Source organism: Microvirgula aerodenitrificans DSM 15089 (genome assembly GCF_000620105.1).
Lineage (GTDB): Bacteria > Pseudomonadota > Gammaproteobacteria > Burkholderiales > Aquaspirillaceae > Microvirgula > Microvirgula aerodenitrificans.
Genome location: NZ_JHVK01000014.1, coordinates 57672 through 100449 on the forward strand (window position 1 = coordinate 57672; position 42778 = coordinate 100449).

39 protein-coding genes (1 of these 39 running past the window's edge) are annotated in these 42778 nt (G+C 62.7%); 14 read left to right on the plus strand and 25 right to left on the minus strand.

The window, feature by feature from the left end:
• The 4 genes from Q352_RS0112495 to sbcD all read right to left on the minus strand — a co-directional run.
• Positions 1 to 935 carry the 5' portion of a hypothetical protein gene (locus tag Q352_RS0112495; protein WP_028499641.1) on the minus strand. The gene continues 130 nt to the left of window position 1, outside the view, so only the first 935 of its 1065 coding nucleotides appear in the window; it begins with the start codon at positions 933 to 935; its stop codon lies beyond the left edge, outside the window.
• Positions 926 to 2092, minus strand: coding sequence for a hypothetical protein (locus Q352_RS0112500; RefSeq protein WP_211249626.1), 1167 nt, complete (start codon positions 2090 to 2092; stop codon positions 926 to 928). The genes Q352_RS0112495 and Q352_RS0112500 overlap by 10 nt, the downstream gene beginning before the upstream one ends.
• Before the next feature lie 246 nt (positions 2093 to 2338).
• Positions 2339 to 5761 carry an AAA family ATPase gene (locus Q352_RS0112505; protein WP_028499643.1) on the minus strand — a complete coding sequence of 1141 codons (3423 nt, stop codon included), beginning with the start codon at positions 5759 to 5761 and terminating at the stop codon, positions 2339 to 2341.
• The gene (gene sbcD, locus Q352_RS0112510) at positions 5758 to 6978 is read right to left on the minus strand and encodes an exonuclease subunit SbcD (RefSeq protein WP_028499644.1); all 1221 of its coding nucleotides are present in this window, start codon (positions 6976 to 6978) and stop codon (positions 5758 to 5760) included. The genes Q352_RS0112505 and sbcD overlap by 4 nt, the downstream gene beginning before the upstream one ends.
• A gap of 182 nt (positions 6979 to 7160) precedes the next feature.
• Here sbcD and Q352_RS0112515 point away from each other — a divergent pair, with 182 nt between their 5' ends.
• The 4 genes from Q352_RS0112515 to Q352_RS0112530 all read left to right on the plus strand — a co-directional run bounded on the left by Q352_RS0112515 (position 7161) and on the right by Q352_RS0112530 (position 12999).
• Positions 7161 to 9518: a TonB-dependent receptor gene (locus Q352_RS0112515; RefSeq protein WP_051528923.1), complete on the plus strand. Its 2358-nt coding sequence runs from the start codon at positions 7161 to 7163 to the stop codon at positions 9516 to 9518.
• Between the two features lie 41 nt (positions 9519 to 9559).
• Positions 9560 to 10708 carry a GGDEF domain-containing protein gene (locus tag Q352_RS0112520; RefSeq protein WP_028499646.1) on the plus strand — a complete coding sequence of 383 codons (1149 nt, stop codon included), beginning with the start codon at positions 9560 to 9562 and terminating at the stop codon, positions 10706 to 10708.
• 272 nt (positions 10709 to 10980) lie between these two features.
• A complete protein-coding gene (gene brnQ, locus Q352_RS0112525) occupies positions 10981 to 12312 on the plus strand; it encodes a branched-chain amino acid transport system II carrier protein (protein ID WP_028499647.1) in 1332 nt (443 codons plus the stop codon).
• A 90-nt stretch (positions 12313 to 12402) separates the two neighbouring features.
• Positions 12403 to 12999: an HD domain-containing protein gene (locus tag Q352_RS0112530; RefSeq protein ID WP_028499648.1), complete on the plus strand. Its 597-nt coding sequence runs from the start codon at positions 12403 to 12405 to the stop codon at positions 12997 to 12999.
• A 4-nt stretch (positions 13000 to 13003) separates the two neighbouring features.
• Here Q352_RS0112530 and Q352_RS0112535 read toward each other — a convergent pair whose 3' ends face one another.
• Together Q352_RS0112535 and purL are read right to left on the minus strand one after the other, a co-directional pair.
• On the minus strand, positions 13004 to 13483 hold the full coding sequence (locus Q352_RS0112535) for an AtaL-like protein (RefSeq protein WP_028499649.1): 480 nt from the start codon (positions 13481 to 13483) through the stop codon (positions 13004 to 13006).
• A 76-nt stretch (positions 13484 to 13559) separates the two neighbouring features.
• Positions 13560 to 17522 (minus strand): phosphoribosylformylglycinamidine synthase, encoded by a 3963-nt coding sequence (gene purL / locus Q352_RS0112540; protein WP_028499650.1) that lies wholly within the window; start codon positions 17520 to 17522, stop codon positions 13560 to 13562.
• Between the two features lie 114 nt (positions 17523 to 17636).
• Between purL and Q352_RS0112545 the strand changes: the two genes are divergently transcribed.
• Complete coding sequence (locus tag Q352_RS0112545) at positions 17637 to 17975, plus strand: P-II family nitrogen regulator (RefSeq protein ID WP_028499651.1); 339 nt, start codon at positions 17637 to 17639, stop codon at positions 17973 to 17975.
• Positions 17976 to 18124: 149 nt separating this feature from the next.
• On the opposite strand, the gene ilvD is transcribed toward Q352_RS0112545, so the two are convergent.
• A complete protein-coding gene (gene ilvD, locus Q352_RS0112550) occupies positions 18125 to 19987 on the minus strand; it encodes a dihydroxy-acid dehydratase (protein WP_028499652.1) in 1863 nt (620 codons plus the stop codon).
• Positions 19988 to 20287: 300 nt separating this feature from the next.
• Here ilvD and lgt point away from each other — a divergent pair, with 300 nt between their 5' ends.
• The 3 genes from lgt (at position 20288) to Q352_RS0112565 (ending at position 25927) form a co-directional block, all read left to right on the plus strand.
• Entirely contained in the window at positions 20288 to 21151 is an 864-nt protein-coding gene (gene lgt / locus Q352_RS0112555) for a prolipoprotein diacylglyceryl transferase (protein WP_028499653.1), read from the plus strand.
• Positions 21152 to 21217: 66 nt separating this feature from the next.
• Positions 21218 to 21397: a cbb3-type cytochrome oxidase assembly protein CcoS gene (gene ccoS, locus Q352_RS0112560; RefSeq protein ID WP_028499654.1), complete on the plus strand. Its 180-nt coding sequence runs from the start codon at positions 21218 to 21220 to the stop codon at positions 21395 to 21397.
• Positions 21398 to 21625: 228 nt separating this feature from the next.
• Complete coding sequence (locus Q352_RS0112565; RefSeq protein ID WP_028499655.1) at positions 21626 to 25927, plus strand: RHS repeat domain-containing protein; 4302 nt, start codon at positions 21626 to 21628, stop codon at positions 25925 to 25927.
• Between the two features lie 29 nt (positions 25928 to 25956).
• Here Q352_RS0112565 and Q352_RS22350 read toward each other — a convergent pair whose 3' ends face one another.
• The 7 genes from Q352_RS22350 to Q352_RS0112600 all read right to left on the minus strand — a co-directional run bounded on the left by Q352_RS22350 (position 25957) and on the right by Q352_RS0112600 (position 30867).
• A complete protein-coding gene (locus Q352_RS22350) occupies positions 25957 to 27048 on the minus strand; it encodes a glycosyltransferase family 4 protein (RefSeq protein WP_028499656.1) in 1092 nt (363 codons plus the stop codon).
• A gap of 144 nt (positions 27049 to 27192) precedes the next feature.
• A complete protein-coding gene (gene adk / locus Q352_RS0112575) occupies positions 27193 to 27849 on the minus strand; it encodes an adenylate kinase (RefSeq protein ID WP_028499657.1) in 657 nt (218 codons plus the stop codon).
• A 39-nt stretch (positions 27850 to 27888) separates the two neighbouring features.
• The gene (gene kdsB / locus Q352_RS0112580) at positions 27889 to 28653 is read right to left on the minus strand and encodes a 3-deoxy-manno-octulosonate cytidylyltransferase (RefSeq protein WP_028499658.1); all 765 of its coding nucleotides are present in this window, start codon (positions 28651 to 28653) and stop codon (positions 27889 to 27891) included.
• Positions 28653 to 28835 (minus strand): Trm112 family protein, encoded by a 183-nt coding sequence (locus Q352_RS0112585; protein WP_028499659.1) that lies wholly within the window; start codon positions 28833 to 28835, stop codon positions 28653 to 28655. Before Q352_RS0112585 ends, kdsB begins: the two co-directional genes overlap by 1 nt.
• Positions 28836 to 28841: 6 nt before the next feature.
• Positions 28842 to 29840 carry a tetraacyldisaccharide 4'-kinase gene (gene lpxK, locus Q352_RS0112590; RefSeq protein WP_036386219.1) on the minus strand — a complete coding sequence of 333 codons (999 nt, stop codon included), beginning with the start codon at positions 29838 to 29840 and terminating at the stop codon, positions 28842 to 28844.
• Positions 29837 to 30262 carry an ExbD/TolR family protein gene (locus Q352_RS0112595; protein WP_028499661.1) on the minus strand — a complete coding sequence of 142 codons (426 nt, stop codon included), beginning with the start codon at positions 30260 to 30262 and terminating at the stop codon, positions 29837 to 29839. The genes lpxK and Q352_RS0112595 overlap by 4 nt, the downstream gene beginning before the upstream one ends.
• Complete coding sequence (locus Q352_RS0112600; RefSeq protein ID WP_028499662.1) at positions 30262 to 30867, minus strand: MotA/TolQ/ExbB proton channel family protein; 606 nt, start codon at positions 30865 to 30867, stop codon at positions 30262 to 30264. The genes Q352_RS0112595 and Q352_RS0112600 overlap by 1 nt, the downstream gene beginning before the upstream one ends.
• Before the next feature lie 52 nt (positions 30868 to 30919).
• On the opposite strand from Q352_RS0112600, the gene Q352_RS23410 reads away from it, so the two are divergent.
• The gene (locus Q352_RS23410; protein ID WP_156952540.1) at positions 30920 to 31132 is read left to right on the plus strand and encodes a hypothetical protein; all 213 of its coding nucleotides are present in this window, start codon (positions 30920 to 30922) and stop codon (positions 31130 to 31132) included.
• Positions 31133 to 31227: 95 nt separating this feature from the next.
• Positions 31228 to 32574, plus strand: coding sequence for an exodeoxyribonuclease VII large subunit (xseA, locus tag Q352_RS0112605; protein ID WP_028499663.1), 1347 nt, complete (start codon positions 31228 to 31230; stop codon positions 32572 to 32574).
• 46 nt (positions 32575 to 32620) lie between these two features.
• On the opposite strand, the gene Q352_RS0112610 is transcribed toward xseA, so the two are convergent.
• On the minus strand, positions 32621 to 33655 hold the full coding sequence (locus Q352_RS0112610) for an ABC transporter substrate-binding protein (protein WP_169735652.1): 1035 nt from the start codon (positions 33653 to 33655) through the stop codon (positions 32621 to 32623).
• Between the two features lie 136 nt (positions 33656 to 33791).
• Positions 33792 to 34838, minus strand: coding sequence for a tRNA dihydrouridine(20/20a) synthase DusA (gene dusA, locus Q352_RS0112615; protein WP_028499665.1), 1047 nt, complete (start codon positions 34836 to 34838; stop codon positions 33792 to 33794).
• Positions 34839 to 34945: 107 nt separating this feature from the next.
• On the opposite strand from dusA, the gene Q352_RS20965 reads away from it, so the two are divergent.
• The 3 genes from Q352_RS20965 to Q352_RS23415 all read left to right on the plus strand — a co-directional run bounded on the left by Q352_RS20965 (position 34946) and on the right by Q352_RS23415 (position 38283).
• The gene (locus Q352_RS20965) at positions 34946 to 36352 is read left to right on the plus strand and encodes an integrase (protein WP_036386221.1); all 1407 of its coding nucleotides are present in this window, start codon (positions 34946 to 34948) and stop codon (positions 36350 to 36352) included.
• 260 nt (positions 36353 to 36612) lie between these two features.
• On the plus strand, positions 36613 to 37779 hold the full coding sequence (locus Q352_RS22850; RefSeq protein ID WP_169735653.1) for a DUF262 domain-containing protein: 1167 nt from the start codon (positions 36613 to 36615) through the stop codon (positions 37777 to 37779).
• 9 nt (positions 37780 to 37788) lie between these two features.
• Entirely contained in the window at positions 37789 to 38283 is a 495-nt protein-coding gene (locus tag Q352_RS23415) for a HEPN domain-containing protein (protein ID WP_156952541.1), read from the plus strand.
• A 116-nt stretch (positions 38284 to 38399) separates the two neighbouring features.
• Here Q352_RS23415 and Q352_RS0112630 read toward each other — a convergent pair whose 3' ends face one another.
• The 9 genes from Q352_RS0112630 to Q352_RS24305 all read right to left on the minus strand — a co-directional run bounded on the left by Q352_RS0112630 (position 38400) and on the right by Q352_RS24305 (position 42341).
• Positions 38400 to 38654: a pyocin activator PrtN family protein gene (locus tag Q352_RS0112630; protein WP_028499666.1), complete on the minus strand. Its 255-nt coding sequence runs from the start codon at positions 38652 to 38654 to the stop codon at positions 38400 to 38402.
• Between the two features lie 148 nt (positions 38655 to 38802).
• Positions 38803 to 39120, minus strand: a complete 318-nt coding sequence (locus Q352_RS0112635) for a hypothetical protein (protein WP_028499667.1) — start codon at positions 39118 to 39120, stop codon at positions 38803 to 38805.
• Entirely contained in the window at positions 39117 to 39593 is a 477-nt protein-coding gene (locus Q352_RS0112640) for a hypothetical protein (RefSeq protein WP_028499668.1), read from the minus strand. Before Q352_RS0112640 ends, Q352_RS0112635 begins: the two co-directional genes overlap by 4 nt.
• Positions 39590 to 40258, minus strand: a complete 669-nt coding sequence (locus tag Q352_RS0112645) for a putative quorum-sensing-regulated virulence factor (protein WP_028499669.1) — start codon at positions 40256 to 40258, stop codon at positions 39590 to 39592. The genes Q352_RS0112640 and Q352_RS0112645 overlap by 4 nt, the downstream gene beginning before the upstream one ends.
• A 201-nt stretch (positions 40259 to 40459) precedes the next feature.
• A complete protein-coding gene (locus tag Q352_RS0112655; protein ID WP_028499670.1) occupies positions 40460 to 41305 on the minus strand; it encodes a DUF2303 family protein in 846 nt (281 codons plus the stop codon).
• Between the two features lie 34 nt (positions 41306 to 41339).
• A complete protein-coding gene (locus tag Q352_RS20970; protein ID WP_051528925.1) occupies positions 41340 to 41708 on the minus strand; it encodes a YfdP family phage-associated protein in 369 nt (122 codons plus the stop codon).
• A gap of 21 nt (positions 41709 to 41729) precedes the next feature.
• On the minus strand, positions 41730 to 42041 hold the full coding sequence (locus Q352_RS0112665) for a hypothetical protein (protein ID WP_156952542.1): 312 nt from the start codon (positions 42039 to 42041) through the stop codon (positions 41730 to 41732).
• 19 nt (positions 42042 to 42060) lie between these two features.
• Positions 42061 to 42207, minus strand: coding sequence for a hypothetical protein (locus tag Q352_RS23420; RefSeq protein ID WP_156952543.1), 147 nt, complete (start codon positions 42205 to 42207; stop codon positions 42061 to 42063).
• Positions 42207 to 42341 (minus strand): hypothetical protein, encoded by a 135-nt coding sequence (locus Q352_RS24305; RefSeq protein WP_276324992.1) that lies wholly within the window; start codon positions 42339 to 42341, stop codon positions 42207 to 42209. The genes Q352_RS23420 and Q352_RS24305 overlap by 1 nt, the downstream gene beginning before the upstream one ends.
• A 217-nt stretch (positions 42342 to 42558) precedes the next feature.
• On the opposite strand from Q352_RS24305, the gene Q352_RS0112680 reads away from it, so the two are divergent.
• Positions 42559 to 42778 (plus strand): transposase (locus Q352_RS0112680; protein ID WP_373280120.1); only part of this gene is annotated, 220 nt, incomplete at its 3' end.

Below are 42778 nucleotides of genomic sequence, written 5' to 3' on the forward strand. Positions count from 1 at the left end.
TCGGCGCGGGTTTCCGGGATGGTGTCGCTGGCGTCCAGCAGCTTGCCGGTGGCAGCGACCGACACCCGGTACATGCCGGTGGCCGGATCGGTGTCGGGCAGGCGCACGTCCAGCGTGCCGTAGGCGATGTACGGCACCTGGGCGTTCTGCAGGCCGGCGGCCACGTCACGTTCGGTCTGCGGTTGCAGGTCGTTGCCGGACTTGAAGTCGGTTTCGACTGCCTTGATCTTCAGCTTGCCCTTGCTGTACGGCTCCAGGTAGGCAGCGTCGACCACCTTGTAGCCGGCACCGGCGAACACGCCGTTGAACACGCTTTTCAGATAGTTGCTCGGGAAGATCGCGTAGGTCTTTCTGGTTGCCTTGCGCGTGGTGCTGCCGCCGGTTTCCACCGAGGCCCGGTACTGGGCCGAATTGCGGGTGGCGCGACCCTGTTCCTTGATCTCGGCGGTCGCGTATTCACGGTTGGCGAAGCTCTGCGCGGTATCGGTCTGACGCGACACGAAGATGAAGGTCAGCTTGGACTTCTGCCCGCCGCCGTTCTGCGCCACGGCCGAGCCGGCCTTCACTGCATTGTTCAGTTGCGACACATTCAGCGTGGCGCGCACGGTCACGGTGTACTGGCCCATGTCCGGACGGTCTTCCTCGCTGAGGATGGCGGTTTCCAACACATAGCGTTCCGGATCGGCCTGCACCTTGTCGCGGATGGCGTCCAGGTTCTGCGACTGGGCGTCGCCGGCTTCGGCGTAGTACTTCTCCACCGCCCGCAGCTGGGCCTGCAGCACTGCGCGGGCCTTGACCTCGGGGGTGACCTTGCGGCCGAACAGCGAGCTTTCGTATTTGACAGTGGCCTGGCCCTTGGCCGTCGCCGTGGCCGCCATGGCCTGGATTCCGGTCAGCAACATCAGGCTGACGAGAAGGAAACGAATCATTTGCATGATTTCAGAAGCTCCTGGGTCGAAGTGATCTGTTTATTGATGCCCGAGGTGTCGGTCGCCGAGCTCAGCCAGTCGGTCCTGTTGCCGGCCAGGTTGTCGGAAAGCTTGGCGAACAGCCCCTTGATGGCATCGTGGTAGGCGGGGAAGTCGTCGACGCTGCTCTGTGTCACCGGCACCAGCTTGACTTCACCGTTCTTGAAATCGGCGTTCAGGTAATGCTTGCCGGATACCGGCTCCTGGATGTCGACATGGGCGTAGGCGCCATAGATGTAGCTGGCGCCGGCAGCGGATTCGCCGCTCTTGATCTTGCGGAAGCGCGGCACGTCCAGCGCGATGGTGTAATCGGCCTCGGGCAGCTTGAGCATGAACACCTCGCCGTCGGAGATGCGCATCGACATCACGTTGCCGATTGCATAACCCTTCGAGTACGGCAGCAGTGGCACGCCGGTCTTGCTCGACAGGTTTTCCGCAAACAGATCGGCCAGCCAGGTCTCGGCGGCGCCAGGGTTGCGGGTCAGCATCTCGGGCAGCACGGCGCGCGCCTCGTCCGACAGCTTGACCTGGCCAACCTGCAGATAGCGCGGCACATGCTCGGGAATGGTGGCCGCGCCGACAATGTCGACAAAGCGGTTCAGGATGCCCGGCTTGCCCTGGTCGCCGTAGTACAGCGTGCTGAAGCGCGCCTGCATTTCGGCATTGCCCGGCATGTGGTCGATCACGTCGAGGTGGGTGAAACTGAACGGATAGGCGCGCAGCACCGACATGGTCTTGAAGTCGAAGAACATCGCCTGGGCGCGAACCTGGGTCAGCAGTTTCGCCACTGAGCCGAAGCGTTCCGCCGATACCGTTTCCCCGGTGATCAGCAGTGCGACGACGATGGCCTGATCCTGGCCTTTCAGCGAGGTCAGGCCGGTCTGGTTCAGTTCAAAGTGCGCCGGCTTGCTGCTGGCCAGCGCCGACGACAATTGCGCGTTCAGCGTCAGGCCGGCAGCCGTCCGGGATTTCTCCAGCTTCAGGCTGTGCGGAAAGCGCTGCGGAATGGATTTGCTGTCGCCGGAATAGGCAATGCCGGCAAAGGTGACAGTAGCGGCGGAGGCTGTGGTGGCCAGACAGAGCAGGACCACGACCGAGCAACTCGACAGGATTTTCTTGATCACGGAATGGGAACCCAGGTGGCGATACCGGACACGCAGTCCGGAACCCCGGGCTGTTGCCGGTCGACGTCAGTGACATCAGATCAGCAACAATGACAATATGCTGAAACGGCTATTGTTAATTTTCCAGCGCGATAATGTACATGAATGTCATGATTTTCGCCCGGATTTTTATCGCAATTGAATGATGTCCAGCATGGCCCCCGCCTGCGCAGCCTCTGCGACGCGGGCGGGGGGTGCAGCCCGGATTCACTGGCTGATGCTGAGGGTCGACACGCCGACGCCATTGCCCTTGCCGATGCGGATCTGCACCGGAATGCGTTCCTTCATCGCCTCGACATGGCTGATGACGCCGATCATCTTGCCGCTCGCATTCAGGCTGTCGAGCGCATCCAGCGCGATCTCCAGCGTCTCGCCATCCAGCGTGCCGAAGCCCTCGTCGAGGAACAGCGAATCGATCGAGGTCTTGTGGCTGACCAGATCGGACAGCGCCAGCGCCAGCGCCAGGCTGACCAGAAAACTCTCGCCACCGGACAGCGTGCGCGTATCGCGGGCCACATCGCCCTGCCAGGTATCGACTATCTCCAGCTCCAGCTCGCCACCGTGCCGGCGCCGCAGCTGGTAGCGACCGTGCAGCCGCAACAGTTGCCGGTTGGCCAGATGAACCAGATGATCCAGCGTCAGCCCCTGGGCAAACTTGCGGTACTTGTCGCCGCGGGCCGAGCCGATCAGGCCATCCAGTCGCTGCCACAGGTCGACGTCGTCGGCCTGGGCGTCGATCTGCGCCAGCAGCGCCTGCTGACTGGCCCGGCGTTCGTCGTCTGCCGCCAGCAGTGCGCGAATCTCCCCCTGCCGCTGCGCGACGGCGCGGCGCTGTTCGGCCAGCGTGGCCAGTTGCTGTTCCAGCGCCTCGCGGGTCAGTGCCGTAGGCGGCGCGGCGTTCAGCGCATCGAGCGCCTGCTGTGCGGCCTGCAGCAGGGTGTCGGCTTCCAGCCGCTCCTGCTCCAGCCGCGACTTGATGTCCTGCAGGCGCTGGCGCTGGTCATCGTCCAGCAGCGCCGCGCGGAAGGCGGCGGCATCGTCGAACGGGCTGGCCGCCAGCGCCAGTCGCCAGCCGGTATCGGCGCCGGCGACCTGCCGCTGGTGGGCAATCAGGTCGGCGTCCAGTTGCTGCTGCCGGCCATGCAATTGCGCCAGCGTCTGCTGTGCGTCGTCGATACCGGCCACGCAGCGGGCCAGATCGGCAGCCGGATCGGCCACCTCAGGCAGCGGGACGGCCTCCCCCATGCCGAGGGCGTGCCAGCGCTGCTGCCAGTCCTGCGCCTGCCGGGCAGCGGCCTCCGCCAGCGGCTGTTGCCGCAACAGCGCGTCTTTCAGCACCTGCAGGCGTTCCTGCCCCTGCTGCCACTGCGCCCATTCGGCCTCGCGACCGGCCAGCCATGCCGCACTGTCGGCCGGTAGCGCGTGGCCGAAGCCGGCCAGCGTTTCCGCCAGTGCAGCCTGCTGGGCCTCCGCTTCCTGACGGCACCCGGCCAGTTGTTGCCGCAATTCGTCATCCTGCTTGTCACCGGCGGCCAGCGCCTGCTGCGACAGTGCCAACTGCTGCTGCAAGCCGGCCAGTGCCTGCGCCTGGCGATGACAGTCCTGGCGGGCGGCGGTCAGGGCAGCTTCGGCACGGTCGAGTTCGCTGACAGCGGCGGCAGCGGCAGTCAGCGCGTCCTGCTGCCGCTGGCTGCGGGCCTGCAGCGCGGCCGCATCCAGCCAGTCGTCGTCGCCCAGTTCCCATGCCGCGGCAGCGGCCTGCCAGCCGGCGGCCAGCGCATCGGCATCACGCACGGCCTGTGCCTGCTGGATCTCCAGCTGTTCCAGCTGTGTCGCCAGCCGGCTGATGCGTCCGGTCAGCGCCTGCCCGCGTTCGCGCAGCGCTTCCAGTTCGGTGCGCTTCTGCGCCAGAGTCAGCCGGGTCTGCGACGGATCGATGGCGTGATAGGCGGCAATGGACGGGTGTTCATGCGCCCCGCACAGCGGGCAGGCGTCCCCGGGACGCAGGCCGGTACGCAGCACTTCCAGACTCTGGATGCGCTGCTCCTGCTCCAGCAGCGCTTCCTTGTCCGTGATCTGCTCCTGCACATTCTTGTACGCCAGCCGCAGCGCGCGGCGTTCGTCGTCGAGCTGCCGGTGTTCCTGCTGCAGTTGCGTCTGCTGCTCCTGCCATTGCCGTTGCTGCGCGGCCAGCTTGCGCCGCTGTGCCGCAGTGGCTGTCAGCTGTTCGAGCGCATGCACACCCTGCTGCTGCCGCTGCCAGTCGGCACGCAGCATGGCGGCATCCTTGCCGGCCAGTACGGCAAGGCGATGCGCCCCGGCCCGGGTGTCGGCATCGCGGGCAGCCGTCAGCGCCAGACCGGCCTGCGCACATTGCGCCTGCTGGCGCTCAATGTCCTGCGCCAGCGCCTGCTGCCGCGCAGCCAGTTCGTCCCGTGCGGTCTGCAGCCGGTCATGTTCCGTCTGCAGCCGGGCCAGCGCGGCGAACTGACCGCGCCAGCCGCCCAGTTGCTCGCCCAGCCGCGCATGCTGCGGATGGGCGGCCAGCGTCAGCTCCAGCGCCTGCCGCTGCTGCGTGATGGTCTCCAGCCGCTCGCGTTCGGCAGCGGCGAGCTGCGCTGCCCGCGACCGCGCCCGGCCATGCAGGTCGAGCCGTTGCCGTTCGCTGTCCTCACGCTGGCCGGCCAGGGCCGCCAGATCATCGCGGGTACGCTGCCGCGCGGCTTCGGCCTGGGCCAGCGCGGCCGCCAGCGGCCGCAACGCGTCGGCCGGCCCGGCTGCCGCCAGTCGTGCCAGGTCGGCGCCGGCGTCACGCCAGGCAGCTTCCGCAGCCTGACGACGCGCGGCAGCGGCATCCCGGGTCTGTTCGGCCTGGACCAGGTCGGCGCACCATTGCCAGTGCGCCTGCACCGTCGCCGCTTCGGCCGCCAGCACCGTGTCACGTTCGCCCAGCGCTGCGGTTTCGGCCTGCAGCGCGGCGCGGGCCTCGTCACCGAGCAGGTCGACACCGTCGGCGCGCGCACGCAGCTGCTCCAGCGCCAGCCGGGCGTCACGGGTCCGCTCGAACACCCGCTGCGAAATCTGCCCGTAGATGTCGGTGCCGGTCAGTTCTTCCAGCAGCTCGGCGCGTTCGTTGGCACTGGCGTTCAGAAACGCGGCAAAGCCGCCCTGCGCCAGCAACATCGATTTGGTGAAGCGGCCGAAGTCCAGTCCGGTAATGGCTTCGATCCGCTTGAGCTTGTCATTGATATGCGTGGTCAGGATGGTGCCGTCGCCATCGGCCAGCTCCACCCGTGGCGACTGCAGCGCCCCGTCGGCGCGGTCGCGCGAGCGGCGCTGGCTCCAGAATGCGCGATAGCGGGCACCCTTGACCTCGAATTCGACCTCGGCCAGGCAGTCGGCGGTATGCCGGGTCATCAGTTCATTGCTGCCGGCCGACACGGTGTCGAGACGCGGGGTCTTGTGATACAGCGCCAGGCACAGCGCATCGAGCAGTGTGGTCTTGCCGGCGCCGGTCGGTCCGGTAATGGCGAACAGGCCGTTGTCGCGGAACGGCTCGGCACTGAAGTCGATAAACCATTCGCCCTTCAGCGAGTTCAGGTTCTTCAGCCGCAGGGTCAGGATCTTCATGCGGCATCCTCCTGCAGCCCGGCGACGATCTCGCGGTAGCGCCGCTCAAGCCGGGTTTTCAGTTCATCACTCAGGGTTTCGCCCTGCAGCCGGCGGGCGAACACGTCGTCCGGCGTCAGTTCGTCCAGGGTTTCGCTGGCTTCGCCGGTCAGCGCGACGGCGGCGCGGTCGCGGTCGCGACGGATGCGCAGCACCTCGACCGGCAGGCCATCGGTCAGCGCGTCGATGCGGGTCTGCAGGTCGGACAGATAGTCGTCCTCCCGCACCCGGACTTCCAGCCAGACCGGCCGTTCGGCGTCGCCGTGAGTCGCCGCGTCGCGGATGGCGTCACCGAGTTCGGCCAGCGAACCGGCCACGCTGAGCAGGGCCTGGAAGCGCGGCACCGGCAGCGGCGTCACCACGCGCAGGCCACTGCTGTCCAGTTCGACCAGCAGCACTTCCTTGCCCTGCCCGGCCTCGTCGAAGCCGAGCGGAATCGGCGAACCGCTGTAGCGGATATGCTCCAGCCCGCCGACTTTCTGCGGCCGGTGGATATGGCCGAGGGCAATGTAGTCGGCCGGCGGAAACGCGCTGGTCGGGAAGGCATCCAGCGAACCGACGTAGATTTCCCGTACCGACTCGCTGGCGCTGGCGCCGACCGTGGTCAGGTGGCCGGTAGCGATGATCGGCAGGGCATCGCCGCGCGCCTCGCGCAGCCGGCAGGCCTGCGCATGCAGTGCATGGTAGTGGCGGCGGATGGCATCCTGCAGCGACAGCTGCTTGTCTTCGGCACTCTGCCCGGCCTGGCTTTGCAGCACGTCGCGCGGGCGAATGAACGGCACCGCGCACAGCAGCGCCCCCGCCTCGCCATTGCGCTGCGGCAGCAGCAGCACCTGGGCTTCCGGCAGCCCGCCGGCACAGGGGATTACGTGGGCATTCAGCCGCGCCAGCAAGGTCCGGCTCTCGCTCAGCGTCGCCACCGAATCGTGGTTCCCGCCCAGCAGCACCAGCTGCGCGCCGGTTGCCGACAATTCGACCACAAAGTGGTTGTACAGCTCGCGTGCATAGCTTGGCGGCGCGCCGGTATCGAACAGGTCGCCGGCCACGATGACGGCATCAACCTGCTGCGCATCGACCTGGCCAATCAGCCAGTCGATAAAAGCCAGATGCTCGGCCTGGCGTGTCTTGCCCATGAAGTGCTGGCCAAGGTGCCAGTCGGAAGTGTGAAGAATTTTCATGTCAGCCTGAAAAAATACTGTCTCGCGGCAGGTCGGCAAAAACGTGACAAATCAATATGACCGTCGACCAAAAAATCAATTGCTTATATCCTGTCGCCGGCCACGGCAGGCCGGCATTATCCGCTGTATCGCCAATGCCATGTACCGGTACGTGCCGACCCCCACCAGAATTGACGAATCGCATGAAACGCAGATTGCCTGCACGCTTGTCCTCACCGCGCTGCCACCCGCTTGTGCCGCTGGCCCTGACCGCCCTGCTGTCCTCCCCGCTGCATGCCGAGCCGGCACCGCCACCCGCGGCGGCCGGCCACGCTGCAACCGGGGCCGATACGCCGTCGCTGGCACCGCTGACAGTGAGTGCGCGACGGCGCGAGGAACTGGCGCAGGAAGTGCCGGCGCCGGTCAGCGTGGTCGACGGCGCCACGCTGGAGGCCCGGCGCATCGACCGGATCGAGGATATCCAGCAGCTCCTGCCCAGCACCAGTGTCGCCTTTATCAATCCGCGCCAGACCAGCATTGCGGTACGCGGGCTGGGCAACAACCCGGCCAATGACGGACTGGAGGGCAGTACCGGCCTCTATCTGGACAATGTGTACCTGAGCCGCCCGGGCATGGCGGTCTTTGATCTGCTCGATATCGAACAGATCGAGCTGATGCGCGGTCCCCAGGGCACGCTGTTCGGCAAGAACACCACGGCCGGCGTACTGAACATCAGCACCCGCCGGCCGGATTTCACCCCGGAACGCAGTCTGGAGATGTCGGCCGGCCAGCACGGCCGGGTCCAGGCCCGCGCCATGCTGTCCGGGCCGCTGACCGATGAGGTAGCGGGACGGATCGTGGTCTATCGCTCGCAGGATGCCGGCACGGTGACCAATCTGTACAACGGCGACCGGCTCAACGGCGGCCACCGTGACGGCGTGCGCGCCCAGATGCTGTTCACCCCCGATGACAGTTTCAGCCTGCGGCTGATTGCCGACTACAACGCGGAGAAATCCAGTTCCGGCACCCAGGTCATCTACAGTCTCGGCCCCGGCCTTGCGCTGCGCCGGGCGATCGCGGCCGGCGCCACCGGCATCGTCAGCGACCCGACGCGCTATCAGACCAATATTGATGAAACGCCGCGCATCGAGGTCGAACAGGGCGGACTGTCGGCCGAGGCCAACTGGCTGTTCGACAGCGGTTTCCGGCTGACCTCGATCACTGCCGGCCGCTTCTGGAACTACGACCCGGTCGCCACCGACGAGCTGAACGTCAAGGTGCTCGACAACGGGGTGACGGTACGCAACCGCCAGTTGTCACAGGAACTGCGGCTGGCCTCGCCGGCCGGAGGCCGGTTCGACTATGTGGTCGGTGCGTTCTACATGCAGCAGCGGCTGCGCAACCGGCTGTCACTGTCGTTCGGCCCCGCCGCCGACATTTTCCTGCAGGGCGCGCCGACCGGCCTGCTCGCCAGTGTGAGAAGCGAAAACCCCGGCCAGCAGGACACCAGCAGTTATGCGCTGTTCGGCCAGGGCACCTGGCATGTCGACGACCGGTTCGACCTGAGCGCCGGCCTGCGCGCCAGCTATGAACTGAAGGAGGCGCGCGTCACTCGCGACAGCCCGGTCGGCGGTTCCGCCCTGCTGGCGCCGATCCGCAACCAGCCGGGCCTGCTCGGTGCCTACGACAGCGGCACCCTGCGGCTGGAGCAGTGGAGTCCGTCCGCACTGCTGAACGCCAGCTACCGGCTGCGTCCCGACCTGCTCGGCTATATCACGCTGTCGCACGGCGAGAAGTCCGGCGGCGTCAATCTGACCGGCCCCGGCACGGCACCGGGACCGCTGGGCCCGGACTCGCTGCTGGTCGGACCGGAACGGGTCAACAATCTCGACCTCGGTCTGAAAAGCACGCTGTGGGACCACCGCGTGCTGCTGAACGCCAATCTGTTCTGGGCCGAAGTCCACGGCTACCAGACCACGACGCTGGTACCGGTCAAGAGTCTGAGCGGCGCCTATGTGCAGGTGCTGACCAATGCCGGCGATGTCCGCACCCGCGGCGCCGAGCTGGACCTGCAGGTGCTGCCGCTGCGCGGACTGACGCTGACGCTGAATGCGTCGCTGAACGATGCCCGCTACCGCCGCTACGACAATGCCCCATGCCCGGCCGAGGTCAACATCCCGTACCCGAACGCAGTCTGCAGCCTGAGCGGCCGCCAGGTCGCCGGCGCGCCGCGCTGGATCGTCAATCTGTCAGGGGAATACCGGTACCGCTGGTCGGCTGATGTGCAACACTATCTGAGTGCGGCCTATGCATGGCGCTCGGGTCAGGACGGGACACTGGACGGTTCGGTCTATTCGCGCATCCCGGCCTATGGCCTGCTCGACCTGGCCACCGGCTGGCGCCTCGGGCATGGCGCTTCGCTATGGAGTCTCTCACTCTGGGCACGTAATGTGCTCGACAAGCGCTACTTCCCGGCCGTCGCCGCCACAGCCAACGGGGCATACACCGCGTCGGTCGGCACGCCGCGCACGCTGGGCGCCACCGTACGCTACGATTTCTGAACCATGACCAACATCATGTCCCCACTCCCGGGCTGCTGATCTTGACGTTATCCACTCTGCAGATCCTGATGCTCGGCGCCCCCGGCATCGCCTTGCTGTTCGCCAGCGGTTTCCTGTTCGCCTGGCACACCTCGCGCAGCGAACGCCATCTGCTGCACCTGGCCGGCAGCTATGCGCTGTTCGCCGGCGGCATGTCCATGCAGATCCTGGCGGTGCCGGGCGATCTGTCGCTGAACGCCATGCTGTCGGTCACGCTGTACACGCTCAGCGCCCTGCTGCTGGCCGACGGGGCCCTGCGCCGTGCGGGCCGGCATCTGCCGCTGCCACTGGCCATCCTGATGCTGGCGGGGATGGTCGGCGCCACCTATGTGCTGTGCTATGTCACGCCGGATCTGACCCGGCGCGTCCGCCTGCACAACTTCGGCTTCTTCATTCTGTTCCTGCTGACCGCGCTGCAGCTGTATCCGGCATCGCGGCGGCGACGGATCGACCGGGCGGTGTTCTGGGTGTTTCTGGCTTTCGCGCTCGGCTTCATCCCGCGCATGCTGCTGGCGCTGAAGCCGCTGTCGCCGCTGCCGGACCAGTACGGCCATTCGCCGTTCTGGCTCACGCTGCAGATGTCATTGCTGATTTTCAGCGTGCTGCTGGCGCTGACCCTGCTGACGGCGATGATGCTGGACCGGATCGAGCTGCTGAGCCGCGAACGCGACCAGGATGTGCTGACGCGCCTGCTGAACCGCCGCGGCTTCGACAGCCAGGCCACCCATCGTCTGCGGGACCCCGGCTTTCACCCGGTCTGCGTCATTATCTGTGACATCGACCACTTCAAGCGGGTCAACGATGCGTTCGGCCATGCCGCCGGCGACGCCGTGCTGGAGACCTTCGGTACGCTGGTGCGGCACCGGCTGCGGCCGGACGATGCCGCCGGTCGCATCGGCGGCGAGGAATTCGCCATTCTGCTCGCCAACACCGATCTGGACGGCGGGCTGGGCTTTGCCGAGCGCCTGCGCGCCGAGTTTGCCCAGAGCACTTTTCCGCTGGTGCCGGCATCACGGCAGATCACGGCCAGCTTCGGCGTGGTGACCTGCCATCCGTACGAAACGCTGGCCGACAGCCTCGCCCGTGCCGACAGCCTGCTGTACGCAGCCAAGCATGCCGGTCGCAACCGCACCGTTTTGCAGCCCGCCTGAGAAAAACCCGGCACCGCAGCGGTGCATGAGCAGCAACTCATATTGCGATTTGCGCGGCTAGAGCATAGTATTTACTCACATTTTTCACTGGCATTTATGCGAATTGCAAAACGGTTCGCTGCGCATGACCAGATTCCCAGCATTAGCCCTCATTTCCGTGCAATCCACGGATTGACTGCTTGTCGGACAGAATTTCTTCTTGCATGGACCCGTTCCCTCGCGCCCTCCGGCCGACGGACGGTTTTTTCATTTTCCGCAGCGTGCCGTCGTCTATGAATCGCGAAACCCTTTCCGTCCAGGACATCATTGCCCTGGGCTTCATGACCTTTGCCCTTTTTGTGGGTGCAGGCAACATCATCTTCCCGCCGATGGTCGGTTTCGAGTCCGGCAGCCAGGTCTGGCCTGCCGCCGCCGGCTTCCTGATCACCGCCGTCGGCCTGCCGATCGCCACCGTGGTCGCCATGGCCCGCGCTGGCGGTGGGCTGGGCCGGCTGACCCTGCCGCTGGGCCGCACCGCCGGCATGGTGCTGGCGGTAGTCTGCTACCTCGCCATCGGTCCGCTGTTCGCCGTTCCGCGCACGGCCGTGGTCACCTATGAGGCCGGAATCGCGCCGGCACTCGGCCACAGCGACCTGCACCTGCTGCTGTTCTCGATCATCTATTTCGTGCTGGTCCTGCTGATCTCGCTGAAGCCGGGTCGCCTGCTCGACAGCGTCGGCAAGTGCCTGGCGCCGCTGAAGATCGCTGCCCTGGCCATCCTTGGCGTCGCCGCCTGTCTGTGGCCGGCCGGCACCGTCGGCCCGGTCGCCGCCAGCTATCAGGACAGCGCCCTGTCCCAGGGCATGGTTGCCGGCTACCAGACCATGGATACGCTGGGCGCGCTGATGTTCGGCCTGGTCATCGCCAACGCCATCCGCTCGCGCGGCATCACCTCGACCCGCTCGATTGCCCGCTACACCGTGATTGCCGGCCTGATCGCCGGCACCGGTCTGGTGCTGGTCTACCTGAGTCTGTTCCAGCTCGGCAACACCAGCCATGGCATCGCCAGCGACGCCAGCAACGGCGCCGCGCTGCTGCACGCCTATGTCCAGCACACCTTCGGCACCGGCGGCAGCACCTTCCTCGCCGTGCTGATCGGCATCGCCTGCCTGGTCACGGCCGTTGGCCTGATCACCGCCTTCAGCGAATTCTTCAGCGAACTGCTCGGCGTGTCATACAACAAGATCGCCATCACCACCGCCCTGTTCTCGCTGCTGGTATCGAATATGGGTCTGGATGCGCTGCTGCGGGTATCGCTGCCGGTGCTGACCGCCGTCTACCCGCCGTGCATCGTCATGATCCTGCTCAGCTTTATCGAGTCGAAGTGGCGCTCGCCGCGACTGGTGGTCGCGCCGACCATGGCGATCGCCCTGCTGTTCGGCATCGCCGACGGCATCAAGGCCGCCGGTCTGGAAGCCTGGGGACTGGATCAGGTCGCCGCCCTGCCGCTGGCCAGCGAAGGCATGAGCTGGCTGGTGCCGTCGCTGACGGTGCTGGTCTGCTGCGCGCTGGCCGACCGCTTCGTGCCGCGCCATGCCGAGCGGACGGTGGCGCAGGACAGCTGACGCCAGAAACGGCCTGCCGCGCACGGGGCGCTGCCCTGTTGCGCCGGCAGCCGGTAAAATCGGCGGTTTCCGCTTTCAGTCAGCGCCGCCATGTCAGATTTTTCCCAGCTTGAGCAACAGTTCGCCTTCATCATCGAGATCGACCGGCTCAAGGCCGTTCTGCGCAAGAACAAGCCGGTCACGATCGATCGCTACGAGAATACTGCCGAGCACAGCTGGCAGGTTGCGCTGCTGGCGCTGACCCTGACCCGGCATGCCACCGAGCCGGTCGATACCGACAAGGTGATCAGGATGCTGCTGCTGCACGATCTGGCCGAAATCGACACCGGCGATGCCATCCTGTACGGCGACAACCACCATGGCGCCGAGCGCGAGCAGGCCGAGCGCACGGCGGTACAGCGCATCTTCGGTCTGCTGCCCGACGCGCAGGCAGCGACCTTCTTTGACATCTGGCAGGAATTCGAAGATCAGCGCACGCCGGAAGCGCGGTTCGCCCATGCCATGGACCGGCTGATGCCGGTGCTGCTGAATCTGGCGCTCGGCGGCCAGAGCTGGCGCGAAAATGGTGTCAGCAAGGCACAGGTGCTGGCACGCGCCGTGTCCCAGGTCGCGCTCGGCTGTCCGCTTGCCGCCGACTGGCTGCGCGACAAGCTGGACTCGGCCGACGCGGCCGGTTTCTTCGGCTGATCGCTCAGGCGGCCGGTCCGTCCAGCCGGTCCGTTGCGGCCAGCTCGCGAATCAGACCGATCGCCTCGGCATCCATCTTGCGATAGGCGGCCTTCAGATAGCCTACGTAGTCGACGCCATCTTCCGGCAGATCGGCCACCGGCGTGTCGTAGCGGAAGCGCACGAACAGGTGCCCCTCGTCCGGCTCCTCTATCGTCACCACCAGTTCGCCGCCCAGATGGTTGCTGCCGGCGCGGGTGTGATAGTGCAGCCGCTGCTCGTGTTCGAGGTCGATGCGGTCATGCACGCTCAGCGCCCCCAGTTGCATGACGCGCTCGATATGCACGTCGCTGCGGCTGACCAGGGTCACGGCCTCGACGCCGGGCAGGAACTCGCCCGGTGCCTCGATGCGATGGATCAGCCCGCGCCACAGTTGCTGGCGCGTCAGTTGCGCCAGCATCGGGTTGTTCGGGTCGTTGACTTCAATCAGGTGTTCGTACTGCATGTGTCGCCCTTCGAACGTCAGGCCGGCGGACGTGAGCCCGCCGGCCTGACGAGGTGGGATTGCCGCCTTGCGGGTATCAGCCCAGCCACTTCCGCGCATTGGCGAACATGCGGAACCAGGCGCCGTTTTCGCCCCAGTCGGCCGGATGCCACGAGTTCTGCACCGTGCGGAACACCCGTTCCGGGTGCGGCATCATGATGGTGAAGCGACCGTCTTCCGTGGTCACGCTGGTGATGCCGGCCGGCGAGCCGTTCGGGTTCAGCGGATAGCGCTCGGTCGCCAGGCCGCGGCCGTCGACATAGCGCAGCGACACGATGGCCTTGTCCTGCGCTCCCGGCGCGAACACCGCACGGCCTTCACCATGGCTGACCACCACCGGCAGCCGGCTGCCGGCCATATCGGCCAGCAGGATCGACGGACTGTCCTGGATCTCGACCATGCTGAAGCGGGCCTCGAACTGTTCGGACGCATTGCGGTGGAACTTCGGCCATGCCTCGGCACCCGGGATGATTTCGGACAGATTCGACATCATCTGGCAACCGTTGCACACGCCAAGGGCAAACACGTCATTGCGGGCAAAGAAGTGCTCGAACTCGTCGCGGGCCCGGGCATTGAACAGGATGGACTTGGCCCAGCCTTCGCCGGCACCGAGTACGTCGCCGTAGCTGAAGCCACCGCAGGCGGCCAGGCCCTTGAAATCGTGCAGCGACACGCGACCGGCAATGATGTCGCTCATGTGAACATCGACGGCGGCAAAACCGGCGCGGTCGAAGGCGGCGGCCATTTCCAGCTGCCCGTTGACGCCCTGCTCGCGCAGGATGGCAATGCGCGGGCGGTTGCCGGTGGCGATGAACGGTGCGGCCGGGTTCTCGCTGACGTCGAACGACAGCCGCGCATCGAGGCGTGTGGCCGCGGTGTCGGCCAGCAGCGCATATTCGCTGTCGGCGCAGGCCGGATTGTCGCGCAGCCGCTGCAGCTGCCAGCTGGTCTCGCTCCAGGCCTTGAACAGATCGTGGCGGGCCTCGTCGAGGATCGGCTTGCCGCCGCGACGGACAATCAGCTTGTCCGCCTTGTTGGTCGAGCCGATAACGAACAGCGCGCGGCCAAGACCGGCGCGGGTGAAGCGCGAAATGGCTTCCGAGGTATGCGCCTTCTTCACCTGCAGCACGACACCGATTTCCTCGGTGAACAGCACTCGCATATTGCGTGCATGGTCGGCCTGCCCCGGATCGGACTGGGTGAAGTCATTGATGACGCGCTGCGTCACCTTGCGCTCGATCGCCAGTTCGTCGATGTCGATGGTCACGCCGACATGGCCGGCGAACATCATTTCCGCCAGCGTGGCGAACAGGCCGCCGTCGGAACGGTCATGGTAGGCGGTCAGCAGGTTGTCGCGCAGCAGCGACTGGACCGTCTCGAACAGGGCAATCAGTTCGCCCGGCTGGTCGAGGTCGGGCGCGCGGCCCAGCATGTCGCGATACACCTGGCTGAAGGCCGAACCGCCCAGCGCGCAACGGCCATGGCCGAGGTCGATCAGGATCAGGTCGGTATCGCCGTCGGCATTCAGCGCCGGCGTCACCGTGCGCTTGATGTCCTCGACCGGCGCGAAGGCGGTAATCACCAGCGACAGCGGCGCGGTCACGGCCTTCTGCTCGCCATCCTCCTGCCACACCGTCTTCATCGACAGCGAGTCCTTGCCGACCGGGATCGACACGCCGATGCGCTGGCACAGTCTGGACACGGCATCGACGGTGTCGTACAGCGCGGCTTCCTCGCCGGGATGGCCGGCTGCAGCCATCCAGTTCGCCGACAGCTTGATATTGCCGATGTTGCCCTGACCGATATAGGTAGCGGCGATATTGGTGATCGCCTCGGCCACGGCCAGGCGGCCGCTGGCCGCCGGGTTGAACAGCGCGGTCGGCGTACGCTCGCCCATCGCCATCGCTTCGCCGCGATAGCTGTTGAAGCCCATGGCAGTCACCGCCACGTCAGCGACCGGCACCTGCCAGCGACCGACCATCTGGTCACGCGCGGTCATGCCGCCAACGGTACGGTCACCAATGGTGATCAGGAAATTCTTGCTGGCCACCGCCGGCAGCCGCAGCACGCGGTAGGCGGTTTCCTTCAGTTCGTAGCGCGAGGCGTCGAACACGCGGAACGGACGCTCGATCCGCTGCACGTCACGCGTCATGCGCGGCGGCTTGCCGAGCAGCACGTCGAGCGGCATATCGACCGCGCTGTTGCCGAACAGGCTGTCGAGCACCTGCAGCTGGCGCTTGGCCGTCGCCGTGCCGACCACGGCAAACGGGCAGCGCTCGCGGTCGGCCAGGTCGCGGAATACCGCCATCGATTCCGGTGCCACCGCGAGCACATAGCGCTCCTGCGATTCGTTGCACCAGATTTCCTTCGGCGACATGCCGGTCTCTTCGATCAGCACCCGGCGCAGCTCGATCAGACCGCCACGGCCGGCGTCGTTGATCAGCTCCGGCAGCGCGTTGGACAGACCACCGGCACCGACGTCGTGAATCGACAGGATCGGGTTCTGTTCGCCCATCTGCCAGCAGCGGTCGATGACTTCCTGCGCACGGCGCTCGATTTCCGGATTGCCGCGCTGGACCGAATCGAAGTCCAGGTCGGCCACGTTCGAGCCGGTGTCCATCGACGATGCCGCCCCGCCGCCCAGGCCGATCAGGAAACCCGGACCACCGAGCACGATCAGCAGCGCGCCTTCTGGCAGCCCGTCCTTCTCGACATGCCGGCCCTGGATATTGCCCAGGCCGCCGGCAATCATGATCGGCTTGTGATAGCCGCGCACTTCGCCCTCGAAGGTCTGTTCGAAGGTACGGAAATAACCGGTCAGGTTCGGGCGGCCGAATTCATTGTTGAACGCGGCGCCGCCGATCGGACCATCGAGCATGATCTGCAGCGCGCTGGCGATGCGCGCCGGGCGGCCGTATTCACTGGCGGTGTCGGAATGGGCTTCCCACGGCTGGACAAAACCGGGAATGTTCAGGTTCGAGGTGGTGAAACCGGTCAGGCCGGCCTTCGGGCGCGAGCCGCGGCCGGTAGCGCCTTCGTCACGGATTTCCCCGCCGGAGCCGGTCGCCGCCCCCGGGAACGGCGAGATCGCCGTCGGGTGGTTGTGGGTCTCGACCTTCATCAGGATATGGGTCGGCTCGGTGTTGTACGCGTAGCCGTAGTGGCCGGCGACCGGATAGAAGCGGTCGATGAAACCGCCCTCGATCACCGACGAGTTGTCCTTGTACGCGACCAGCGTGCCCTGCGGGTGGGCGTCATGGGTGTCGCGGATCATGCGGAACAGGCTCTTGGCCTGTGCTTCACCGTCGATAATGAAATCGGCGTTGAAGATCTTGTGCCGGCAATGCTCGCTGTTCGCCTGCGCGAACATCATCAGTTCGACGTCGGTCGGGTTGCGCTGCATGGCACTGAAATTGTCGAACAAGTAATCAATTTCGTCGACCGACAGCGCCAGGCCCATTTCCCGGTTGGCGGCCTCCAGGGCGGCACGGCCGCCGGTCAGCACGTCGACGTGGGCCAGCGGGCGGGGCGCGACATGTTCGAACAGGCGGTCAGCGGCGGCAAAGTCGTCCCAGACCTGTTCGGTCATGCGGTCGGCCAGCAGTGCGGACAGCGTCGCGCGCTGCGCGGCATCCAGCGGATGGCCGGCCTCGACATACCAGGCCACCCCGCGCTCAAGGCGGCGAACCTGGGCCAGACCGCAATGGCTGGCAATGTCAGTCGCCTTGGACGACCATGGCGATACGGTACCCAGACGGGGCAGCACCAGGAACAGGTCGCCACCGGACGCGTCGCCCAGTGCGGATTCACCATAGGTCAGCAGGCGATCCAGCGTGGCCAGTTCTTCGGCGCTAAGCTCGGTATCGCTCTCAATGAAATGCCAGAACTCGGCCCGCACGGACAGGCCGGGGAGACCGGCTTCTGCGGCCGAACGTTCCAGCTTTTCGCTGCGGAACGAGGACAAGGCGGAACCGCCTCGGAGCTTGGAAATGACGGGCATTGCGACACTCGCATCGTAATGAAATCAAGCCGTGCATGATACAGTATTAACGCTGCCCCCATGAACTGGGCAACATCCACTATGGATTGATGCCCATCAAATCAGGAGAATACCGTGAAGAAGATCGAGGCCATTATCAAACCGTTCAAGCTCGACGAGGTCCGCGAGTCCCTGTCCGAGCTCGGCGTCAACGGCCTGACGGTCACCGAGGTCAAGGGGTTCGGTCGCCAGAAGGGCCACACCGAGCTGTACCGTGGCGCCGAGTACGTCGTCGACTTCCTGCCGAAGGTGAAGATCGAACTGGTGCTGGCCGACGATCTGGTCGACCGCGCGATCGAGTCGATCACCAACGCTGCCCGCACCGGCAAGATCGGCGATGGCAAGATCTTCGTGTTCCCGGTCGAACAGGTGGTCCGCATCCGCACCGGCGAAACCGGCGAAAGCGCGGTCTAGGCTGCACACTGCGCACAGCCGGGCGCGGTACTCTGCCTGATGGAATCCTGCCCGGTCCCGCCACCGCAAGGGAACGCCCGTCCGTTCTTCGCGGGAGGGGTTTATGGGCGGTCAAAGCCCCTCGCGACAACGCCGCGAGGGGCTTTTTTCTAGCGCACGCCGCGTTCGATCTGACTGACGTCGCGCACCGCACCGGTGTCCGCACTGGTGGTCATGGCCGCATAGGCGCGCAGGGCCGGCGTCACGACCCGGTCACGACCGACCGGCTTCCACGCATCGGCACCACGCGCCTCCATGGCGGCGCGCCGGCGCGCCAGCTCGTCATCGCTCACGACCAGGCGGATGCTGCGGTTCGGGATGTCGATTTCAATGCTGTCGCCCTCTTCCGCCAGACCGATCGCCCCACCCTCGGCCGCTTCCGGGCTGACGTGGCCGATGGACAGGCCGGAGGTACCACCGGAGAAACGGCCATCGGTCAGCAGTGCACATGCCTTGCCCAGTCCCTTGGACTTCAGGTAACTGGTCGGATACAGCATCTCCTGCATGCCCGGACCGCCCTTCGGACCTTCATAGCGGATCAGCACCAGATCGCCGGCAACGATCTGCTCGTCGAGGATGCTGGCCACGGCCGCATCCTGGCTTTCGAAAATCCGCACCCGGCCCGTGAACTTCAGAATCGACTCGTCGACCCCGGCCGTCTTCACGATGCAGCCGCGTTCGGCAATATTGCCGTACAGCACCGCCAGCCCGCCGTCCTGCGAGTAGGCGTGTGCACCATCGCGGATGCAGCCGTCGGCACGATCGTCGTCGAGCGACGGGTAGCGCATGCTCTGGCTGAAGGCCAGCGTGGTGCGCACCCCGCCCGGCGCCGCGCGGAAGCGCTCGCGCGCCCGATCGTCGCAGCCCGGACGCTTGATGTCCCAGCGGTCGAGCGCATCGCCCAGCGTCGGCGCATGCACGCTCGGCACATGGCGTTCGATCTTGCCCAGCCGGTCCAGTTCGCCAAGGATGCCGAGCACGCCGCCGGCGCGGTGCACGTCTTCCATGTGATATTTCTGCGTGGCCGGCGCGACCTTGCACAGGCATGGCACGCGGCGCGAGATACGGTCGATGTCGGCCATCCGGAAGTCAACGCCGGCTTCGCTGGCGGCGGCCAGCAGGTGCAGCACGGTATTGGTCGAGCCGCCCATCGCCACATCCAGGCTCATGGCGTTCTCGAACGCGGCCTTGGTGGCGATCGCACGCGGCAGCACCGTCGCGTCGTCCTGCTCGTAATAGCGGCGGGCCAGGTCGACGATGGTCCGGCCGGCTTCGAGGAACAGCTCCTTGCGGTCCGCATGCGTGGCGACCAGTGAACCATTGCCGGGCAGCGACAGGCCCAGCGCCTCGGTCAGGCAGTTCATCGAGTTGGCAGTAAACATGCCCGAGCAGCTGCCGCAGGTCGGACAGGCACTGCGTTCGACCCGGTCGACGTCCTCGTCGCTGACCTGGTCGTTGGCAGCTTCGACCATGGCATCGACCAGGTCGAGCTTGCGCACCGTGTCGCCCCACTGCACCTTGCCGGCCTCCATCGGGCCGCCGGACACGAAGATGACCGGGATGTTCAGCCGCAAGGCGGCCATCAGCATGCCCGGGGTGATCTTGTCACAGTTCGAGATGCACACCAGCGCATCGGCGCAGTGCGCATTGACCATGTATTCGACGCTGTCGGCAATCAGGTCGCGCGACGGCAGGCTGTACAGCATGCCGCCGTGGCCCATGGCGATGCCGTCATCGATGGCGATGGTGTTGAATTCCTTGGCGATGCCGCCGGCTTTCTCGATCTCGCGCGCGACCAGCTGGCCCAGGTTGTGCAGGTGGACATGACCGGGCACGAACTGGGTGAACGAGTTGGCAATGGCAATGATCGGCTTGCCGAAATCACCGTCCGACATGCCGGTAGCGCGCCACAGTGCGCGGGCACCGGCCATGTTGCGACCGTGGGTCGAGGTTCTGGAACGATAAGCGGGCATGGAGCTGTCCCTTTTCCCTTCAGCAATTGATGTAGTCGGGTGCGGCTGCCAGATGGCCTGGCGCCCCCGTTTCTGTTGTCTGTCGCGTCGCGTCGGGGTCACCGCGCGCGCTGGCCCGGCCGGCCCGGCGCCATGCGCGTCGGGTCGCGGGAGAAACCTGGGTACGGCTGTGGATGTACCTGCGAGCTCGCCACATTGTGCGCGGAAATGCGGGCGGCCGGAAGTCTCCGCCGGTGAAACGAAAAACCGGCAGTTCCCGCTATATAATGCCGCCTTTCTCTACAGGGCCAAGGTTCAGGCATGCTGACTCATCCGCAGTTCGATCCGATTGCCATCAGCATCGGTCCTCTGGCGATTCGCTGGTACGGTCTGATGTACCTGGTGGGATTCATTCTTTTCATCGTGCTCGGCAATCTGCGCATCCGGAAAGGCCACACCGCCTTTACCAGCAAGATGCTCGACGACCTGCTGTTCTGGGGCGTGCTTGGCGTGATTTTCGGCGGCCGGCTCGGCTATGTGCTGTTCTACAAGCTTGGCGACTACCTGGCCGATCCGCTCAGCATCCTCAAGGTGTGGGAAGGCGGCATGTCGTTCCACGGTGGCTTCCTCGGCGTGCTGGTCGCCTGCGCGCTGTTCGCCCGCAAGCACCGGCTGAGCTTCTGGGACATCACCGACTTCGTCGCGCCGCTGGTACCGCTCGGCCTGGCCACCGGCCGGATCGGCAACTTCATCAACGGCGAGCTGTGGGGTCGCATTACCGATCCGTCGCGACCGTGGGCGATGCTGTTCCCGCAGGCACGCAGCGAGGATCTGCGCGCGGCAGCAGGCAATCCGCAATGGCATGAATGGCTGACCCAGTATGGCGCCCTGCCGCGGCACCCGTCGCAGCTGTACCAGTTCGCGCTGGAAGGCATGCTGCTGTTCGTGATCCTGTGGTGCTATACCGCACGTCCGCGACCACGCGCCGCCGCCTCGGCGCTGTTCCTGATCGGTTACGGTGCATTCCGCTTTATCGCCGAGTTCGCCCGCGAGCCGGACGACTTCCTCGGCCTGCTGGTCATGCACCTGTCGATGGGACAGTGGCTGTCCCTGCCGATGGTGGTGGCCGGCGCCGCCCTGTGGCAGTGGGCGCACCGTCAGGCTGGCAACAGCTTCTCGCGCTAAGCTCGTTCACCTGCCCGCCGCGCCCTGCGGCGGGCCATCCCGTTCCCGGATCAGGACATCGTCGCCATGGAAAGTCTTTACCTGTTGATTCCGTTGAGCATCCTGCTGGTGTTCTGCATCGGCGCGCTGTTCTGGTGGGCGACCCACTCCGGCCAGTTCGACGATCTGGAAGGACCGGGTCACAGCGTACTGATGGATGACGACAAGCCCGAGCACACCGAAACCACCGGCCAGCACGACCGCTAGGTCTGCTGCGGCCCCATCCCCGCGCCACATTGACGCCGACGCCCGTCGGAAAGTTGCCAATCCGCGTTTCTTCCCCGTGACGCATGGCATAAGTTGATATGGCTGACGCCAGCTCCCGGCCGTCCATCACTTTATCCCGGTTTCTCCTCCGAACCTCGCCACAGCCCGCTGTGACGTGCGGCTGCTGTTGCATGCCCGCCGTCCGGTCCGTGTCATCTGGAGTGCACCATGTTATTCGACTCGAATGTATTCAACATGATCGACTGGACAGTCGATGGCGTCGAGCCCTGCACCGGCATGTATATCCGTACCCTGCCCCTTGCCAGCCTGCCATCCTGCCAATTGCAGGGGCCGGTGCTCGATCTGGCTTTGCGCTTCAATCAGTTCAATGCCAATGATTACGGCTTTGGTGTCGGCTGGGAATTGACACTGACCCGGGTCGAAGTCGAAGACAATGTGAGCACCCTGGTGCTGGCCAATGGCCAGCGCTATCGCATCCAGTCGACCGGTGACGGCCCGGTCACGCTGCAGTACAAAAAGACCCAGACCTTCAACTGCACAATGACCGGGCCCGGCGCCTACACCATCACTTACAAAAGCGGATTTATCGAGGAGCTGATCAATAACAAACTCCGCACCATCACCGCGCCCAATGGCAAGAAAATCTATTTCAACTGGCGCGACAACAAGGCATTCAGTATCCAGGATGAAAACCAGAACCGGGCCGGAAAGGGGGCCATGGTCGCCACCAAATGGTCAGGCCAGAACCATATCGTGGTCACCCCCAGAGGTTCCATCACTTATGCCACCGCGACCGACCCCGACAGCAAAATCCGCTCGCTGACCAGCGTAACGACAACAATGGGCACCGATGTGCTGACGCTCTATGCCGTCCAGTATCTGGTCCACAACACACGCTATCTGTGCATCAAGGACATTGTCTCGCTTGCGGAAAGCCGGCAACACGAAATCATTGCCTATCAGGCCATAAGTACGCCAGCGGGAATGCCGGGCAGTGTGTATGCCGTCGGCACACTGGACTTCGATACGTCAGGAAGCTATCTGGCCGAGTCCTTTGTCCGCACCCTTTATGCAAGGTCAACCGAGAACTACACCGGTTACCCGCTGGTCACCGCCTGGAAGAGCGATGTCGACAATCTGGAAGACTTGCCAGACAGCTTTACTTTCAGCGTCGAGGCGACAACAGCCGCAAAAAGGAAAATACAACACAGCTATAACAAATTCTATTTGCTGACCAGCGAACAGCCCATGGCGCCGGAAGATACCCCGACCAGCCCCAAACCGGGAAAGCTTGTCACATATGAATACCTGCTGGTGGCAAACAGTGGTATCAATTTCCAATCACCCACGTTCATGCTGCCCGTTACCATCAAAAATATTCGCCAGGACTACAATACCAAAACGGGGAAGCTCCAGCAGATTTCATCAAATACCCAGTACACCTACGACAATGATTCCAATATTACCATGCTCGTTAATCCTGACGGCACGGTAGAAAGATACACTTATTATCCGGCGACCGGGTCCAGCCAGGGAAGTACCATATTCTGCCCCCCCGATCCGGGCGGATTTATCAATTATCTGAGAGAAAAAACCCTTTCCCCTTATAACAGCAAGATTGATCATCTGCACATCAACACTTATGCCTATATTGCCATTGCCAACACCAATCTGGTTCAGCTGCGCGAAGCCGTTCTGTCCTCCCGCAGCCAGGGAAAAGGCGTCATGCCTGTCAACTGGACAAAAGAAGAATACGAGTATCAGACAAACCCGGCCGAGGCTTTCTATGGCTCACGAATCAAAACGACATTCAGCATGCTGTATGAGAACAGCACACCCTGCGTCACAACAACCACGGTCAATTTTAGCCTTGCGCAAAACAGCGTCTCCATCCTGACCACCCGGATCGGGTTCGATGACAAACCGGAAGCCCCGACAAGAAATTTCCATACGGAAGTCCGCACTGCCGATTGCGGCGATGTCACGCAATCGACTGACAACAACAACCTGACCCGTTTTTTTACCTACGACGCACTGGGACGTCTGACCAAAACCACATTGCCGTGGGGACCGGGAGTGGACGACTGGGCAACGATAACGACAAGCTATTTTCCAGCCACTGGCATAAAGCATACTCAGGACAGTCGGGAGCGTTTTCAGCGGACATTTACATTGAACAGCCGCGGCGATCCGCTGACGGAAAGCTACAGCCTGACCTTGACGGGGCAAGGGGGAATACCCGTAACCCATGACTACCTGATGACGGAAAACACCTACAACAGTCTGTTTCAACTGGAAAAAAGTATCATTTACGATTACACCCTGGAAAAAAGGATCAAACTGACCGCAACAACGCGCTACCAGTGGAGTCTTTTTGATGAGATCCTGTTTCAGGAAAATCCGGATATCAGCAACGATACCTACACGTATCACTATCTCGACAATACGATCAGTGTCACACACCAGCCAGGCAACAGCACCGTCATCTCGACCTACAACAATAAAGGTGCGATCGTCAGGCGCACAAGCACGTCAACCTGGAAAGACAAGAGCAGCGATGGCGATACCGAGCAGTTTCTGTATGACGGATACTGGAACCTCATCAACCATTCCCATAGCAGCGGAGAGACGCTGACCTATGCTTATGATTTTCTGGGGCGGGTCCTGGCTCAGAAAGGAGAAATCAGCGGCAACAAAACCTATGGTTATGCGCTGCACACGACCGCGGCACTGGTCACGGAGATCAAGGTTGACGGTACCAGCATGGGGCAACGCACTTATGACGGGCTGGACCGTGAAACCAGTTCCATCGTGGGCAAGGCCACGACCCGGATTTCCTACGATGGTTCCAGCATCCAGACCCAGCCCAGCATGGTCTCCATCAACAACGGCCGGGTGTTCAAATATACCTATAATGCGGCACTGAATCAGTTGACGTCGAGAACCGTGACGCCATGCCCCACCCAGCAAAATCCGGCACCCGCACCGACAGGAAACCGGACCTATAAATTTCTCCATGACAGCGGACTGCCAGCCAGCGCCAGCAATGTCATCGACAGCTATACCCGGCTGTTTGGTTATGATGAATTCAATAATTTATCGAGTGAAACAGGCAATTACTTTTCTCCAAATATTACCAGAAGACAGCCTTATTCCATCAATATTTTTTCTACCATACGAGGACTTCCCATCAGGGCCGACGTCCGGCTGATTGACCCTGACGACGAGAGAAAAAACATTACGGTTACCAAAAACTATCTGTACCAGTCCGAAGGGGGGCACCTGATCCAGGAGGAGTGCCTGATCAATAGCCAACTCCATTCCCGCATCAATTACAGTCGTGATGCAGCGGGAAACCTGGTGGATCTCGACACCTACGCCCATATCGGCGACGGCAAGAAAACCATCATGCCTGTCCCTGACACTCCCGCCCAGTACTTCGCAAAAATTCATACCAAATTTTCTTATGCCTGGTTCAACCTGCTGCAAAGCAAAACCAATTTCTGCTCAAAACACCCATCACCCATTCTAGAACAGCGATTTTCTTATAACAGAATGAATTTACTGACGCAGGCAAGAACCACCACAGGTGGCACACATGCATTAAGATGGTCAGAATTTTATTCATACACGAAAGCCGGGACCCTGACGCGGTGGCAAAAATCCGGCAACATCAATTTCCAGGACCCGTTCTTGCACTGGATCCGATCCCAGTTTTTCTCTTACAGCACATCAGGCAATATTATGGGAATCAATGCCGAACATTCCACAGGCAGGCTGCGTATCAACTATGAATACACAGACGCATTCGTCCTGAGCAAAATCACCCGACAAGCCATCGATAATAATGGGCAACCCAAAGGGAACCCAGCAACGGTCAGCTATACAACCGACAGTGAAGGAAATGTTATTTCCGAAATAACAAAGGAGCCCACCACGACCTATACAACCAATTACAACTATGGAGGAGAAACCAATTTTTCATCCATAAAAAAATCCAGCAGCACAACGGCCAATCTTATCAATTCACGCTATTACTACGATGCCAGCGACACCATTCTTTCTATAGAAAAAGACCCCGGGGAAAAATATACGACTGTCCATTGTCGGTATTATTTATTCAACGAAATCATCGCTGAATGCACTTATATAGACACATCCAGAGCCACTTCAAAAACCTACACCATCTTTCATCATGGCAATAGTGAAACACTGCTGATCAGCAGCATCAGTCCCGATCAGAACGTCGTCACCTACCCCTGCCTCAACCAGCCCAATGGCAGCCAGATTGCCGTAGGCGAGTATTTTTCCCTGGTGCCGCCGCAAGAAGGGGGCCCGCTGTCAAGAACCTACCTGCCCCAGTACCGGATTTACCTGCAGGGGCAAAATGCCTATGGCTACGTTTTCAGAACGAAGCACAGTGACCACCTGATCCATCCCGTGTACAAGTACGACTACCGTACGGGCAAGATGGTGGAAACGCTGGAATACCCGCTATCCTCCGTGTAACAGGCAATGCGCCGCCCCGCACCGGGCAATCATCCGGTTTTTTTCAGCCAGTCGGCCCACTGTGCCGCCACGCGGCTGGCTTCATGCCGGTCCTCCATGTGCCGCCTGGCCGTGCAACTGAGTGCCAGTGCAAATTCTGGCGAATCGACCAGTCGTGCGATGGCATGGGCAAGCGAATCGGCATCGGCCGGCGGCACCAGCAAACCGTCAACACCTTCACGCAGTCGCTCCGGCACGGCACCGATCCGTGTTGCCACGCACGGCAGACCCTGCGCCATGCCGACCAGCAACGCCTCTCCGCTGCCCGGCAGCAATGCCGGCTCGATCAGTGCATCGACTCCGCGCAGCCGAGTGCGCACTGCCGCAGCCGGCGCTGATGGCAGCCATTCGATCCGTGAAGACAGATTCAGCTGGTCAGCCCGGCTTTTCAGTTCGTCTGCCAATGGCCCGTCGCCAATCAGCAGCAACTGGAGCGGGTAAGCGGCCTTGACCAGCATTGCCATCGCTTCCAGCAGGGTGGCGTGGCCACTGGCGGCGACCAGCGGGCCGACCGCCATCAGCCTGAATGCCCCGCTGCGGGCCCGCGGCGGCTGCCAGTCGTGGCGAAGCAGGTCGATGGCCGGCGGCACCAGCACGGCGGCCGGCTCGCCACCTGCAGCCAGCCAGTGCGCCTGCGCATAGAAACTGTCGCACAGCACCTGTCCGTCCGCTGGCGGGCTGGCCAGCCCGGTGCGCGCCCACCACAGACAGGGAATCCCCAGCTCGCGATGCAGGGCACGCCCCAGCCAGACCGATTGCGCGTCCCCTCCCAGCAGCAGGCTGTCGACTTTTTCCGCCCGCAGGGTGGCGGCCATCTCGCGCGCCGCACCCAGCCACGGCCAGTGGGCGCGCGACAGTCCCCTGAGCCGCCATGGCCGGCGCAATGCCGCCGGCCACCAGCGGGCGCCGGGGCTGGGGCTGACCGGCACCACGGTAATGCCGACCCGCGTCAGCGCCTGCTGCCAGGCCGACTGCACACCAAGCGGGTCCGGCACGCTCGCCTCCGCCACCCAGCCGAGACGACGGAGCGGCCAACGCTGCTGCGGCGTGGCCGGTGACGGGGTATACAGCGCCGTGTCCATGGCGGGCTCCGGGTCGGGAACTGACTTCTTTACCTTGTCGCCAGGCAGCCGGCTTTGTCAATGAAACGATGCGCCAGCCCCCGCAAACAAACAAAAAAACCCCGTCATGAAGACGGGGCCGGGTATTTCAGGCAGCGATGCGGTTTACGCACCCAGCGCGCGGAAAATCGCGTCACGGATGCCGTCGACCGAACCCACGCCCGGGACCTTCACGTACTTCGGCGCGGTCCTGTCGCCGGATGCGGCCATGTCGGAGTAGTAACCGACCAGCACTTCGGTCTGTTCGTGGTAGATGTCGAGGCGTTTCTTGACCGTCGCCGCGTCGTCGTCCGGGCGCTGGACCAGGTCTTCTCCGGTTTCGTCGTCCTTGCCGGCCACTTTCGGCGGGTTGAACTTGATATGGTAGGTACGGCCCGACGGCAGGTGGATGCGGCGGCCCGACATGCGCTCGACGATCTCGCTGTCCGGCACGTCGATCTCGACCACGTAGTCGATGTTCACGCCGGCAGCCTTCATGGCTTCTGCCTGCGGGATGGTGCGCGGGAAGCCGTCGAACAGGAAACCGTTGGCGCAGTCGGCCTGGGTGATGCGTTCCTTGACCAGACCGATGATGATTTCATCCGAGACCAGCCCGCCGGCATCCATCACTTTTTTCGCTTCCAGGCCCAGCGGCGTGCCGGCCTTGACCGCAGCGCGCAGCATGTCGCCGGTGGAGATTTGCGGAATGGCGAATTTTTCGGTGATGTACTTGGCCTGGGTGCCCTTGCCGGCACCCGGTGCGCCCAACAGGATCAGTTTCATGTGTGACTCCAACGTAGAAAAGACAATCGTGTTCTTGTGTCATCGGGCAGCGAACAGCCGGCGGACACGCTCGAGATCGTCGGGCGTGTCGACGCCGGGTGCAGGCGCGCCGGTCAGCGTGGCAACCGTGATCGGAAAGCCGTGCCACAGCACCCGCAGCTGTTCGAGGGCTTCGATGCTCTCGATCGGTGCGGGGGACAGCTCGCGGTACTGGCGCAGGAATCCCGCCCGGTAGGCGTAGATGCCGACGTGCCGCAAGGCGGGGTGGTCCGCCGGCAGCACGGACCGGTCCGTCGCAAAGGCGTCGCGCGCCCAGGGCAGTGGTGCCCGGCTAAAGTAAAGGGCGCGGTTATGACGGTCAAGTACGACTTTGACCACATTCGGGCTGAAGAAGTCCGCCGCATTGTCCAGCGGGTGCGCGGCGGTCGACATCGGCGCGTCGCTGCCGTCCAGGGCTGCGGCCACGCAGTCGATCACCCCGGGCTCGATCAGCGGTTCGTCGCCCTGCACATTGACGACGATCTGGCCGTCGGCCAGCGTCAGCAGATCGGCGACCTCGGCCAGCCGGTCGGTGCCGCTCGGGTGGTCGGCGGCGGTCATGACCGCCTCGACACCGTGTTCGCTGCAGGCCGCCAGGATGCGCGGATGATCGGTCGCCACCACCACGCGGCCGGCGCGGCTGCGCGCCGCCTGCTCGGCCACGCGCACCACCATCGGCTTGCCGGCGATATCGGCCAGCGGCTTGTCGGGCAGACGGGTCGATTTCAGCCGCGACGGGATGACGACGACGAAATCGGCCGACATCAGCCGATGTCCTCGTCTGCGGCGAGTTCGCGCGCATCACTTTCCAGCATGACCGGGATATCGTCCCGGATCGGGAAAGCCAGGCGATCGCCCTTGCAGACCAGTTCCTGTGCGTCCTTGCGCAACACGAGCGGGCCCTTGCAAACCGGGCAGACCAGGATTTCGAGCAGTTTGGCGTCCATGTGCAGTCACAGTCCTTCGAGGGTTCGGGCCAGCCAGCGCCCGAGATCGGGTTCCATCACGGCGGCAACCGGCAAAGCCCAGATTCTAGCATCCTTGCCCTGCCGCAGTTTTACCGCGTCCTTTTCCGTGACCAGGATGGCGTCGGCATCGGGCATGTCGCCGTCGGCATAGTGATGGTGGTCGGGAAACGCATACTGGCGCGGATGCAGGCCCAGCGACGCCAGCGTGGCGAAGAAACGCTCCGGATGGCCAATGCCGGCCACGGCCGCGCAGTCCTTCCCGGCCAGATCGGCGGCCTCGCAGTACCGGTCCGGTGCAACCAGTTGCCAGAAACGCCCGGGGCGCAGTGTCATGACGAAGCCCGGCACGCCGGCCGGCAGCAGGTCCGGCCGCGCCGCGCCATGGCTCACCACGGCATCGACCGTCGCCAGCCGGCCCCGTGGCTCGCGCAGCGGGCCTGCGGGCAGCCGCCAGCCATTGCCGAGCCCGCGTGCGGCATCCAGCACCGCGATCTCGACATCGCGCGCCAGCCGGTAATGCTGGAGCCCGTCATCGGACAGCAGCACGTCGACATCGGGATGCGCCGCCAGCAGCGCGCGTCCGGCGGCAACGCGGTCGCGGCCGACCCAGACCGGGCAGCCAGTGGTCGCCAGCAGCAGCGGCTCGTCGCCGACTTCAGCGGCCGCACTGTCCACCGTCACTGCCGTCGGCGCCTGGTGACTGCCGCCATAGCCGCGGCTGATCACGCCGGGGTGCCAGCCCTGCGCCCGCAGCGCGTCGACCAGATAGCGGGTCAGCGGTGTCTTGCCGACACCGCCGACATTGATGTTGCCAACCACCACCACCGGTACCGGCAGGCGCTCGCAGCGCAACCAGCCATGGCGATACGCGCAGCGGCGCACACCGCTGACCAGGACAAACAGGGCCGACAGCGGCGCCAGCAGCAGGGTCAATGCCGGGTGCGGCGCATACCAGTGCGCTTCGATCAGGCGGGACAGGCTCATGATGCCCGACGCGCGGTCGCGGCGAAGGTCACCCGGTTCAGACCGGCCAGGCGGGCCGCTTCCAGCACCCGCATCACATTGCGGTGCGGCGTCATCTCGTCGGCATAGATCACCAGCGGATGGTCGGCGTTGCCGGCTGCCGCCGCTGTCAGCAACTTCGACAGCGTGGCGGCGTCAGGCAGGGCGAGCGTCTTGCCATCGCCGATGCGGACCTCGCCCTTCGCGTCCAGTCCGACCGCCAGCGGCGCGGTAGCGGCAACGCCCGGCCGGGCACCGAGGGTCGGCAGGTTCAGCTTGAGGTCGGCAAAGCGCGAATAACTGGTGGTCACCATCAGGAAGATCAGCACCACCAGCAGCAGGTCGATCAGCGGAATGAAGTTGATTTCCGGCTCGTCACGCCGGCGACCGCGACGGAAGTCCATCAGCGCGGCTCCGCATGCACGACTTCGACCAGTCGCAGCGCCTGCTGCTCCATGTCGAGCAGCAATTGGTCGGAACGGGCACGGAAATGGCGGTAGAAGATCATGCTCGGGATGGCGACGATCAGACCGAAGGCCGTGTTGTACAGGGCAATGGAGATGCCGTGCGCCAGCTGCATCGGGTTTTCACCGGCCGGTCCCTGCGCCGCGAAGATTTCGATCATGCCGAAGACGGTGCCCAGCAGGCCAAGCAGCGGCGCCATGGCGGCGATGGTGCCCAGCGTGGTCAGGAAACGGTCCAGCTCCGGCGACACGCCACGCCCGGCCTCCTCGATCGCATCCTTCATGATTTCGCGCGGCTGTTCGGCATTGCGCAGGCCGGCGGCCAGCACGCGCGCCAACGGCGCACCGGACGCCATGCGCCGGATCAGACCGTCATCGGCCCCCTGGCGGCGCCAGGTGTCCAGCGTCTCGTCGAGCAGGCATGGCGGGGCAACCACGGCGGCGCGCAGGCTCCACAGCCGTTCCAGGATGATGGCGAGCGCGATCACCGAGGCAAGAATCAGAAACCAGATCGGCCATCCGGCCGCTTCAATTATGGCCAACACGGGTACATGACTCCGGGCTTTAGCAGACGGTACACTTTACGCGACGCCGGCGATGACCGGCAACCATGAAGAAATTTCCCTGAAAAGTGAAATTGCAGCCAAATGCATGTCCGGCAAGGATTTTTTCATGTCATCCACAAAAGCTGTGGATAACATTGTGAGCAATGTACCCCCACCCCGCTCCAGCCAGCGCCAATACTGGCTTGCAGTTGATTTGCCTGTTTTGTGTGCAATTTTTCAGAATCGTTTTAAATCAACAACTTGAACAAGCCCCTCTTGCCATTCCTCCCGGCCAGCCCACCCCGCGCCAGCGCCGGAAAAGCTTGTGGATGACTTGACAACACAACGGAGAATCGTCCCGTGCCCTTCCCGGACGCCAATGTCATCAGTGTTTCCGAACTCAACCGCCTGGCCCGGGACTTGCTGGAGTCCGGCCTGCCGGCCCTGTGGATCTCCGGCGAGATTTCCAACCTGACGCTGGCCGCGTCCGGTCATGCCTATTTCTCGCTGAAGGACGAACGCGCGCAGATCCGTGCCGTCATGTTCCGCAACCGCCTGTCCCAGCTGGGTTTTGTACCGAAGGAAGGCATGCGGGTCGAAGCGCGCGGCACGGTCACCCTGTACGAACCGCGCGGCGACTACCAGGTCAATCTGGCCGAGCTGCGCCAGGCCGGGCTGGGCGCGCTGTTCGAAGCGTTCGAGAAGCTGAAGGCCCGGCTGGCGATCGAGGGCTTGTTCGACAATCGTCACAAAAAGCCGTTGCCAGCCCACCCGCGCGCCATCGGCATCGTGACCTCGCCGCGCGCAGCCGCATTGCGCGATGTCGTCACCACCCTGCGCCGCCGGGCGCCGGGCATCCCGCTGATCCTGTACCCGGCCCAGGTTCAGGGTGAGGCCGCACCGGCGCAGATTGTCGCCGCCATCGAGGCCGCCGGCGCCCGCCAGGAAGTCGATGTGCTGATCGTGTGCCGGGGCGGCGGCAGCATCGAGGATCTGTGGTCATTCAATGATGAGCGGGTGGCGCGGGCGGTGTTTGCCTGTCCGCTGCCGGTGGTCAGCGGCGTCGGTCACGAAACCGACTTCACCATCTGTGATTTCGTTGCCGACCTGCGCGCCCCGACACCTACCGCTGCCGCCGAGCTGACCAGCCCCGACCGGGCCGCGATGCTGGCGCGGCTGGCGGAGCTGCGTCGTCACCTCGACCATGCGCTGCGTCGCCGGCTGGAGAACGCCGCACAGCGGCTCGACCAGCTTGGACGCCGGCTGGTCCACCCGGGTGCACGACTGAACCAGCAGCGCGAGCGGCTGGCGGCCGATGGCCGGCTGCTGGAACAGCTGATCCGCTCGCGGCTGGCGTCCACGCGACAACGGGTCGACGGACTTGGAGAGCGGCTGCGCCGCGCAAGCCCCGACCTGCCGCGCCGCGCCGAAAGGCTCACCCGCGATGCCGCCGCGCTGACCCGTGCCCGCAACGGCCTGCTGGACGCACACCGCCAGCGGCTGGCCCGGCTGGCCGACCAGCTGGCAGCCCTGAACCCGGCGGCGGTACTGGCACGCGGCTATGCCATTGTCGAGACCGCTGATGGCCACGCCGCCACCGACCCGGCGCAACTGGCACAAAACGAACGGGTCACGCTGCGGCTGGCGCACGGCAGCGTCGATGCGCGCATCAGCCATCCGCCACGCCAGCACGAGCTGCCGCTGTAAAGAAACGAGGGCGGATGCATGCAGCACCCGCCCTCGTTTTGCTGCTTTACGAACCCACCTTGACCCGGGTCCACAGCCGGGTCAGATAGCGCCGCTCCTTTGGCTCCAGCTCGCGCAGCACCGTCCATTGCCGCACCGTGGCCGGCGCCGGGTTGATGACCGGATTCGCCTTTAGGTCCGGCCGGAAAAACGCCGCGGCGGTGCTGACCGGATTGGTCGCGCCATTCAGATTGGTCAGTTGCGCCGCATTGCGGCCTTCCAGCATGAAGTTCATGAACTGCAGCGCCAGATCCGGGCGGCGTGCACTCTTCAGGATCGCCATGGTGTCGACGCCAAGTTCATTGCCCTCGCGCTGCGGCACATTGCCGATGCTGAACTTGCGCTTCGCTGCGCGGGCATCTTCCTGCGCCTGGAAGAATTCGGTCGAATAGCCGAGCGATACCCAGATATTGCCGACCGCCAGCTCCTTCAGGTAACTGGCATTGGAGAACGTCGCCCAGTAAGGGCTGGCCTTGCGGATCACCGCAGCGGCCTTGTCATAGTCGGCCAGATTGCGCGTGTTCGGGTCGATGCCCAGGTACATCAGCGCCGCCGCGAACACTTCGCGCGAACTGTCCAGCACCGTGACCTTGCCCTTGATCTTCGCCAGCACCACTGGATCGAAGATCACTGCCCAGCTGCCGGCATCGACACCGCGCTTTTTCAGCGCTTCGACGTTGTAGCCGACACTGGTCAGACTGAGCACGGTCGGCACGGTATAGGTGTTGCCCGGATCGTATGACTGGTTCAGATAGGCCGGCGCCACATTGCGCAGGTTCGGCAGCTTGCCGTGGTCAAGCGGCAGCAGCAGATGCTGCCTGGCCATCGCCTGGATCACGAAGCTGGACGGAAACACCATGTCGTAACCCCTGGCGCCGCTGGCCAGCTTGGCCAGCATCTCCTCGTTGTCACCGTAGAAATCCTGCACCACGCGGCAGGCGCACTGCCGCTGGAAATCGTCGAGTATCTTTTGCGACAGTGAGCCGCTCCAGTTGTACAGATGCAGCACATCGCCGGTTCCCGCCAGAGCGGTGGCGGACATGAGCGTCAACAACCAGGCCAGTTTCTTCAATTCGATTCACCTCCACAGTTCGGCGCCATGCGCCACGGACAACCGCCCCCGCGCACCAGGTGCGCGAGGGCGGCAGACAGGCCGGGACACGCCCGGCCAGAAAGGATCACGCGCCGGTCCGCGCGTGGCGGACGCTGTCGAGGGCGCGCAGGAACAGGCCGCTGTCGGCCCCGTTCAGCAGCGTCGCATCGGACAGCATCTGGCGGAAGCGGCGCGCGCCGGTCAGGCCGGTCATCAGGCCCAGCGTATGCCGGGCAATATCGCGCACCCGCCCGCCGGACGCCAGATGGGCATCCACATAGGGAATAAAGCGCTCGATGATGTCGCAGCGATCCGCTTGCGGGTGGTCGTCACCGTAATAGCGGGCATCGACGCCGGCCAGCAGATAGGGATTGTGATAGGCCTCACGGCCGATCATGACGCCGTCGACATGCGCCAGATGCGCGTCGACCTCGTCCAGGGTGCGGATGCCGCCATTGATCAGGATTTCCAGTTCGGGATGCTCGGCCTTGAGCCGGTACGCGTAGTCGTACTTCAGCGGCGGCACCTCGCGGTTTTCCTTTGGCGACAGTCCCTTGAGGATGGCATTGCGTGCATGGACGATAAAAGTCCGGCAACCGGCTTCCGCGACCTCGCCGACGAAGTCGGACACGAAGTCGTAGCTGTCGACCTTGTCGACGCCGATGCGATGCTTGACCGTGACCGGCAGGCTGCACGCATCGCGCATCGCCTTCACGCAATCGGCCACCAGCGTCGGTTCCTTCATCAGACAGGCACCGAACGCCCCGCGCTGCACGCGCTCGGACGGACAGCCGACATTCAGATTGACCTCGTCGTAACCCCAGGTCTCGGCCAGCCGCGCACAATGCGCCAGATCAGCCGGTTCGGAACCGCCAAGCTGCAGCGCCAGCGGGTGTTCACAGGCATCGAAACGCAGATGGCGGCCGACATCACCATGCAGCAGGGCACCGGTGGTCACCATTTCGGTGTATAGCCAGGTGTGGCGGCTGATCTGGCGGGCGAAGGCACGGTAATGACGATCCGTCCAGTCCAGCATCGGCGCCACGGCAACGTGGCGGGGCGGGAGCTGGCCGGAAAATCCTTGCCCTGACTGGGTTTTGTCGTTGTCTGCAGCGATCTTGTTGCTGTCCATTTCTACCTGTTTTTGCCGGTTTTCGTCGCTTCGGTGCTACATTCCGTGCTACTTTTCGGTGCTGTAGCACCGATCAACGCATCTTCGTAGCACCGGAATCACTTCGCATGGCGACGATAACTAAGCATTTGAAATCAAACGGAGAATTATCCTACCGTGCTCAAGTGAGGGTCAAGCAGGGTGGGAAGATCGTCTTCAGCGAAGCCCGCAGCTTTCCCAAGGAACGGCTGGCGCGAGACTGGGCTGCACGGCTGGAACTCGAACTGAAGGGGCACGGCGCCATCGCCAGGCGCAAGATGGCCAAGGCAACCCTGGGCACGCTAATCGCCCGCTACGTGGCCGAGCTCGAACCGCACGGCAAGATCGGTCGGACCAAAGGCTACGTACTCGACAGCCTGCTGGCCCGCCCCATCGCCGACAAGGAAGCCCTGGCCCTCGACACGCGCGACGTCATCCAGCATTGCCGCGACCGCCAGGCAGAAGGCGCCGGCCCGGCAACGGTACTGCACGACGTCAGCTACATGAAGTCGGTACTCGAACACGCCAAGCGGGTCTGGGGCATGCCGGTCTCGGCACAGGCCGTGGACGACGCCATGGCCACGCTGCACCAGTTGCAACTGATAGGCAAAAGCCGCGCCCGCGACCGGCGCCCTACTCCCGACGAACTGGATCGCATCTTTGCCTGGCTCGAACTGCGGCAAAGCACGAGCAAGTCCTTCATCCCCCATGTTGATATCGTCCGCTTCGCCATCGCCAGTGGCATGCGCGCAGCCGAGATCGAGCGCCTGCTATGGGACGACCTCGACGAAGAGCGCCGGCTGATCCTGGTGCGTCAGCGCAAGGACCCACGCAACAAGGCGACAAACGATCAGTGGGTGCCGCTGCTCGGCGAAGCCTGGGATCTGGTCCAGGCCCAGCCACGAGATACGGACCGCGTCTTCCCGTACAACATCCGCTCGGTCGCCGCAGCATGGCAGCGGGCCTGCGTCGATCTCAATATTAACGACCTGCGGTTCCACGATCTTCGCCATGAAGGCATCAGCCGGCTATTCGAGGCCGGGTTGTCGATTCAGGAAGTGGCAATGGTGTCGGGACACCGGAGCTGGAACAACCTCAAGCGGTACACGCAGCTGCGACCGGAATCCCTGCATGACCGATTCGGCGCGCCGATCGCAGCCAAGGAGCCACTGCCGGAAGCTAACGGCGAGGACCATGGCAGCTACCTGGGTGAGTGGTCCTGCCAGGCTGACGTGCTGAACGCCTACGGGTTGCGCCCGAAGGACGTCGCCGGCGTCGAGATTGTGTTTGCCGCAGCGTTTGAGGGAGAGAACCGCTTTGTGCTGTTCCGGGAGGATGGCAGGCTGTTCGAGGTTGCCAGCGGTGCCGACTGGCTGCCGGAGGCGACGACAGCCAACAGCATCAGGCACCGGGTGAAGACGGGGAAGATCGGGCGTAGAGGGAGGATGGATTTATTTGCGCCGGAGTTGTTGGAGATGTTGGAGACTGTAGGCTAACGGCGGGGGAGCCTCCATTGATACCAACCTATAGATCTAAGGTCGCCGTCCGTGTATGCGACATATCAGCATGACAACCCACCACGTGGTGCAGTATGCTGAATGGGTTTTCTCTTGGGCAGGAAATATTCAGATCATGGAACGGTATTAGAAAGCAGTACTGCCTCACTAAAACAGATTTAGATCGAATACCCCACCTGTGCTTGCATTTAGTTTTAGATAAGCATGCAGCTCTAACCATTATAACAATGGAGTTTTCTGTGACATCAACTAACAACGATCAGCTTGAAGAATTGAACTCAGCTTTAGAGTTTGAAGGAAATATTCCCGATAACGAGCCAGATGTAGATGAGGTGGAGGATGAAGATGAAGATGAGGATAATGGCGAGAGTGGCGAGGCGCCCCCTCTTCACTACGACATTACTAGCTACGGCGTCGATTTTGATGTTGAAGGTCTTGTAAAAAGAATTAAACGGCGTGCCATCATAATACCTGACTTTCAGCGCAAATTCGTTTGGTCACTGCCAGAATCATCACGGTTCATTGAATCATTATTGCTTGGATTACCTGTTCCTGGAATTTTTTTGGCTCAAGAAGCCGACAGTGGGAAGATGTATGTCATTGACGGCCAGCAGCGTTTATTGTCACTACTGTACTTCTTTGATGGATATTTTAAGCCCAAGAAAGATTCCACAACAAATCGCCTATTCCGTCTAACCGGGGTTCAGAAACCTTATAATGGATCACTCTATACTGACCTAAATGAGGCAGATAGAGAAAATCTTAACAACAGTGTACTTCATGCGACGGTTGTAAAACAGGACAGTCCCAATGATGGTGATACTAGCATGTATCACATTTTTGGACGCCTCAACAGTGGAGGGCGCCGATTGACTCCTCAAGAGATTCGAACAGCTGTTTATCATGGTAGTGTTATAGATGCAATAAAGACTGCAAATTCTCTCCCCAAGTGGAGAAAAATATTTGGCCCAGAAAATGACAGAATGAAAGACCAAGAGCTTATTCTTCGCTTCTTTGCGATGTATGAACAAGCCAGCAAGTATAAAAAGCCAATGTCAGAATTTTTAAATATTTATGCAAAAAACAATCAACATAGAGATCCAAAAGAGTGGGAAGTTCTGATCGAACTATTTTCAGAAATCATAACCCGTTTTGCAGCGGCAGTCCCTGAGCGCTTATTCAGACCAGTTAGAAGTTTTAATGTTGCAGCTTTCGAAGCTTGCACAGTAGGATTAGCCCGTGCACTTGAAAATGGAATCGATCACGACTCTAGTCGTCTTGGTGAGCTATATACTGAACTTTTTACTCACAACGAATTTAAAGATTTTATATTTGCCTCAACCAGCAACGTGCAAGTCACCTCCGATCGTCTAAAAATTGCCACAGAAGTTTTCGCAAAAAAGTGAGGTCTCCAGATGCTTCATCGAGAGAGAGATCGTATTGCTCGAATACTTGAGTTAGGAAAGACAATCCCCCTAGACGAAACGGAGCGAATTGGACACTGGAGCCGCTACGCCTGCATTGCCTGTGCTGGATATATCGAAGTAGCTCTTAGATTAGTTCTTACTTCCCACGTTCAAAACAAGGCCACGCGAGAAATTTGTTCATATGTAGTTCGTGACCTTGATAGTATTCAGAATCCAAAAGCAGAGAAATTCATAAATACACTTAGGTATTTTAGTGATGAATGGGGAAGGGAAATGGATTCGTTTTTCCTGGGCAATCAGCAGGTAAAGAGCGCCATTGATTCTCTGATGTCAAATCGTCATCTCATTGCCCATGGCCGCACAAGTTCCATCTCACTTGCCCGAGTTACAGAGTACTTTTCCGAAGCAAACAAAGCCATTGATTTTATTGATGAAATGTTAAATTTACCACAAATACCAAAAGAGAAAAAAACCCGTACTTAACCTAGAATATTTCAAAAAACCGTTCACTTGACAGAGATTACTGAGTTATACCCATAACAATAATATTGCACCTCTTTCATGGGCCTTTTTAGGAAATATTAAATATATCTTTATAACTATAACTGACTTTTTTCCCAACTGTTCCTAGCTGCTTCACGCTGTCGGTCAATATGTCTTGCCAAATCATCTACATGCACGCAAACCGGGGCCTTTTGGCTGTTGTTCAACCTGAACGTCGGTACCGGTAGCTGATTGAGCCCGGCCAGCCGCCTAGCCTTCGCCGGTGACAGGCTGAAGTACTGTTCGCAGATCGCATCCAGCGGAATGACGGTTTTCTCGAACTGAGCCATAAGCAATAGCGTTGTATTCATCATCCCTCCTTCAACGGATTGGCTGAGGATGGCTCGCCAGGCTCGGAGGCTTGGCAGTTCGGGCAAGGTTGCCTCTGATCCTCCCCCGTCCCGCCGCAGTACCAGCAGGGCTCTGGATCGGTGCCGTGCGGCACGTCGCGGCGGTCGGTCATTTCTGGCTCCCCGTCGTAGCGCGTGAGCCACCAAGTGCCCGGGTCAGTCGACTATGAAACTGCCGCCACTTTTCCGCATCCGGTTCCAGCGAGGCGATCTGTGCCTGCAAGCTGGCGATCTGCTCGACCTGCTGCTCGATAAGGTCAAACAGCTGCCGGCGGCGTGCGGGCCTGTTCTCCAGTTCAGCGATGCGGTCGAGCATGGTCATGACAACAGGCGGCGCCACTACAGCCACCAGTGCAGGCCATGGCCCCGTCGTGCATACCGCCCTGATCTGCTTGGCTGTGTGGCCGGCGTAGGTGTGATCGGTCATACCACGCCACCTTTCCCGCTGATGATGTCGTCCGCAGGCCCGGTCGTCTCACCGCACTCAGGGCACAACGGACCGAGCGGTGCGCGGCCACCGAGATAGCGAGCATCGGCGCTGCTGCCGACCCAGTCGCAGGCGTTGCACTGGATGGTCTGTGGTGCCACTGGCACGACTGCGAGCATGGCACTCGCATTCCATGCATCCTTACCGAACTGCCGCATGCCATCGCATGCAGTGCTCTGTTTGGACTGGAACCATGCGTTGTAAGCGGTGTCCTCGTTCGCGGCCGTCTGAGCGGTTGCCAGCTCCGGCCCCGGTTCGTCGGCACCCGGTACCCGAATCGGCACAAACTCAACCTGACCCAGCCCGTACAGCAACGCGCCTGGCTGCTCAATCACCAGCAGCATCCAGCCGGCAGTCGGCGTCAGCCGAACCCAGTGCGGGCCTGGCTTCACCTGATTGGCGGTAAGTGTCATGCCAGTGCTGCCTGCTCAAGCGCGCAGCGCAGATACGGATCCAGATCCCCCTGCCCGGCCAGCCAGCGGCGGTAATCAACAGGCACGTCGGCGATCAACTCCCCCTTGTGCTTGCCAAATGGCATGGTACGCGGCACGCGGGCAGCTTCCGAGTGTTGCCACAGCTCGTCCAGCGTGGCCGGATTGCCAAGGCGGTCCAGGATGTGGGTCAGCAGGTGTGCCAGCATGAAGACGTCCGCAGCGGCACTGTGAGCATCGGCGGCGTACTGCCTAGCGAATCGCGGGTTGAGCATGTACAGCATGGCAGTCTGCTTGTGCGAGTCCGTTTCGGGCCATAGCGCGCGGCACAGTGCCAGCGTGTCGATCCGGCGTATAGCCGGGCGGCCGATGACGTTCCAGTCGAAGTCGATGTTGTGGCCAACCAGATATTGCACATCGTCCGGCAGCCGGAAGTCGGCCGACGGCGGGCAGTGTTCGAGGTCGTCGTCGGTGATGTGGTGGGTAGCCATCGCCCCGAACTCGATGGGGGTCGTCGGACGGAAGCGCTGGCAATAGGTGCCTTCGGTGCGCAACGGTGCCAGGCTGGTGACACGCATCCACGCGGCCTCGATGACCTGCGGCTCGTGCAGGCCGGTTGTTTCTGTGTCGAAAATCAGGGCTTTCATACAGGACTCCTTGTGGTTCGGGCGTGGCCCACGGGATAGCAGCCGAGTGGAAGCTATCCGGTAGGCCCGGCTTGAGCCGGGCATGAGTTCAGGAAAAGAGGCTGGCTGCGACCTTGACCCAGCCCACCGCCGCTATCGCGCCAGTAGCAAAGTCAAACCCGGCGCAGGTGGACAGGAAGACCAGCCTCAGCAGGAACACGATCACACCTTGCCGAAGTAGACCGGTACGCCCGACTCGGCCTTGATGCGCTCGATCATCTTTTCGGTCGCGCTTTCCAGTGCCTTGTCCGGGCGATTCAGGTCGTACCAGAGCTTGAGTTCGCCACTGTTGCGGTCGATGCGGAAACGCAGGAACGCTTCGATGAAGTAGGCATCGCCGCCAGCGAACGGCTGCAGGCCAAGGCCGAAGCGCTCGAACATTTCCAGCCGGCCCTTGGTGTTGTTGTCGCCTTCTTCGACGAACTCGAACTGCACCTGACCGTTCTGCACCCTGGTACTGCTGCGGAAGCGCACGGTGCTGGTCATTTCCAGATTGCTGGCGAATTCCAGCAGGGCAGCAGCAGCCGGGTACTGACGACTGGTATCGGCTGGGTTCTGACTGGCGATATTGGCAATGTTGTCCTGCAGAAAGCGGGCGAATTCCTCCTGGCCCATCTTCTTGCCGTTGCTTGCCAACCAGTTCGACCAGTCGACCGTTTTCAACGGTGCGTACAACGCGGTGAAGTCACAAAAGCCCGGTTCGGCACCGGTGTGGCCGTTGATCACCGCCCTGAACTGCGTGCGCCCCTGTCCGTAGTCTGCGTCGACGATCAGTTGGGTCCCCCCCTCCTTATGCTCCTTGACGAATGCCAGCAGACTGTCGAGCTGGTGCAGCACCACGGAGCCGGTCTTGCGCAGCGGTTCCCAGCGGTAGCGCGTCAGCTCGTCATAGTTCCAGCCGCCATCGCTGCCAGGCAGCATCAGGACCGGCGTGCCAGCGATGTCGATCAGAAAGGGTTTGTTTGCAGCCTGGAGGGCAGATTCGACGATGTTCTTTTCGGTGTTCATATGCGTGGGTGCTTTCAGGTTGGTAGTGGGAGAATCAGTTGCCGCCGACGACGCGCAGCGTCGGGGATTCAGCAGGGGTGGCCTGCAGCGTCGGTGTGGTGGCCGGTGCGGACTTCAGTTCCAGATCACCCTGGCGCGGGTCTTGCCGCTGCAGCGAGCCGGACGGCGTGGCGAACATCAGTGTCCCGGTGCGCTTCTCCTGCGGCACCGTCTTCTTGATCTCGTCGGTCACCGTCACCACGGCGTCACCCTTGCTGGCCGGGTTGATATCCAGCTTCAGCCACACGGCGCCCTTCTTGCCGGTGGCGAGCGAGGCGTTGACGACCTCGGCCAGGGTCTCGGTCAGCTCGGCCATCATCAGGCCGCCGCGAATGTCGGCCAGTTGCTCGGTTGCGTTGCGCATGTGTTGCTCCTTCGGGGTGGGTTAACGGGTGGTCAGGCAGTCGTCGACGGTCTCACGCAGGGCAAAGGTCAGCGCCTTGCCGCGAGGCCAGCGGGCAAAACGGTCCAGGTGGATCACCCGGTGCGCCTTGATCCGTGCCCGGCTGTCAGGACACTTGGTCACGATCAGCAGCGCATGGGCCTGCCGGCCAGTGACGGGTTTGCGGGCAGGGACCTCACCATCCAGCACCTGCGCCACGGCGTGGTGGTGCTGCTCGGCAATCTGGGCAGCGACCCGCGCAGCGCAGGTCTTGCCACTGCCCTGCTCTCCAACGATTAGCAAAACGGGAGGCATTGAAAGCTCCTTGAGGGGGTCAAAAAGCGCCAACACGCGGGACCGCGTGGGCAAGCTCTGCCACGGCACACGCGGCAAAGAAAAATGCGGTAGCGATGGCGCCACGCAGCAGGCTCAAGGCGCAGGGCGCGAGCACGTGGCCGGTAGCCAGCAGGAGGCGTTTCATCAGCTCACCCGCCTGAATGCTGGAAAGACCGGGCGGCGGTGACGGCCGACGAAAACCGGGGCCTTGATGACCCAGCCGGTGCGGCACAGTTCGCCGACCAGCTCATCGGTCAACAGCAGGATGATCATAGCCATGTCGACAACTCCTAAGCACGTTTTGTGTTTTTCAATTCAACACGATTTGTGATTTAATTGTCAACACGTTTTGTGCTTAGACGTTTTCCTACGGCTAATCCGCCACAGTCAGCGCCTCGCCTTGACCGTGGCTTGCACCGGGCCCGACGTCCCCCCGGATTTGAGTAGCACGCTGGTCTAGAGTCCAATCCTAGTGGTGAGGGAGATTGGGCATGAAATACGGTATACAGAAGAGCAGATCATTGGGTTCCTGCGTGAAGCGGAGGCAGGTCTGCCGGTGAAGGAGTTGTGCCGGCTGCATGGCTTCTCGGAAGCAAGCTTCTACCTGTGGCGCAGCAAATTTGGCGGGATGAATGTATCCGACGCCAAGCGTCTGAAGGAGTTGGAGGCTGAAAACGCGCGCCTCAAGCGCATGCTGGCGAATGCCTTGCTGGAAA

Excerpts from the sequence above, each read along its gene's own strand:
- Q352_RS24305 (WP_276324992.1), bottom strand. The coding sequence starts at position 42,341 with ATGGCTATGATCATCCTGCTGTTGACCGATGAGCTGGTCGGCGAACTG.
- Q352_RS0112595 (WP_028499661.1), bottom strand. The coding sequence starts at position 30,262 with ATGGACTTCCGTCGCGGTCGCCGGCGTGACGAGCCGGAAATCAACTTC.
- brnQ (WP_028499647.1), top strand. The coding sequence starts at position 10,981 with ATGAATCGCGAAACCCTTTCCGTCCAGGACATCATTGCCCTGGGCTTC.
- Q352_RS0112610 (WP_169735652.1), bottom strand. The coding sequence starts at position 33,655 with ATGTCCGCCACCGCTCTGGCGGGAACCGGCGATGTGCTGCATCTGTAC.
- purL (WP_028499650.1), bottom strand. The coding sequence starts at position 17,522 with ATGCCCGTCATTTCCAAGCTCCGAGGCGGTTCCGCCTTGTCCTCGTTC.
- Q352_RS0112630 (WP_028499666.1), bottom strand. The coding sequence starts at position 38,654 with ATGAATACAACGCTATTGCTTATGGCTCAGTTCGAGAAAACCGTCATT.
- Q352_RS0112655 (WP_028499670.1), bottom strand. The coding sequence starts at position 41,305 with ATGAACACCGAAAAGAACATCGTCGAATCTGCCCTCCAGGCTGCAAAC.
- Q352_RS0112505 (WP_028499643.1), bottom strand. The coding sequence starts at position 5,761 with ATGAAGATCCTGACCCTGCGGCTGAAGAACCTGAACTCGCTGAAGGGC.
- ilvD (WP_028499652.1), bottom strand. The coding sequence starts at position 19,987 with ATGCCCGCTTATCGTTCCAGAACCTCGACCCACGGTCGCAACATGGCC.
- sbcD (WP_028499644.1), bottom strand. The coding sequence starts at position 6,978 with ATGAAAATTCTTCACACTTCCGACTGGCACCTTGGCCAGCACTTCATG.
- Q352_RS0112635 (WP_028499667.1), bottom strand. The coding sequence starts at position 39,120 with ATGACCGATCACACCTACGCCGGCCACACAGCCAAGCAGATCAGGGCG.
- Q352_RS23420 (WP_156952543.1), bottom strand. The coding sequence starts at position 42,207 with ATGAAACGCCTCCTGCTGGCTACCGGCCACGTGCTCGCGCCCTGCGCC.
- Q352_RS0112535 (WP_028499649.1), bottom strand. The coding sequence starts at position 13,483 with ATGCAGTACGAACACCTGATTGAAGTCAACGACCCGAACAACCCGATG.
- lpxK (WP_036386219.1), bottom strand. The coding sequence starts at position 29,840 with ATGAGCCTGTCCCGCCTGATCGAAGCGCACTGGTATGCGCCGCACCCG.
- adk (WP_028499657.1), bottom strand. The coding sequence starts at position 27,849 with ATGAAACTGATCCTGTTGGGCGCACCGGGTGCCGGCAAGGGCACCCAG.
- Q352_RS0112640 (WP_028499668.1), bottom strand. The coding sequence starts at position 39,593 with ATGACACTTACCGCCAATCAGGTGAAGCCAGGCCCGCACTGGGTTCGG.
- Q352_RS23410 (WP_156952540.1), top strand. The coding sequence starts at position 30,920 with ATGACCGGCAACCATGAAGAAATTTCCCTGAAAAGTGAAATTGCAGCC.
- Q352_RS20965 (WP_036386221.1), top strand. The coding sequence starts at position 34,946 with ATGGCGACGATAACTAAGCATTTGAAATCAAACGGAGAATTATCCTAC.
- Q352_RS0112515 (WP_051528923.1), top strand. The coding sequence starts at position 7,161 with ATGAAACGCAGATTGCCTGCACGCTTGTCCTCACCGCGCTGCCACCCG.
- Q352_RS0112665 (WP_156952542.1), bottom strand. The coding sequence starts at position 42,041 with ATGCCTCCCGTTTTGCTAATCGTTGGAGAGCAGGGCAGTGGCAAGACC.
- lgt (WP_028499653.1), top strand. The coding sequence starts at position 20,288 with ATGCTGACTCATCCGCAGTTCGATCCGATTGCCATCAGCATCGGTCCT.
- kdsB (WP_028499658.1), bottom strand. The coding sequence starts at position 28,653 with ATGTCGGCCGATTTCGTCGTCGTCATCCCGTCGCGGCTGAAATCGACC.
- Q352_RS22350 (WP_028499656.1), bottom strand. The coding sequence starts at position 27,048 with ATGGACACGGCGCTGTATACCCCGTCACCGGCCACGCCGCAGCAGCGT.
- Q352_RS0112565 (WP_028499655.1), top strand. The coding sequence starts at position 21,626 with ATGTTATTCGACTCGAATGTATTCAACATGATCGACTGGACAGTCGAT.
- Q352_RS0112645 (WP_028499669.1), bottom strand. The coding sequence starts at position 40,258 with ATGAAAGCCCTGATTTTCGACACAGAAACAACCGGCCTGCACGAGCCG.
- Q352_RS20970 (WP_051528925.1), bottom strand. The coding sequence starts at position 41,708 with ATGCGCAACGCAACCGAGCAACTGGCCGACATTCGCGGCGGCCTGATG.
- Q352_RS23415 (WP_156952541.1), top strand. The coding sequence starts at position 37,789 with ATGCTTCATCGAGAGAGAGATCGTATTGCTCGAATACTTGAGTTAGGA.
- dusA (WP_028499665.1), bottom strand. The coding sequence starts at position 34,838 with ATGGACAGCAACAAGATCGCTGCAGACAACGACAAAACCCAGTCAGGG.
- ccoS (WP_028499654.1), top strand. The coding sequence starts at position 21,218 with ATGGAAAGTCTTTACCTGTTGATTCCGTTGAGCATCCTGCTGGTGTTC.
- Q352_RS0112585 (WP_028499659.1), bottom strand. The coding sequence starts at position 28,835 with ATGGACGCCAAACTGCTCGAAATCCTGGTCTGCCCGGTTTGCAAGGGC.
- Q352_RS0112530 (WP_028499648.1), top strand. The coding sequence starts at position 12,403 with ATGTCAGATTTTTCCCAGCTTGAGCAACAGTTCGCCTTCATCATCGAG.